This is a genomic window from Microbacterium rhizomatis (assembly GCF_008710745.1).
Lineage (GTDB): Bacteria > Actinomycetota > Actinomycetes > Actinomycetales > Microbacteriaceae > Microbacterium > Microbacterium rhizomatis.
Genome location: NZ_VYSA01000002.1, coordinates 687,937 through 744,394, shown reverse-complemented (window position 1 = coordinate 744,394; position 56,458 = coordinate 687,937). Strand labels below are relative to the sequence as shown.

Here is a 56,458-nt window from a genome sequence, read left to right as displayed (position 1 = left end):
CGGCGACCACCTACCGGACAAGCGCGACGAAGCTGGGTCCACGGCTATAATCTGCATATGAATGCGGATAATAGGATTTGCGGCCGTCACCCTCAGAGCGACTTCGTCGAGCTCTCGGTCGAGATCTTCGCGATGCTGGCGGATGCCACGCGGATTCGCATCATCCTCGCGTTGCGTGAGGCGGGCGAGCTGTCGGTGAACGATCTCGCCGAGGCGGTCGAGAAGACCCCCGCATCCGTGTCGCAGCACCTGGCGAAGCTCCGTCTCGCACGCATCGTGGCGACGCGGCAGGAGGGCACCCGCGTGTACTACCGGCTCGAGAACGAGCACGCGTCGCAGCTCATACGCGATGCGATCTTCCAGGCCGAGCACAGCCTCGGGGGTCTGCCGCGTCACCACCACGGCGACTCGGGGCCGGTCATTTCGGAGCGGCCCGGCGCGGCGCACACTGTATGAGCGTGCTGCTCGAGACCCCGCTCCGCGAGGGTGGGCGCACCCTCGCCAAGCCGCCGTCGATCTTCGTCACGGGGGCCCGGCTGCCGGAGGTGCGATGGGCGGCTCTGGCACTCGCCCTCTTCGTCGTCGCGTGGGCGCTCCAGCTGGCGGATGCCCCGGCACCCCTGTGGTGGAGCCTGTACCTGGCGTGCTACCTCGCCGGCGGGTGGGAGCCGGCGAGGGCCGGAATCTCAGCGCTGCGCGAGAGGGTGCTGGATGTCGACCTGCTCATGATCGTGGCGGCGATCGCCGCGGCATCCATCGGGCAGGTCTTCGATGGAGCGCTGCTGATCGTGATCTTCGCGACGAGTGGCGCGCTCGAGGCGCTCGTGACTCAGCGCACGGCCGACTCGGTGGGGAGTCTGCTGACCCTCGCCCCCGAACGCGCGACCCGGATGACCCGCACCGGCGACGCTGACGGCCTGCAGGTCGTGGCGACCTCCGAGCTCGTGACAGGCGACCTCATCCTGATCAGACCGGGGGAGCGCATCGGCGGCGACGGGATCGTGGTCGAAGGCGTGAGCGAGGTGGATCAGGCGGCGGTGACCGGCGAGTCGATGCCCGTGCGACGGGCGGAGGGCGAAGAGGTGCTGTCGGGCACGGTGAACGGCACCGGTTCGCTGGTCGTGCGTGTGACTCGGCCGGCGAGCGAGTCGGTGATCGCCCGCGTCGTCGCCCTGGTGGCCGAGGCGTCCGAGACCACGTCGCAGCGCCAGATGTTCATCGAGAAGGTCGAGCAGCGGTACTCGATCGGGGTCGTCGTCGCGACCCTGCTGGTGTTCGCCGTCCCCCTGGCCTTCGGCGAGGACTTCACCGCGGCCCTCTTGCGCGCGATCACCTTCATGATCGTCGCGTCGCCGTGTGCGGTCGTGCTTTCGACGATGCCGCCTCTGCTGGCGTCGATCGCGAACGCGGGTCGGCACGGCGTGCTCGTGAAGTCGGCGACGGTCATGGAGCGCCTGGGCCGCACCGACCTGGTCGCCTTCGACAAGACCGGAACCCTCACCCAGGGCGCGCCGGTCGTCCGTGATGTGACGGCCCTCGCGGGTCACACGCCCGAGACGGTGTTGGCACTCGCGGCCGCCGTCGAGCAGCACAGCGAGCACCCGGTCGGCCGGGCGATCGCGCGGGCGGCCGGCGCGGACGTCGCCGCCGCCCGGAACTTCCGTGCCCTGCCGGGCCACGGGGTGGAGGGGCGGGTGGGTGCCCGTCTCGTACGGGTGTCGCAGGCTCCGGGCGAGGCAGAGACGCTCGGCACCGTCGTCGACGTGCTCGTGGACGACGAACCCATCGGCACGCTGACCCTCGACGACGCATTGCGGGCGGATGCTGCGGCCACCGTTGCGCGAACGACGGCGATCACCGAGCATCCCGTGCACCTCCTCACGGGCGACAACGACAGGACGGCCGCCGACATCGCCGCCCGCACCGGCATCTCCGTCGTGCACGCGCGCCTGCTGCCCGCCGACAAGGCCACGGTGATCGCCGCGCTCGAAGCAGGCGGCGCCACCGTGATGATCGTCGGCGACGGCGTCAACGATGCCCCCGCGCTCGCCGCGGCGAGCACCGGGATCGCCATGGGCCGCCACGGATCCGACATCGCGCTCGAGACCGCCGATGCCGTCATCATCCGCGACGAGCTCTCGGCCGTTCCGAGTGTGATCGCGCTGTCGCGGAAGGCCCGTCGCTACGTCGTGGCGAACCTGATCGTCGCCGCCGCCTTCATCACCGTGCTGGTCGTGTGGGATCTCATCGCGACTCTGCCTCTGCCTCTCGCCGTGGCCGGGCACGAGGGATCGACCGTCATCGTCGCGCTCAACGGACTGCGCCTGCTGCGCCGGAGCGCCTGGAGCTGATCCGGACCGTCCGAACGACTCTGTCACCATCGGGCGCGGGCCGCGTGAGGTTGCGCGCGAACGCGTAGATCTGAGAATGTCGAGCGTGACGATCATGGGCTTCACCGGCCGCCGTACTGGCAGACGATGACCGATACCCCGGGCTTCGGCGCTCGCGTTCGCGAACTCAGACGGGCGGCCGACCTCACTCTGGAAGCGCTCGCCGAGCGCAGCGGGGTCAGCGAACGCACGATCAGCGACATCGAACGGGGGGTCAGCCTCGCCCCGCGACGCGCGACGGTGGACGCGCTGGCTCGGGGACTCGGGATCGATGAGGCGCAGCGTCAGACCTTCCTGCGGGCAGCCCGAGCGAGCCGGCGCGAGTCAGTCGCCGGCGCGTCGAGCGCGTCGTTCGCACCGCAGCGGGTCGGCGATTTCACGGGGAGGCAGCACGAGGTCGCGTCGGTGCTCGGGCTGCTCGACGTCGACACGGAGGATGCGGCATCCGCGCCGGCGGTCCTCATCACCGGGCCTCCGGGTTTCGGCAAGACGACGATCGCCTGGGAGGCGGTCCATCGCGCCGCCGATCGCTGGACGAGGACCCTCTTCGTCGATCTCGACGGTTTCAGCGCTCTGCCTCTGACGCCCCTCCAGGTCCTGAGCGCGTTGCTGCGGCAACTCCCGGGGAGCGAACTGAAGACCCCGACCACGGTCAGCGACGCCGTGCGGATGTGGCGGACGGCCACGGCATCGGCCCCCGTCGCCGTGCTGCTGGACAACGCCGCCAGCGAATCCCAGGTGCGCGCCGTGCTCGGGATCGGACCGCGCAGCGCGATCGTCATCACCTCGCGCCGCAGCCTCGCCGGGCTCGAAGACGTGCGCCGAATGCTGCTCGGCCCGCTCGGGCGCACCGACAGCGTCCGCCTGCTCGAGCATCTGATCCCCGACTCCCAGCGCGATCCTCGCGCGGTGGCCGGGCTCGCCGCTGTCTGCGAAGACACGCCTCTGGCGCTGCGGATCGTCGGCAACCGCATCGCCAGTCGCCCCGCGTTGCGGGCAGCCGACTTCTTGAAGCGCCTCCAGTCCGAAGAGAACCGTCTGCGTCTGCTCGTGGCCGGCGACCTCGCCGTGGAAGCGGCCATCTCGCTGTCGTACGACGACGTCGAGCCCGAGACGGCCGGGCTGTTCCGAGCCATATCGATCATCGACGGCGGCACGTTCGACGCGGGGCTCGCCGCCGCGATCGTGGGGAAGGATCGCGATGACACCGAGGCGCAGCTCGAAGACCTGACCGACCTGGGACTCCTCGAGGCACGAGGCGCCGACAGGTTCCGTCTGCACGACCTGCTCCGGCTGTTCGTCCTCGATCGGCTGCATCGTGAGCTCGGCTCGGCAGGTGTGCAGGCTCGTCGCAGTCGCCTCCGCGACTGGCTGCTCACGACGCTCGAGCGAGCCGGTGCCTGGTTCGAGCCGACGCGCGAGCCCGACCTGATCCCCGGGAAAGCGGTGTTCCACGACCGCGACGCCGCGGGGGACTGGATCCGCGGCGAGGTGGGTCACTGGTGGCCGGCGATACGGCAGGCCGCCGCTCTCGGCGATCACGCGCGCGTCGTCGACGTCGCCGACTCGCTGCACTGGTTCTCGGATGTCTGGATCCAATGGGGCGTCTGGCACGAGTTCTTCTCCCTCGCCGTCACGTCCGCGCGCGCTCTCGGCGACGGACTCATGGAGGCGACACATCTGGGATACGTGGCCTGGACCGAGATCGTCGAGGTCGGCGATTTCGACCAGGCCCTGATCACCGCCCGCGAAGCGCTCGCGGTGGCGGAGGCGATCGGCGACGACACCCAGCAGGGGTGGGCGCACTACTACGTGGCGTGGGCGCACTGGAAGATCGAGCGCTTCACCGAGGGGGCCGAGGATGCCCGGGCCTCCGTCGCGTGTTTCCGCCGAGCCCGCAACGACGGTGATCTCGCGCTCGCGATCGTCATGCTGGCGACGCTGCTGCAGGCGCAGGGCAAGCACGAGGAGGGGATCCGCGAGGTGGAGGGCGTGCTTTCCGTCCTCTCGGACGATCGGCGGCAGGGCCGCGGATTGGCGGGGCGCATCGCGGAGTACTCGACCTACATCGTGCTCGCGGATTCATATCTCGACCTGGATCGCAACGGCGATGCGGTCGACGCGGCATCCCACGCCCTGGCGATCGCCGAAGACCTCTCGGACGGCGCACGCATCGCGATGAGCCTTCGGCGTCGCATCAAGGCGCACATGCTGGCCGGCGATACCGCGCGCGCGGAGGACGACATCGACGCCGCTCTGGAGGTGCTCGGATCGAAGGAGGAGGACGCGCACGTTCTGCGGGTCATCCGCGACCGCATCGTCGCTGAGCGGCGCGCTCGAACGCAGTAGCAACGGTGTGGGCGCAGCCGACCGACATGTCGACATCTGTCGAGCGTCGACGCCGTCGTGGGCGATAGCGTCGACAGCGAGAGAGAAAGGCGGCCCGGACATGACCGACACGACGCCCGTCCGTCGCTGGAGCGCCCTCCCGCCCGTCCGTCACGGAGCGGGGTTCTGGATCGTCACCGCTGTCTTCCTGACAGTGATGGCCTACTCGACCGTGCCGACGCCGCTCTACCCGCTCTACGAGGAGCGCGACGGATTCCCGGTGTCCACGATCACGGTGATCTTCGCCGCGTACGCCGTCGGGGTGGTCATCAGCCTGTACTTCCTCGGTCACGTCAGCGACTGGCTCGGCAGAAGACGGATGCTGGTGGTCGCGGTCCTGGTGTCAGCGCTGTCCGCCGTGCTCTTCCTGCTGTGGCCTGAAGTCCCAGGCCTCATCGTCGCCCGTCTGGTCAACGGCGCCAGCATCGGCATCCTCACCGCGACGGCGACGGCGCACTTGGGTGAGCTGCGATCCGTCGCCAAGCCTGACGAGAACAGGATCATCGCCGCGTCCGTCGCCGGAGCCGCGAACCTCGGGGGGCTGGCGCTCGGTCCGCTGATCGGCGGTCTGTTCGCGGAGTTCCTGCCCGCGCCGCTCGTGCTCCCGAACGTCGTCTTCCTCGTCCTCCTCCTCGCGGCGGCCATCATCCTGATGTGCGTTCCTGAGACCGTCGATGCTCCGACCGCGCCGGTGACCTATCGGCCGCAGCGGCTCTCGGCTCCTCGGGGATCCCGATCAGCATTCGTCGCCGCGGGATTCGCGGCGTTCGCCGGCTTCGCGGTCTTCGGCCTGTTCACCTCTCTGGCGCCGACGTTCCTCTCGCTGTCATTCCACGAGAACGATCATCTGCTTGCCGGAGCGACCGCCTTCGTCGTCTTCGCCGCCGCCGCGGTCGGCCAGGTGGTCTTCGGGCCTCTCCGCGTGCGCACGCAGCTGGCGATCGCCGCGGCAGCGTGCGCGGTCGGCCTCGCCGCCGTCGCCGCGGGGGCGGTCGCGGCCGAGTTGGTCATCTTCATCGCGGGCGGTGCGATCGCGGGCCTCGGCGTCGGGGTGCTCTTCAAAGGGGCCATCGCCACCGCGGCGCGCGTTGCGGAGCCGGAGCGCAAGGGCGAAACGCTGGCCCTCATATTCCTCATCGCATACGCGGGGCTGGCCATCCCTGTTCTCGTGGTGGGTGTGTCGCTGCTGTTCGCTCCGCCCATCGCCGTGCTGCTGCCGTTCATCGCCCTCGCGGTGATCGCCACCGTGTCGGCCGCGATCGTCATGCGTCGCCAGGAGCGCTCACTCTGAGGCCGCTCGCAGCGGAGTGATGCCCTGCGTGCCCCGCGGGAATGTCGCGAGCGTGGCCTCGTCGATGTTGAGGTGTGCGGCCAGGAGGGCGGGGGGCACGTGGCTCAGCCAGTTCGCGAGCGAGATCTCTTCGTACTTGTCGGCTTTGAAGACCTCGAGGAACTGGAGCACGTCGTCGCCGGTGTTCTCGATGTAGTGACCGTAGTTCTTCTTGACCACGCCCACGTCGCCCGCCCGGAAGTCGGTGGTGTTGGCATGGGGGCCGGTGTTGAAGACGGTCATGCGCGCCGAACCGCGCAGGTAGTACTGCCATTCGTCGGCGTTCGGGTGCCAGTGGAGTTCTCGCATCGACCCGGGTTCGACGGTGACCAGCGCCGCCGCGATGGTATTCGAGAGCGGGAAGTTCGTGCTGTCGGCGATCTGTATGCTGCCGCCGCTGTTCTTGTGCAGGGGCGTCGACCGTGAAAGACGGAAGATGATCGGCTCGGCCGCGCCCCACTCGACGCCGGCTGCCTCTTGGTCGGCGGCGAGCTCGCCGGGCTCCGTCCCCGGGAAGATCCAGAGGTTGTGGAGCGGTATGCCGCTGAACACCCCCAGCGAGACGCCGAAGTTCTTGGCGAGCACCTCGGGCGGGGTGTGTGCGAACCAGTCGGTGAGAAGAAGCGTGTTGCTCTCGGACTGATCGCCGTCGTCGAAGGCGAGCACGAATTCGGCGCCGTCGGGCCCGAGACCCTGCAGAGAGTGCGGAGTGCCGGCGGGGAAGAACCACAGGTCGCCCTCTTCGACGTCTTCGACGCTCGCCCGTCCGCTCCGGCTCAGGGTGGTGACGCGGCATCTGCCCCGCGTCATCACCGCCCACTCGGCCGTCTGGTGCCAGTGCAGCTCGCGGATGCCGCCCGCCTCCAAATACATGTTCACCCCGGCGATCTCTTCCGAGATCGCGAAGTCCTGCTTCGTCAGCTCGCGAGCCCACCCACCGCGCTGCACCCGACGCGGCGAGATGTTGAACGACGACCAGAAGAACGCCTGGGTGCTGATGTCGGTGCCCGGAGCATCCATCTGATTCGGGAACTGGCTCTCGATGACCCGGTTCTGCGGCCCCGTCATGAGCGTGCTCTTCGGATCGTCGGCCGTGTTCGATTCACCCTCGGGAGGAAGATCGGGGTTTCCCAGGGTGGGGGTCTCGTGGTGCGGGACGGTCGGGTCGGTGGAATCCACGGTGTCTGCTCCTCGGCTTCTCGGCAGTGCGTTCAGCATTCCAGAATGCTCCCCGCCGCGTGGCCCGATCTCCTGCGAATGTTGAAAGTGTCTTCGGGATCTGTCGCACGCCCGTCCAGGAGAATGACAGGGTAACGGCCGTGTCGTCCCTCGTGCCCTGTGCATGTGCTTGTGCTTGTGCGCTGCGCCACGCCGAACCCTGCAGGAAAGGTGTCCCTCGATGAGCATGTCTTCTCCTTCGCGACGCGTTCCGATCGAGCCGCAGAGCGTTGACGCGCCGCTCACGGACTCTGCGGTGTTCCTCGTGCTGACCGTCGCCGACACGGCCGAGGCGTACGCCGCCGTGAAGAATGCCCTCGGCAGCGTGTCCGACGTGCAGAAGAACGTCGCGTTCCGCGATCTCGGTGCGTCGCTCTCGTGCACTGTGGCGGTCGGGAGCCGGGTATGGGATGCCGTGACCGGCCTGCCCAGACCCGCCGAGCTGCACGAGTTCCGGCCGGTTCGCGGCGCCGTCCACACGGCGGTTGCGACTCCCGGCGACATCCTCCTGCACATCCGCTCCGACCGGCGCGACCTCTGCTTCGAGCTCGAACGCCAACTGCTCGGCGCGTTCGGCGACGCGGTCGCGGTGGCCGACGAGACCGTGGGCTTCCGCTACTTCGACGTGCGGGATCTGCTCGGATTCGTGGACGGCACAGCGAATCCCGTCGGCCAGGCACTCCCCGAAGCGACGCTCGTCGGCGAGGAAGACCCGGATGCCGCGGGCGGTACGTACGTCGTGGTCCAGAAGTACGTGCACCCGCTCGCCGCCTGGAACGCGCTCACCACCGAGCAGCAGGAAGCGATCATGGGGCGCACGAAAGCCGACAACATCGAGCTCGACGACGCCGTCGACGGCCAGAAATCGCACAAGACGCTCGCGACGATCGTCGACGATGCCGGCGAACACGACATCCTCCGCGACAACATGCCCTTCGGCGCCCCCGGGTCGGGCGAGTTCGGCACATACTTCATCGGGTATGCGCGCCACCTCTGGGTGATCGAGAGGATGCTGGAGCGCATGTTCATCGGTGAGCCCCCCGGCATCCACGACCGCCTACTGGACTTTTCGACCCCCCTCACCGGCAGCGTCTTCTTCGCGCCTTCGGCGTCACTGCTGGACTCGCTCGCCGACGACTAGGTGCTTCGCACGGCTCCGATCACCCGTCGCGCGTCAGATCCGGCCGGTCGACTCCCAGAGGCGCACGAGCTTCAGAGCCAGGTGGAGAGTGCTCCTCTTCATGCCGTCCGCCATCGCGTCGCGTACGACCTCGGGCATCTTCTCCAGCCGGTAGTACAGAGTCGTCCGGTGCAGGAACAGCAGTTCGCAGGCGGCGGAGACCTGCCCGCCCACGTCGAGCAGCGTCTCGATCGTGCGGCGCTGGGTCTGATCGCCGTGCGATACGAGCGCTTCGGCGGCGGGAGAGATGACGCGCAGCCACGCGGGATCCCGCGTGACGGCGCTCAGCAGGGTCCACCCGCCGAGATCGGCGATATCGACCGAAGGCTGGAACTCCTCGAACGACGCCGAGAGCTCGGCGGCCGCAGCCGCCTGGTCGGCGGCAGCCCTCAGATCGTCGGCGGTGCGAAGCGGCGTAGCAGTGCCGATACCGAGAATGCGGATGCCCCGCCGAGCGCCTTCGTCGGCGAGGGCGCGATCGGTCGCGGCGTCGACACGGGGTCCGACGACGTACAGGACGCCGCGGAGGTCCGCGACGAGCCAGAGAGGCACAGGCCGGAGCGTCGCGAGTGCGCGGCCGAACGCGACGCGTTCGACGGCGCCTGCCGCTGTGTCGATCATCAGGGCACGCACCACGGTGCCCTCGCCGCGCTGCAGCCATCGTTTGCTCACCGCGGCCGCGTATGCCGCCCGGCGATCGCCTTCGTTCTCGCTGAGGAGTGAAGCCATCACCGTCTCGCGATCGGACGGCATCCGGGGGGACCGCTCACCGATGATCCGCGCAGCGAGGGCCACTGCGGAATCGATCGCCTCATACTGCGCGTGCGTCCACGTCACCCTGCCCGTAGATGCGATCCACAGGCGTCCGACGAGGTCCGGGCCGTGGTGGATGTCCACCGTCGTGCCGTCGGAGATGTGCGCGGCGTCGCCCGCATCGAAAGTGGGCCGGAGCTGAGCAGACCCATGATCACTCGTGACGGGGACGTCTCGATCCACCGCCGTCACGGCCACCGCACGATGGAGCACATCGGACAACTGCTCGACCACGTCCTGGAGAGTCGTGCCCGCGTGCGACAGCAGGCCTCCGTCGAGCCGATGGCACAGGGGTTCGAAGGTACTCATTCGCTGGCACTCCCTTCACGGGCCGACGTCGCACGTCCATTGCAGCGGGCCACCGCATCCCGCCGCCATGAAGAAAGCACGCAGTTTCGCACCCGATTCGCGTCCCTCCACGGCCCGCTGAGCCCGTCGTGTGGTGTCAACCGACATTCGTCGAATCATCTGCAACCTGGTGTCGTGTGGGCGGGGCGAGGCGCGCATTAGCGTGAGGGTCACCTGAACTCGCGAGGATCACCGATGACGTCACGTCCCGCCGTTGTGCTCGTCCACGGAGCGTTCACGGATGCATCGAGCTGGTGGCCGATCACTCTGCGTCTGTTGGGCTCTGGACGGACGGTGTTCGCGCCCCCCGTCGACGGACACAGTTTCGTCGACGATTGCGACCACGTCAGGCGGTTCGTCGAGCGCATCGACGGACCGGTGCTGCTGGTCGGGCACGCGTATGGGGGAGCGGTGATCACGGTGGCCGGTGCCGCGCACAACGTCGTGGGGCTGGTCTACGTCGCGGGGTATGCGCTCGACGGCGGAGAGAGCATCGGGGCGCTGCGCGATCGCTTCCCGGACTCCGATCTCGCACGCCACCTCGTCTCGGCATTCGGGCGCAGAGACGGGGATTCCGGCACCGAGATCACCGTCGAGGTGGCCGAGTTCCCGCAGCTCCTCGGCGAAGGGGCGCCCTCGGATGAGCTCGAGGTGATGGCGGTGTCCCAGCGTCCCCTGTCGGTATCGATCCTGACGGAGTCAGTGGTCGAGCCTGCGTGGCGCTCCCGGCCTTCGTGGGGCGTCGTCGCTTCGGCGGACCGCAGTCTGAGCCCCGAACTGCAGAGGTTTGCCTACCAGCGCGCCGGCGCGCGCCGAATCGTCGAGCTCGACGCTCCTCATCTGGTCATGCAGACCCACCCCATCGAGGTGGTCGCCCTCATCGACACGGCGCTCAACGAGCTGGTCGGGTGAGCGTACTCGACGCGCGGATCGCTACTTGTCGACCGCGGGAGCCGGCAGCACGTCCCACCGGCCGAGCGTCAGTGTCAGCGCGCTCGGTGCGTCGGTGTTCGGCAGGATCGAGATGCTGCCCTGGCTGTTCACGTCGTCGTACGGGAACCCGTAGGCGAGCCCATGGGCCGATAGCTCATGGATGACTTGCGAATACCGGTTCGCGACCGCGCCGGGCGGGTAGTAGTCCGCCGTGTCGAACCACGCGTCCTGCTGCAGGGCGATGCCGCGGTTGAAAGCGGCGCAGAGACGTGATCCGAGGAGGTTGCCGTTGATGTCTCCCGGTGAGAACGCCGCACCGCAGCTGAAGACCTCTGCGGCTGTGGGCTTCGGGAGCACGACGGCGCCGGTCTCGTTCGGCCCGGTCGTCTGCAGATGCAGCTTGCCGTCCTCTTCGACCCGACCCGTGAACGTATAGGGTGCCTCGGTGTAGCTGAATCCGGCGGCCCAGGCGGCCCACGCCTCGTCGACGGCGCTGTTCATCGCGGTCCCCTCGGGGCTCGCGAGAAACGTCGGCGAGTTCGCCGGATTCAGGATCCGGTTCGGCTGCACGAGATCGGCATATCCTCCGCCGAGCGCGGCGACTGCTTCCCGGACATCCGCCAGGGTTGCGGTGATCCCCCGATACTCGGAGATGCCGGTCGATTGCTGCTCGAGCTCAGCCGTCATGGGAAACCCGATGGCATCGACCATGTCGACATCGCCGCCGTAGGCGATCGATCCCGCCTCGAACGCGTACTCGTAGTAGTCCCAGACGCCGTCATGGTTCGGGTTGCTCGGGTCGGTCACGACGGGGATGGTGAATCCCGAGCTGTCGGGTGCGATGGCGATGTACATGGGGGCGCCGAGAGACACGTAGACGCGCGAGCCGCCGTCTGTGAATCCGTTCAGCACGGTGCCCCCGCCGACGGGCAGCGGGAACGACATCGCGGCGTAGTCGACATCGTCCTTCGTGAAGTGCCCGGGTGCAGCGGCATCGGCGGAATTCATGGGCAGCACCTTGCCGGCCGCATCCTGATAGGACCACTGACCGTCTTGAAGGCCGATCACCGTGAGCCAGATGTCGCTGTCGTCCCACACCCCTGTGTCGTTGACGACCTGCACGGGAAAGTGGTTCGGGCCGGTCACCGTCGGGGGCGTCGCCACGGTTCGTTCGGGCGGAGCGGCCATCGCGGACATCGGAGCCAGGATCCCCACGGATCCCAGCGCGGCGACCGCGACCAGAACGGCCCGCCGGATGCGGCGACGGGGCCCGACCACGCGGGACCGGGCATGTGGACTCAGACCGTCAGAAGAAGACACATCGACCTCACTCGCCTTGCGGCATCGGTGCATCGGACCAGCATACCGACGCACCTATATATTAGTGCATCGAAAGCGACGGAACTCACGCCCCCAGAATTCTCTGAACAAAAGTAGGAGTCCGAGCGCCTGCGCCCGGCGATATCGTGTACGCGTTCCCGCTCACCGGGAAGCAGGGGGCACTCAACCGTCGTCTCGAGCGGAGCTCGGCTCGGCATGAACTGGAGGTCGATCATGGCGTTCGTCACCACGGATGATGGCGCGGAAATCTTCTACAAGGACTGGGGCAACCGCGACGCTCAGCCCATCATGTTCCACCACGGCTGGCCGCTCTCGGCTGACGACTGGGATGCTCAGATGCTCTTCTTCCTTGCGAAGGGCTATCGGGTCATCGCCAACGACCGACGCGGGCACGGCCGGTCTTCGCAGATCGCAACCGGCCACGACATGGACCACTACGCGAGCGATGCGAATGCGGTGGTCGAGCACCTCGATCTGCGCAACGCCATCCACGTCGGGCACTCGACCGGCGGTGGCCAGGTGGCGCGATACGTGGCGCAGTACGGCGAGCCGCAGGGACGTGTCGCGAAGGCGGTGCTCGTCTCGTCGGTGCCCCCGCTGATGGTGCAGACCGAATCGAACCCCGAGGGAACTCCGATCTCGGTCTTCGACGGGTTCCGCGACGCGCTGGCCGCGAACCGGGCCGAGTTCTACCAGGCCGTGGCGGCGGGGCCGTTCTATGGGTTCAATCGGCCGGGTGCAACGGTCTCGGAGCCGGTGATCGCAAACTGGTGGCGACAGGGCATGATGGGCAGCGCGCTCGCTCACTACGAAGGCATCAAGGCGTTCTCCGAGACCGATCAGACGCACGACCTGAAGGCGATCTCGGTGCCTGTCCTCGTCACGCAGGGCGACGACGATCAGGTCGTTCCCTACAAGGATGCGTCGGTGAAGCAGGCCGAGCTGCTCAGGAACGCGACCCTGAAGATCTATGAGGGCTACCCGCACGGCATGTTGACGACGCACGCCGATGTCATCAACCCCGACCTGCTTGCCTTTATCCAGCAGTAGTACTCGAACCGCCGAACGGCGCACTCCGGGATGCCGGGGTGCGCCGTTCTTCGTGGTGAGAGGGCTCGAGGGTTTCGGTGTGCTCACGGATGTACTCAACCGCGCGCATTCACATAGTAGTATGCGTGGATATCTTAATTGAAGGGAGCATTTCGTGCCTCTTGTCGGATTCTTCGTGCTTTTGGTTGTGGGACTTCTCGCCGGCATCGCCTGGACCTGACCTCGCCAATCGGCGGTTCGCTGCGCCCCACCTCCCGTGAAATATACTGGAATGCAACATATCGTCATCAAGGGAGGTGTCACATGGTCCTTGCGCCCTTCGTCTTTCTCGCCTTCCTCATTGCATACGTCCTGGGCAGGGGCTGACCTCTGCATGCGGCTCACAGAGCGTCGGTGAGCCGCACGCAGCTGTACGCTCAGGCGCCCGCGTGCGTGTTCTCCTCGATGATCGGGTCTGAGGCGTCGGCCTTCGCCGCGTCCGGCTGCGCGCCGGGGGCGCCGAGGTCGGGGTCTTTCCGCACCAGGGCCTCGATCTGCGCACCGGTTACGGGGTCGACGCTCTTCCAGTATGCGAATGCGCGGTCGAGCACGTCGCCCTTCACCCCACCGAGGAGGTGCCCGGCGACGGTCTTGACGAACGCGGCCCGCTGCTGGTCGTTCCAGACGTCGCGCACGAGCGCGCCGGCCTGCGAGAAGTCGTCGTCGTCCGGGCGCAGCGTGTAGGCCTGGCGCACCATGGCGCCGTCGGCCTCCCATCCGGGATCGACCTCGCCGACGTTGTCGGCGTACCCGCGACCGAACGAGTTCGGGGCGTAGACCGGGTCATCGCCGCGGTGGTCGTACGCCATCGGGCCATCCTGCGTATAGGTGTTGAGCTCGACGTGCGGGCGGTTCACCGGCAGCTGCAGGTAGTTGGCCCCGATGCGATGGCGGTGGGTGTCGGCGTAGGCGAAGGCGCGGCCGAGCAGCATCTTGTCGGGCGAGAATCCGATGCCCGGCACCAGCGCGGACGGTTCGAAGGCCGCCTGCTCGATCTGGGCGAAGAAGTTCTCGGGATTGCGGTTGAGCGTCATCGTGCCGACCTTGATGAGCGGGAACTCGCGGTGCGGCCAGATCTTCGTGAGGTCGAACGGGTTGAGGTGATAGTCCCTCGCCTGCTCGTACGGCATGATCTGCATCGACAGCGTCCACGACGGGAACTCGCCCCGATCGATCGCCTCGAACAGATCGCGGCGGTGGAAATCGGCATCCTCACCCGCGATCCGGGTGGCATCAGCATCCGTCAGTCCCTCCACCCCCTGATCGCTGTGGAAGTGGTACTTCACCCAGAACTTCTCGCCGGCCTCATTGACCCACATGTACGTGTGCGAGCCGTAGCCGTTCATCTTGCGATACGACGAGGGGATGCCGCGGTCGCCCATCAGGTAAGTGACCTGGTGTGCGGACTCGGGGTTGAGGCTCCAGAAGTCCCACTGCATGTTGTTGTCGCGCAGTCCACTGCCGCCGCGACGCTTCTGCGAGCGGATGAAGTGCGGGAACTTCATCGTGTCGCGGATGAAGAACACCGGAGTGTTGTTGCCGACGAGGTCGTAGTTGCCCTCGTCCGTGTAGAACTTCAGGGCAAAGCCGCGAGGATCGCGCCACGTGTCGGGCGAGCCCTGCTCACCGGCGACGGTCGAGAAACGGGCCAGCATCTCGGTCTTCACGCCCGGCTGGAAAAGGCCGGCCTTCGTGTAGGCGGTGACGTCTTCGGTCGTCTCGAACACACCGAATGCACCAGAGCCCTTCGCGTGCACGTTGCGTTCGGGCGTGCGCTCACGGTTGAAGTGCGCCATCTGATTGAGGAAGTGCACGTCGTGCAGGACGATGGGGCCGTCTGCCCCGACGGACAGGCTGTTGCGGTCGCTGGGGGCGGGGGCGCCGGTATCTGTCGTCGAGCCCTTCTGGGCCTCGGCCGATGGGGCGGTCTTGATAGACGTGCCGTCGGTGGGTACGGGAAGCTCGGGCATGGTTCTCCTTCGCAGGCTCTGGTGCAGGTCTGTTGACCGGCCCTCGTCCACGCAAGCATCAGCCCTGAGCTCGGTCAATGGGGGCGACGCGCATACACAGGGGGTGTACAGGCTTCCCCCGCGCTGAGCTCAGCGGCGAAGTCCCGAAGATGTTACACAACGTTCATATAGAACTTGGTATGTCAATATATCGTTATCGCCATGAATCAGATGACTCGGCGTTGGTGTGTCGCTATCGTCACTGCTCTCGCGATGACGCTCGGTTTCGTGGCGCCTGCGTCGGCATCGGCGTCGGAGCTCAATTCTTCGTCTGCGGATGCGGATGCGGGAGCAGGAGAGGTATCGGTCAAGTACGCCTCCACCTTTGAGGTCGTCAACGCGACCGTCCAGACGATGATCTACCTGAAGGCGGAGCCGGTGGCTTCCTCTTGGAGCACGGGGCTCTGGTTCGATGACAACGGACCTGCGGCGATCGGGACCAGGTTCGTGCCCGCATCGAAGGAGGACTTCGCGCTCACCTGGTGGTTCGCAACGACCAATGCGGGAAATCTCTTCTACCAGTTCGGTGACGATCCGGATCACGTGGTGGTGGTGAACGCCCTCGTGAAGGACTTCGCGCAGGCGATGTCGTGTTCGAGTGTGCCGGCAGATCTGGTGTGTACCGTGCAAGGTTTGACGGCGACGATCACGACCAAAAACCCGACGAGTTACACGATCACGGGTGCCGACCGGCAACGGCAGGCGGATCTGCTCAACGCGCTGTGCAGCTCGGGCACCCCGCTGGCGACGTGCTCGTTCGCCCCGAAGGGGGAGCTGATGCGTTCGTACGGAGAGCCGCGGATGATCGGAGAGAACCGGCACTTCAACTGCAAGGCGGAGGGCATCGACACGGTGAGACTCACCTGGGGTTTCGAGGAGAGCTCCTCGAACTCCGTCGGCGGCAGTCTCACGATCGGCGGGACGCTGTTCAAGATCGTCGAAGTGGCCGTGGAACTCACGTACACCCACACCTGGTCGTGGACGAAGACGTACTCCGAAGCCCACGACATCCAGGTCTATCCGGGCAAGTGGGCGTGGATGGAGCAGTACCCCCCACGTATCGCCGTCACCGGTGACTTCACGGCCACGATCGGCAACGTCACGCTCTACATCACCGATGTCACCTTCGACGCCCCTGATGGAGACAGTCAGGGCCTGATCGTCAGCAAGTCGCGCGACCTCACGCCCGACGACTACGCCAAGTACTGCCTGTAGCCGGCACGAGTGTGCCGTTCTACCTCACGTGCACGGTGAATGGATTGACGGCGCTCCTCGCAGAGAGGGATTGGCGGCATGGCTAAGGTCTGGCGCGGCTGTTGCGGTTGGACGATATCGTCGCGGTCCGCGTGCCCTCGATCGAAGTGGCCTGCCATCACCGCGGACCGTATCGTCCGGTCGCTGTCATGTCGGCCCGCTGGGCTCGAGCCCCGGGATCGCCGTCGCGCGGGACAGGCTTCCCCCGCTCCGTGCTCAGCGGCGAGGCCGCGAAGATGTTACACAACGTTCATATAGAACTTGGTATGTCAATATATCGTTATCGCCATGAATCAGATGACTCGGCGTTGGTGTGTCGCTATCGTCACCGCTCTCGCGATGACGCTCGGTTTCGTGGCGCCCGCGTCGGCATCGGCGTCGGAGCTCAATTCTTCGTCCGCGGATGCGGGAGCAGGAGAGGTATCGGTCAAGTACGCCTCTGCTTTTGAAGTTGTGAACGCCACTGGTCAGACAATGACCTATACCGGTGCGAAAGCCGTCTCGTCGTTCGGGAACTCGGGGCTCTGGTTCGATGACAACGGCCCTGCACCGGTGGGAACCTCGTTCGGCCCGGCGTCGAAGGAAGACTTTGCGCTTACGTGGTGGTTCGGGAAGAGCAATAGCGGGGACTTCTTCTATCAGTTCGGCGACGACCCGGACCACGTGGTGGTCGTGACTGCTCTCGTGCAGGACTTCTTGCAGAAGTTGACGTGCACAAGTGTGCCTGCAGATCTGGTGTGCACGCTGCAGGGATTTACGGCGGTCATCACGACGAAGGATCCGACGACTCACACGATCACGGGTGCCGACCGGCAACGGCAGGCGGATCTGCTCAACGCCCTGTGCAGCTCGGGCACCCCGCTGGCGACCTGCTCGTTCGTCCCGAAGGGGGAGCTGGTGCGTTCGTCCGGAGAGCCGCGGATAATCGGACAGAACCAGCACTTCAACTGCAAGGCGGAGGGCATCGACACGGTGAAACTCGCCTGGGGTTTCGAGGAGAGCTCCTCGAACTCCGTCGGCGGCAGTCTCACGATCGGCGGGACGCTGTTCAAGATCGTCGAAGTGGCAGTCGAACTCACCTACAGCCACTCCTGGTCGTGGACGAAGACGTACTCCGAAGCCCACGACACCCAGATCTACCCGGGCAAGTGGGCGTGGATGGAGCAGTACCCCCCACGCATCGCCGTCACCGGCGACTTCACGGCCACGATCGGCAACGACACCTTCTACCTCACCGATGTCACCTTCGATTCCCCTGATGGAGCCAGTCAGGGCCTGATCGTCAGCAAGTCGCGCGACCTCACGCCCGACGACTACGCCAAGTTCTGCCTGTAGCCGGCTCGTATCGATGCACCGCTTCTGGATGCGCTACGCCACTGGATAGCCGATCAACCGTGAGATGACAGAGGCCGAAATCCTCTCCCCGAGTCCTCGATGACGAGGAGCCAGTTCGACGCCAACCATCACCCGCCCGCGAGAAATCGCCCACGCTGGAGTCGGGATGGCGTCGGTCGGGACGGGTCAGGCCGGCGCGAGCAACCGCGGCGCCAGCCGACCTACGCGGGCGGTGAGGTCGGCGAAGGCGGCTTCGAACGCCTCGTCGGTGGCGACAGGCACCGGATCGGGCACTGACCAGTGCGCGGAGGCGGCGGTGAACTCCTCGTGCGCCCGGTCGCAGACGGTGATCACGAAATCGGTGTCGCGCACGAGTCCCGCGATCTGCTGCGGCGTGATGCCGGTCAGGTCCAGCCCGTGCCGGGCGGCCGCCGCCAGAGCGCCCGGCGCCACGGCGGCGGCGGGATGTGTGCCGGCGCTGACCGCGGGGATTTCGCTGACGTCGTTCCACAACGCCTGCGCGAGCTGAGAGCGTGCGGAGTTGGCGGAGCAGACGAACACCACTCGTTGCGCACCGGCGCTCGCCGCGGGGTCGAGGTCGGCGAGCCCGTCCGGCAGGAGGGTGACATACGTGCGCCGGCCGTCGCCCTCGGACCGTCGGCGGCTGATCAGGCCTTCGCGCGCCAGAACCTTCAGGTGATGGGCGATCAGATTCGAGGGCAGATCGAGGTCTTCGCGCAGCTCCGTCGGTGACAGGTCTCCGAGGGTGAGGAGGTCGAGCATCCGCAGCCTCGCGGGGTCTGCCAGCGCAGCGTGCTTTCGTGCTCGCCGCTCAAGAGAAAGTCGCTCAGCGTTCATTGACTCAATCTTGACTGAGATATATTCGTCTCGTCAAGATGGGATCTCATGAACACGATCGCCGTGCTGCGCCGCGCCGGTGCCGAACTTCTCGGTACCGGGATGCTGGTGACGATCGTCGTCGGTTCGGGAATCGCCGCATCCCGGCTCTCCACCGACCCCGGGCTGCAGCTCCTCGAGAACTCGATCGCCACCGCCCTCGGCCTGGCCGTACTGATCCTGCTCCTCGGTCCGGTCTCGGGTGCGCACTTCAACCCCGTCGTCTCGCTCGCCGATGCGTTCCTCGGACGACCCCGCCAGAACCGCCCGCGCACCGGCATCCCGTTGACGCTGCTCGGGCTGTACGTGCTGGCTCAAGTGACCGGCGCGGTCGGGGGAGCGGTGCTGGCAAACGCCATGTTCGCCACGCCGACCGCGCTGTCGACGACGAACCGTGCAACCCCGGCGACGTTCCTCGCCGAGATCGTCGCGACAGCGGGGCTCGTGCTCCTGATCATCGGCCTGGCCCGTGCCCACCGCAGCACCCCTGTCATCGCCGCAGCGGTCGGCGCCTACATCGGGGCTGCGTACTGGTTCACCAGCTCCACATCCTTCGCGAACCCTGCTGTGACGATCGGGCGCATGTTCACCGACACGTTCGCCGGCATCGCGCCGACCTCCGTTCTGCCGTTCCTCGCCGCCCAGTTCGTCGGCTGCGGCATCGGGATCGCGCTCGCCGTGCTGCTGTTCCCGCACGCCGCCGCCGCGGCCGACGACCTCACCGTCTCGCACACCCTCACCGACCCCGAGAAGGACGCCTCATGACCCACCTCGTCGCCATCGGCGGCAGCGATGCCGGCATCTCCGCCGCGCTCCGCGCCCGCGAACTCGATCCCACCGTCGATGTGACCGTGGTCGTCGCCGACGCGTATCCGAACTACTCGATCTGTGGCATCCCGTACTTCTTCTCCGGCGACGTGAAGCCCTGGCAGTCGCTCGCGCACCGCACGCACGCCGACCTCGAAGCCACCGGAATGCGCCTGCGCCTCGACACCCTCGCGACGAGCATCGACGTCGGCGGGCAACGTCTGACGGTACGCGACATCAGCGGCGCGGAGTCGCAGATCAGCTATGACGAACTCGTCGTCGGCACCGGGGCCCTACCCGCGTACGCGGGCATCGCCGGACTCGAGCAGCTCACCCCCGCCGACGGGGTCCACGTCATCCACTCGATGGGAGACACCTTCGCCCTGGACGAGCACCTCACCGAGCGCGATCCGAAGACGGCGATCATCATCGGCGCCGGGTATGTCGGCCTCGAGATGGCCGAGGGGTTCACCGGGCGGGGCATCCAGGTCACGCAGCTGCAGCGCGGGCCCGAAGTGCTCTCGACCATCGATCCCGAACTGGGCGCCCTCGTCCGCGCCGAGGTCGTCCGGCACGGTGTCACCGTGCACACCGGTACCACCGTCCGCTCCGTGGAGAAGACCGCCGCGGGTCTCGCCGTGCACGCCGAACGCGACGGCCGGGCGGTCACTCACACCGCCGACCTCGTGCTGGCGGTCGTCGGCGTGCGGCCGAACACGGCCCTCCTCGAGGCGGCGGGCGCCAGGCTGGGAGCGGGCGGCGCGGTCGTGGTCGACGAGCGGATGCGCACCGGCCTCCCGCACGTGTTCGCCGCCGGCGACGGCGTCACCACTCACCACGTCCTCCTCGGCAGCACGTATCTGCCGCTCGGCACCACCGCGCACAAGCAGGGTCGCATCGCGGGCGAGAACGCCCTGGGCGGCTCCGCGCAGTTCGCCGGATCCGTCGGCACCCAGGTTGTGAAGGTGTTCGACCTCGTCGCTGCCCGCAGCGGGCTCCGCGAGCACGAGGCCCTCGCCGCGGGCTACCGGCCCGCCACCACGGAGATCATCGCCGACGATCACAAACGGTACTTCCCCGGCGCGCAGCCCCTGAGCATCCGGATCACCGGCGACACCCGGAGCAGGCTCCTCCTGGGCGCGCAGATGGTCGGCCGTCTCGGTACCGAGACCGCCAAGCGGATCGACACGTTCGCGACCGCCCTCTTCGCAGGCCTCACGGTCGAGCAGGTCTCGGATCTCGACCTCTCTTACACCCCGCCGCTCGGGTCGCCCTGGGATGCCGTCCAGGTGGCCACGCAGGCCTGGTCGCGCACACACCCGTAAGAGAGGTACTAGGAGGCCACCTCCCGCAGGTGCCGGTACTGCCCCCGGAAATAGAGCAAGGGCTCTTCTTTGTGCCACGCCGGCGGGCTCATCTCGATGACGCGCCCGATCACGATCTGATGATCGCCGGCTTCGTGCTCCGCCCAGATCTCGCAGTCCAGCCACATGAGCGTGTCGAGGATCACCGGGTCGCCGGAACGCGCCGGCCGCCAGTCGATACCCGCCCACTTGTCGGTCCCCTTGCGGGCGAACTGATTCGACACCGCGTGCTGGTCGTGCGCGAGCACGTTGACGGCGAAGCGACCCGTCTCGCGCACGCGCGGGTAGGTCGTAGAGGTCGTCATGACGCTGAACGACACCAGAGGGGGGTCCACCGAGACCGAGTAGAAGGACTGGCAGGTGAAGCCGATCGGCCCGTCGTCGTCGATACCGCTGATGATCGTGATGCCCGACGCGTAGTGCCCGAGCGTGTCGCGGAAGATCCGCGGATCGACCTCGGGCGACGGGAGGGCGGGCTCTTCCGGGGCGATGGTCATGCGCGTGTTCTCGCTTCTCATGGTCACGCTATTCGTCACGCGAGGGGCGAGAGGGAAGGGGCCACGGCTGCCGCGCGGGTGTGCGCGGCCACCCCGGCGAGGCGCGCGAGGTTGCTCGCGTACTCGGCGGCGGCCTGCCCGGCGATCTGATCGAGGTGGTCCATCTGCCCGGCGACGAAGTAGAAGCCGCGGCCGGGCACGATCGCTCCCAGCTCGACCAGCAGCGGCGCGAGGTTGACGGTCGGCCCCATCGCGTGCGTGAGGTCGCCACCGGTGTGCACCGGGATCGCCGTGACCCCGGCGAGTCCGTTCGCCGGATACCGGTCGAGGAAGGCCTTCAGAAGGCCGGTGTAGCTGGCCTTGTAGGTGGGCGAGGCGAACACCGCCAGATCGCTCTCCGCGACGCGGGCGTTCAGGGCGGCCATCCGTTCCGACGGCCACGCGAAGATCTCGGAGGTGTGATCGGCCAGATCGATGATCTCGAGATCGTACGAGCCATGGGTCAAGAGCTTCTCGACCAGGGTCTCGGCCACCTTGAGGGTCCGGGACTTCGGCTTGGGATTGCCGACCACGATCGTTGCTGTCAGTGCCATCTGCTTCTCATTTCGTACCGATTGACAGGAAATGAGGATGAAGAAGCCGCCGCGGGGTCACGCCCACGATCCAGAACCGCGGGCTGCACGGGGAGACTCCGACATCTCTCACACTCCACCGAGATCTTGTGGCCCGGTGGGCCCGCAACGGCTTACGTTGCGCTCCGATTATCACGCAACTTCGTTTCCGGCGCATGACGTCTCCTCGGCCTGAATCAAGGTTGGATCCACATATGCTACTTTTGGATCCTCGGAAAGGGCGTGAAAGAGATGAGTTCGGTCGACGCGACGGATGCCGCGCCAGGCATGGCGGAACCCACGGACGCCACCCGGCCGCGCCTCGATCTCGAGCGCGAACGCCTCCTCACGCGGGGGGCGACGCTCTCGCGTCATTTCAACGCTGCCGGCTCCGCGTTACCCTCGGTCGGCGTGCTTGCGACGGTGGTCGACCACCTCCGACTCGAGGAGGCACGCGGCGGTTACGAAGCGGCGGCGCAAGCCCGCGACCGCGTCGATGACGTCTACGCCGCAGCAGCCGAACTCGTCGGTGCGACAGCATCCGAGATCGCCCTCTTCGACAGCGCATCGACGGGGCTCCGCGTCATGCTCGACTCCCTGCGACTCTCGCGGGGCGACCGCATCGTGGCCTCGACCACGACGTACGTGAGCCACGCCCTGCACCTCATGACGCTGGCGCGCGAGCTCGACATCGAGCTGGTCATCGCTCCTGTCGATGGGGCGCGGCGAGTGGACGTCGAGGCGCTGGACGCCCTGCTCTCCGACGGCCGGCCGACCCTTCTGAGCGTGGCGCACATCCCCACCTCTTCGGGCCTGGTCGAACCGGTTGCGCAGATCGGCGCGGTGGCTCGCACGCACGGGGCGACCTACATCCTCGACGCGACGCAGTCGACCGGCCACCTCCGCACCGACGTCGTCGAGGCGGGCTGCGACATCCTCGTCACGACCGGCCGCAAATTCTTGCGCAGTCCGCGCGGCACCGCGTTCGCGTACGTCCGCGCCGAGCTGCTCGAGCGTCTGCTGCCCCTGTCGCCCGATGTCCGCGGAGCGCAGTGGACGGAAGCGGCGAAGTGGGAACTGACCCCTTCGGCGCGACGCTTCGAGAGCTGGGAGTCGTCGGTGGCCAATCGCCTCGGGCTCGGAACGGCCATCCGCGAAGCGCTGGACCGCGGCGTCACCGAGACGCAGGAGTGGCTGTGCCGCACCGGAGATGACCTGCGCTCGGCTCTGGCGGGGATCGACGGCGTCACGCTCGCCGATCCCGCGGAGGTTTCGTCGGCCATCGTCACATTCACCGTCGAGGGCGTCGAAGCCAGCGCGGTGGCGCTGGCGCTGGCGGACCGCAACGTGCGCGTCGTCTCGGTGCCGGCGACCCACGGCCAATGGGATCTCGGCGCGCGGGGGATACCCTCGGTGGTGCGTGCGTCACCGCACGTCTACAACGACGCGGCCGACTTCGCCGCCCTTCTCGAAGGCGTGGAGGCGATCGCGTCCGGGAACGGGACGCGCTGAGATGGCTGGGAGATCCTCGGACGCGGATGTCATCGTCATCGGCGCCGGCATCCACGGCAGCGCGACCGCCGCGAGCCTCGCTCGTCGCGGGAGGCGCGTGATCGCGATCGACCGTTTCGCCGTCGACCACGTGCGCGGATCGTCGCACGGTCGTACGCGGATGATCCGGCGGGCCTACCCCAATCCCGTGTGGAACGATCTCGTGGATCGTGCCTTCCGCGGCTGGGAGAGCCTCGAGCGCGAGACGGGCCAGACGCTGCTGCACATCACGGGCGGGCTCTACGCGCACGCCGGCGAATCGCAGCTGCAGGGCCCGGACTGCGTGCTCGTCGAGGATCGCGCAGAGCTCGAGCGGCTCATGCCCGACTTCCGTGTTCCCGACGGGTATCGCGCGGTCTACGACCCGCACGCCGGTGTCGTCGAGGCCTCTCGGGGGCTCGCCGCGTTGCGCGCGGTCGCCGAAGGCCACGGCGCCGACCTGCGCTTCGACGAACGGCTGCTCGGGTGGGACGCCATCGGCGACGGCGTGGAGGTGCGGACGGATGCCGGAACCCTGCGCGCGGATCGGCTGGTCATCGCCGCCGGGGCCTTCGCCGCCTCGATCGTGCCGCAGCTCGCTCCGCTCCTCGAGGTGTGGCGGATCCTCACCGTCACGGTCGCCCCGGGCCAGAAGCGAGGACGGCCGCCGGGGCTCGGGGCGTTCTCGGTGGATCGCGAGGGCGGCCTGGTCTTCGGCATCCCCGACGCCGACGGCAACGGCGTCAAGCTCGGCGTCGATGCCCGAAGAGTGTGGGATCCGGAGGTCGCCGTCGCCGCCCCCACCGATGCGGAGGTCGCCGAGATGCTGGCGCTCTTGTCGGAGTACGTTCCCGGCCTCGATCACCGCGACCTCGAGGCGACCGCTTGCCTGTACACGATGACCGAAGACAAGCGCTTCATCATCGGGCCGCTCGCCGAGACCCCCCAGGTCGTGGTCGTCTCCGCGTGCTCGGGGCACGGCTTCAAGTTCGCACCCGCGATCGGCGACGCTGCCGCCGACCTCGCCGACGGGATTGCTCGCGACGATCTCGCGTTCGTCTCGACCGCACGCCGGGGGATCTGACATGCGATCCGATCTCTCCGCACGCGTCGCTGCCCCCGTCGCGATCGCCGCTCCGCACACCGCGGCCGTCGCCGCGGCCGAGCGCGCGATCGCGGCGGGAGGAAACGCCCTGGATGCCGCGCTCGCGGCCGCCGCGATGCTGAGCGTCGTCTATCCGCACCAGTGTTCGCTGGGCGGCGATCTGATCGCCCTGGTCCGCACCCCCGCGGGCGAGACGCTGTCGATCGTCTCTGCGGGCGCGGCGCCCGCCGATATCCTCTCGATCGCCCGCAACTGGACGACGATGCCCCGACAGGGCGCGCACACCGTCACCGTTCCAGGGATCGTCGCAGGCTGGACGGCGATCGCCGAGCTCGGCGCGCGGCTTCCGCTGCGCGCGGCCTTGCTCGATGCCGCTGAGACCGCCGATCGCGGCACGCCCGTGAGCGCGGGTCTGGAGCGCGCGATCGATTCGCGCGTCGAGCAGATCCGCGCCGATGCCGGACTGGCCGAGGTCTTCGCGCCGGGCGGGTCGATGCTCCGCGAGGGCGACAGCCTCCGCCAGCCGGCGCTGGCCGCGACGCTCCGCCGCCTCGCCGACGATCCGCGTGACATCTACGACGGGGTCACCGCGGAGCTGCTCGTCGAGGCGCTGACGCGTGCCGGAGGAACCCACCGCATCGACGACTTCCGCGCGCATGCCGCCGAGGTCGGGTCGCCCGTCGAGGCGACGATCGCCGGAGCGCGATGGTTCGCGGCCCCGCCGCCTTCGGTAGGAGCGCTCCTGCTCGGAGTCGCCGCCGCCGCCGAAGACGCGTCCGAGAACGACCCCGCTCGCGATCCCGGAAACCTGCTGCTGGATGCCTCGCTCCTCGGAGTGCGGTCACGTGCCGCGCACCTCGGCGATCCGCGCACCGGCCCCGCGTCTGCCGCCGCGCTGCTCGCCCTCGCCGGCGCAGAGTCGGCGATGGCCGGTGAATCGCCCGCTCACGGCGATACGGTCGCGATCACGGCCGCCGATGCCGAGGGCTGGGGCGTCACGATCGTGCAGAGCGTGTACATGACCTTCGGCGCCGGGATGCTCGACCCCGCGACCGGCATTGTGCTCCACAATCGCGGCGCCGCGTTCTCGCTCGACCTCGCGTCGCCCGCGCGGCTGCTGCCCGGCGCGCGGCCGCCGCACACGCTGTGCCCCGTCATCATCGAGGACGACGACGTGCTCGTGGTCGCCGGCTGCCAGGGCGGGCGTGCTCAGCCGTGGATCCTGGCCCAGCTGATCCCGCAGCTGCGTGACCCCGCCGTCGCGCTCGGCGACACGCTCGCTCGCCCCCGCTGGGTGATCGGCGACGTCGACCTCGGCCATGCGGAGCTCACGTTCGTCGCCGAGCCCGGCGCCGACGACGAGCTCGTCGCGTATGCCGAGAGCATCCCCCTCCCCGTCGCCCGCTTCGCCGGACCCGACGATTCGGCCGGGCACGTCCAGGTCGTCCGCCGTACCTCTCACGACGGCTTCACCACGCTCGACGCAGCGAGCGACCCCCGTGCCGACGGCGCGGCCGTCGTCGTTCCGAACTGACCACGCATCACCGAGGAGAACCACCATGACCGCCGACCGCCGCTGGAGCGACCCGCTGACCCCCGACGAGATCGCCGAGGTCGTGGCACTCGTGAGAGCGGATGTGCGGATCGGAGCGAACCCCCGCTTCTGGGGTATCGCCGTCGAGGAGCACCTCGCCCGGAGCCTTGCCGACGGCCAGGGGCGGCCCGTCCGGCTGGTTGTGATGAACCCCGACGCGCACGCAGCGTGGGAGGTCACGGCCTGGACGTCAGGTATCGACCGGTCCGCCTCGCTCGGCGGCTGGAGCGCTGTCGACGCGAAACGGCCCGGAGTCTCGTCCGAAGAGGCGCGCATGATCGCGCAGGCGGCGCGCAACAGCCCCCTCCTGATCGACGCGCTCGCCAAGCGCGGCATCACCGACATGTCGCTCGTCTCGATCGACCCCGAGTCGATCACCGGCTTCGAGCCGGAAGACCTCATCGATCGTCGACTGTCGTGGGGCACCGTCTGGTACCGCGAGACGCCGGACGACAACGGCTATGCCCGCCCGGTGGCGGGACTCGTGCCCATCCTCGATCTGGAGACGCTCGAAGTCATCCGGATCGAGGACCACGGCGTGATCCCGATGGCGTCCGAGGGCGGCAACTTCCGCAGCGGCACCTGGGGCGAGGACCGCGCGGTCGCGCCGCTGGAGATCACCCAGCCCGACGGCCCCGGCTTCGCCGTCGACGGCCACACGGTGACCTGGCAGAACTGGTCGTTCCGCATCGGGTTCACCCACCGCGAGGGCCTGGTCCTGCACGATGTGACATACGACGACGCGGGCACCGAGCGACCGGTCCTTCGTCGCGCGAGCGTGAACGAGATGTACGTGCCGTACCTCGACGCCGACCCGACCGCCTATCGCAAGAACTTCTTCGATTGGGGCGAGTACGGCGCGGGACCGCTGACCTCGTCGCTGGAACTCGGATGCGATTGCCTCGGCGAGATCCGGTACTTCGACGCGTATGCCCTGGACGGCATGGGCGAGGTGAAGACCATCGTCAACGGCATCTGCCTGCACGAGGAAGACCACTCGATCCTGTGGAAGCACGTGAACACGCGTACGGGGGAGGCGGATGTCCGCCGCTCGCGGCGCCTGGTCATCTCGTTCTTCGCGACGGTCGCCAACTACGACTACGGCTTCTACTGGTCGCTCTATCAGGACGGCGCGATCGAGCTCGAGGTCAAGCTGACCGGCATCCTGTCGGTATCAGGCATCGACGACGGCCAGAAGCCGCTCTCCGGACGCATGGTGAGCCCGAACGTGCAGGCCCCGATCCATCAGCACTACTTCGCGATTCGCCTCGACCCGGCTGTCGACGGACCGCTCAACCGGCTCGTGGAGGTCCACGCAGAGGTCGTCGAGGACGAAGAGCTGAACCCCTACGGCAACGCGGTGACGATGGTGCCGACGGTGATCGCCTCGGAGGCGCAGGCGGGCCGCCTCGCCGATCCGACGCGCGCGCTGCACTGGCGCATCGAGAGCGCCGACCGCACGAACCGTTTCCACGAGCCGACCGCCTACCGGCTGTCGCTGCCGAACACGACAAGGCTCTTCGCCAAGCCCGGGAGCACCGTCGAACGCAAGGCGCCGTTCGTCGGCAAGCATCTGTGGGCAACGGCCTACGATCCGCAAGAGCGGTTCATCGCCGGCGAGTACCCGAACCAGGCACCGGTGAGCGCCGAGGGCATCACGGCCTGGCAGGAGGCGGATCGTGCACTCGACGGAGCCGAGCTGGTGCTCTGGCCGATCCTCGGCACGCACCACTCCCCGCGCCCCGAGGAGTGGCCCATCATGCCCGTCGCGCACATCGGGCTGCGGCTCGAGCCGGACGGATTCTTCACGCGGAACCCCTCCCTCGACGTGCCGCCGTCGACATCTGCGCACTGCGCCCCCGGGATGGATCACGGGTCGCACGGTCACGGGTCGCACGACCACGGGTCGCACGATCACGGGTCGCACGATCACGGCGCCCATGACGATGGAGCCCACGGCCACGGGTCGCATTGACGATGACCGAGGTGCTGCACGTCGGCGCACTCGGGGCATCCGTCCTGGGCGCATGCTGCGTCGCACTCGACCGCAACCGGCCCCGGGTGCGTGAAGCGCTGCTGAGCGTCGTGATGCTCGCCGCGATGATCGACGTCGCGGGCGGACTCGGGTTCGTGCCGGTCGTGTGGTGGAGCACCGCGACGCTCGTGTTCGCTCTCGCCCTGGCGTTCCGGCGCCGCCGGGGGAGTGAGTCGCGGGAGCAGGTGAAGGCGCGCGTGCACGCGGCGCTCGGCGGAGTGCTCATGGCGGTGCTCATGCTCGCGATGGGCGGCATCCACCCGCAGTCCGGGCACCACGCCGGTTCACCGGTCGTGTTCGCAGCCACGCTGGTCGTCGCAGCGGTCGGCTACGCGATCGCATCCGTGCCCTGGCATGGCCGCGTGACACCCCTCTCCCGGATCCAGTTCGCGAGCATGGGGGCATCCGTTCTGCTTCTCGGGGTCGCTGTCGTCGGATGAATTGACCATCGGGTGACGTGACCCTCGGGTGACTCGACCATCCCAAGAACTTGACATAGCCGAAAAGCTAAGTACATTAGCCGTATGGCTTCCATTGTTTCCACCCAGTACCTCGCTCGCCCGCACGGGCGCATCGGCTTCGACGTTCAGGGGTCGGGCCCGCTCATCGTGCTCGTCCCCGGGATGGGCGAGCTCCGGTCCACCTATCGCTTCCTCGCGCCGGCACTCGTCGAAGCCGGCTACACGGTCGCCACGACCGACCTCCGCGGCCACGGCGACAGCGATGCGACCTTCGCGAGCTACGGCGACCGCGACACCGCCGACGATGTCGCCGCCCTCATCCGCCTGCTCGGCGGACCCGCGGTCATCGTCGGCAACTCGATGGGCGCCGGAGCGGCCGTCATCGTCGCGGCGCAGCATCCCGAGCTCGTCTCCGGTCTCGTTCTCATCGGGCCGTTCGTACGCAACCCTCCGACGAGCGCCTTCGCTGCGGCCATGTTCCGCGTGCTGATGGCGCGGCCGTGGGCCGCCGCGGCGTGGAAGGCCTACCTGCCGACGCTCTACGCGGGTGCGAAACCCGCCGACTTCGCCGCCTATCGCGATCGCGTTGCTGCAGCTCTCCGGCGCCCGGGGTACGCGCGGGCGTTCAGCCTGACGACGCGCACGGATCACGCACCGGCCGAGGCCAGCCTCGGAGGGGTCAAGGCTCCCGTGCTCGTCGTGATGGGTGAGAAGGACCCCGACTTCACGAGTCCGCGCGCCGAAGCGGAGTGGATCGCCGATGCCGTCGGCGGTGAGGTCGTGATCGTGGCGGATGCCGGCCACTACCCGCAGGCGCAGCAGCCCGAGCAGACCGCAACGGCGGTCATCGCGTTCCTCGAGCGCGGCGAGCACCGTGCCTAGGGCGGGCCTCGACACGACGGTCGTCATCGAGCGCGCCGCCGAGATGCTCGACGATCCGCGCGGTGAAGGGCTGAGCCTGGCGGCGCTCGCCACCAGCCTCGGGGTGAAGACCCCGTCGCTCTACAAGCACGTCGACGGGATGCCGGGGCTCCAGCGCGGCATGATGCTGCGGGCGAAAGCCACGTTCGGCGCCGCGATCGGAGGGGCGGCGATCGGTCGCTCGCGCGAGGACGCGATCGTCGCGATGTCGTTCGCGTACCGGGCATGGGCACTCGCGCACCCCGGCCAGTACGCGCTCACGGTGCGCGCCCCCGTCGAGGGCGATGCGGAAGACGAGGCCGCATCGACGGCGATCGTCGATGTCATCTTCGCGGTGCTCGCCGGCTACGGGTTGCGGGGGAGCGATGCGGTGGATGCGACCCGCTTCCTCCGCTCGGCGATCCACGGGTTCGTTGCTCTCGAGACGAGCGGCGGGTTCGGGCTTCCCGTCGACCTCGAGCGCAGCTTCGAGCGGCTCGTCGGAAGCGTCGTGACGGCGCTCTCGAACTGGACGGGTGCGGAGGCCGGCGGATGAGCGGCTCGCACGCGCACCGTGCGCCGATCCCGTTCGCTCCCGTCAGCATCCTGACCCGGCTCGAAGGCGCGGCGGTCGCCGTGGCTGCCGTCGTCGTCTTCGTGCTCGCGGGCTTCGCGTGGTGGTGGATGCCGGCGCTGTTCCTGCTCTTCGACCTGAGCTTCGCGGGCTACGCCGTGTCGAACCGGGTCGGCGCCTTCACCTACAACCTCGTGCACAACTACGTCGTGCCCGTCGCCATGATCACTGCGTGGGGTGTCGCGTTGTCCGCGGGTCAGGAATGGGGCGTGCTCGTCTTCGTCGGGGCGTGCTGGCTCTTCCACGTCGGCGTCGATCGGGCGCTGGGCTTCGGGCCCCGCCCGTCCGAGTGAGGCAGTTTCATCGATCTCGTCGATTAGTGGGTGTGCGGGGCAACCGGCTTCCGTCGACTACTGATGCGTGGTGTGGCAACGACAGCGTCCCGGTCGCGACATCGCTCCGCGGAATGACCCGCGACGCCACGCGTCGACGGTGTCAAGTGCACCAAAGGACGCAACCGCGATGTTGGAGGGCTCGCATGAGGATCGATCTGCGGGCACCAGATTGGGACGGCTCCACAAGCGGAGGATCAGGTCTTCAGGCCACCTGGAGACGCTGGTCGCCCGAGACGTACTCGACGACGAGTTCACCGCCGACGGCCTCGAGGTACTTGCGGATCGTCCCAACCTTCGCGCTGTCGAGGTCACCGCGTTCGATCTTCGACACCTGGCGTTGGCCAACGCCGATGCGCTCAGCGAGCTCTTCCTGTGTCAGGCCGATCGCCTCACGCAGCTCGCGCAGCCGATATGCCCGAATCTCGCCAAGCATCCGCTCCTTGTGAGCGTCGACGCGTTCACGGTTGACAGGACGCTTCGCCTGAATCTGCTCCCGTGTCCTAGCCATTGCGATCACTCTCCCTTGGTCTTCTTCAATTGGCGAATGTGGGCATCGAACAGGTCGTCGGCGACGCGGATGTTCGTCTTGTACCAGCTCTTCCAGTTGCCTGCCTTGTCTCCTGCCACAAGCAGGATTGCCTGCCGATTGGGATCGAAGCCAAACAGCACTCTCAACTCGGATCTCCCCGACGAGCCTGGCCGTAGCTCTTTCATGTTCTTGTGCCTGGAGGCCTTCACGGTGTTCACGATCGGACGTCCCAGCTGGGGACCGCGCTCCTCCAGCAGCTCGATGGCGGCCATTACCTGCTCGTACGAGTCATCATCGAGAGACGTCAGCCACGCTTCGATTGGCTCGACGTCGACGCTCCACACGTTGTAATCGTAGACCTTGTAAGGTCTGCATGCAATCGGCGGCGAGGATGGGGAAACGGCTTCGCGCGCCGCCTTGGCCTGCCAAGCGGGCTAGCAAATGCCCCAGCAACTCGGCCTCCGATCGTCGATCGGCATGCGGGCACGGACGGGCGGGCGTAGGGTTCGCGTGTGCCTGGACGCCCGCTTCGCTCGGTCAGCGCAAAGCCGCTGACTCATTTCGGCGACCCTGGGCGTGCGCACGTCCGTCGCCGGACACGCGGTCGCCGTCCGCTTCGACGTTCACGCCGAATCGTCCACGAGCGCCCGGGTGGAGGCTGCCGGCCACACCCCCGCGTCCTTGTCGGGGTCGACTCGGATCGCGCTCGAGTCGCGGTGATTCGCAGCCGGCGCTGCTGTCGCATCAGAACTCTTCGTTGAGGACCTCGTCTGAGGCCTTCACTGCGTACGCGTCGAGGTTCGGATCCGCGAGGATTCTCTGCGCTGTACTCTCGGAGCAGCCGACGAAGAGGCTTCGCGCGTAGATGTCGTGTCCGACGAGCCAGCGAAGATCCGACGGCCACCAGTACATAGGTACGCGGCCAGCCGCGGTGGTCGGTAGGAGCGGAGCGTTGTCCTCATCGACCAGGTTGCCTGTGTAGAGCACCATTTCACGGTAATACGGGGAGAACTGGACGGTTGGTTCTCGAATCTCCGTGGCGTACCCGGCCCATGAGGCGAAGTAGTGCGTCCTCCGATCCGGTTGCAGGGCTTCGATGAGGTGCTGAACGAGACTGACTGGCGGGTTTCCCATTTCGGGTTCCTTCCAGAACTCAACTCGGTTGCTGGCTTCGAATTCGGGCCACTGCATCCAGGCGTGAGGCTTGAACCCGTTTCTGCTCACGGCTTCGGTCCAGGAAATGATGGACCCGTCTCTGAGTTCAATCGGGTTGAGAACGCGGACATACGATTCGTAGCCGGGCGGAATCACCGATGTGACCCTGTCTCCCCGTGGGTCGAGCAAGTTGGCGACGGCCTCAGCAGGACGCATGTCGACTTCGTGACGCAATGGGGGCATGTAGGGAGACTACGCAGGCGGGTGCGTCCGAAGGACGGGCTCACGTCAACGACGACGAGGACCCCGCAGGAAGTGACACCACGCTATGGGACTCACCCTCAGGGGAACCATGGGGACGCCTCGACCGAGATGTTGGAGGTTTCACATGAGGATCGTCGGGGTCAACACATCGACCAAGCATCGAGTGCGCGGTGCTAGTTGATGATCTCGGCGTCGCTCTCACGCAGCGCAGCCAGTCGAACGCGCCATGACTCGAGGGCCTCGGGTGTAAGCCGGGTCCATTCCGTGATCTCCTCTACGACGATCATGGGTGCGCTTGTCCGGTAGGAACGCGTGGGGTTGCCGGGGAACTTCTTGTCCGTGACGTTCGGGTCGTTCTCGAAATCTCCGGTCGGCTCGACGAGGTAGACATGCGGCTCCGCTTCGCCAGGTCCCAGCATCGCGGCGATCTCGGCGGCCAGGCCCGCACCGTCTCGGAGGGCGGTGAAGTACACGTGGTTCATGATGACCTCGGGCCTGTAGTTCGACCGATGCCCGGCGAAGAGCCGATCTCCGGCGGCGAGGTTCGCACGCGTTCCGTGAAAGAACGGGCCGTCGTCGAGTGAAGCATTGCCGCTCATCGCGCTATTGTCGCATCCACCCCAAGCAGGCTTGAGGATCGCGGCCGCACGGGACCGTCCCCTCAGCGAGCCTTGCCCGTTCGGGGATCCCTATCCGGGCGCTGACCGGAACCGGAACGGCCTCGTGCGAGATCTTCATGCCGATCAGGTGCCGACCGGCGTCCTCCGACTCCGGACGGTGCCGAGTCACGGGCCGTTACGGGCGTCTTCGGTGGTGACGTCGCGTCGGGGTGCGGGTGGTTCTGCGGTGGCGGCCCAGCTGGCGAGCATCTTCAGGGCGTCTTCGGAGGGTGACCCGGGTTCGGCGGTGAAGGTGGACAGTTGCAGTCCCGGGTCTGCGGGAAGTTCGAAGGCTTCGTAGGTGAGGTCGAGGTCGCCGACGATGGGGTGGTGGATGCGCTTTACGCCGGTGCGGTGATAGCGGACGTCGTGCGCAGCCCAGAGCGTGCGGAAGGTCTGGGAGCGGGTGGAGAGTTCGCCGACGAGGTCGGTGAGGCGCTTGTCGTACGGGTTTCGTCCGGCGTCGCCCCGCATGGCCGCGACGAACTCTTGAGTGACCTTGTCCCAATCGGGGTAGAAGTCTTGCGCGGCGGGGTTGAAGAACGCGAAGCGGGCGCTGTTGGGGACAGCCTCGGCGAACACGGGGGCGTAGAGCGCCCGGCCGAGGCGGTTGGCGGCGACGTAGTCGTAGTACTGGTTGCGGATGATCGCGGGCGCTTCGGTGATCGCGTCGAGGAGTCGTTGGATGCTGGGCCGAAGCGTGTCGCCGCCGGTGCGGTTGCGGGGCTTCCGTGCTACCGGCGACGTGTTCGCCGCGCGGGCGAGATCGTGCAGGTGCGCGGTCTCGGCGTCGTCGAGTTGAAGCGCGCGGGCGAGGGAGTCGAGGACGGTGTCGGAGACGCCCGACAGGTCGCCGCGTTCGAGGCGGGTGTAGTAGTCGACACTCATCCCCGACAGGAGGGAGACCTCTTCTCGGCGCAGTCCCGGGACACGACGGTTGCCCCCGAAGGCGGGGAGCCCTGCCTTGTCGGGCGTGATGCGCGCGCGGCGGCTGGTGAGGAACGCGCGCACATCGCTCCGGTTGTCCATGCTGTCGACCGTACGCCGGTCCCGGGGTGGGAGGGAGGTACTGGCGGTACCGGGTGCATCGCTCACTGCCACTTCCGCAGCGATTGGCGTTCGCTGGGGATCACCGACAAGGAAGGCAGGTGCCACGATGCACGCGAGGACTCTGGGCCAGGGACTGCAGGTTTCGGCGATCGGGCTGGGGGCGATGGGCATGTCGATGTCGTACGGCCCGAACCCAGGCGACCGGGACGACATGATCGGGGTGCTGCGGTACGCGGTCGAGCAGGGCGTGACCTTCATCGACACCGCCGAGGTGTACGGCCCGTACGTCAACGAAGAGCTCCTGGGCGCGGCGATCGCACCCATCCGCGATCAGGTCGTGGTCGCGACGAAGTTCGGGTGGGACATCGTCGACGGGAAGATGGTCGGTACGGACTCGCGCCCCGAGCAGATCCGGCGAGTTGCCGACGCCTCACTGCAGCGGCTCGGCGTGGAGGCGATCGATCTGTTCTACCAGCACCGGGTGGACCCCGCTGTCCCGATCGAGGACGTGGCCGGCGCGGTCGGAGAGCTGGTCGCGGCGGGCAAGGTGAAGCATTTCGGCCTGTCCGAGGCCGGCGCCGACACGATTCGTCGCGCACACGCGGTGTTCCCGGTGACGGCGGTGCAGAGCGAGTACTCACTGTGGACCCGCGACCCCGAGAACGGAGTCCTGCAGGCTTGCGACGAGCTGGGAGTCGGCTTCGTGCCGTTCAGCCCGCTCGGCAAGGGCTTCTTCACCGGCACCGTCACCCCGAACGCCACCTTCGCACCCGGCGAGATCCGCGCGCGGGTGCCCCGGTTCGAGGCGGAGAACCTCGCGGCGAACCAGTCGCTCATCGACCACGTGACCGCGCTCGCCACCACCCGTGGTGCGACGCCGGGTCAGGTCGCACTCGCGTGGCTGCTCGCGCAGCGCCCCTACATCGTCCCGATCCCCGGCACCCGCCGGCGCGAGCGCATCGACGAGAACGCCGCCGCGACCACGATCGGCCTCACCGCGGATGACCTCGCCGACCTGAACACCCTGATCGACCGCATCGGCGTCGCCGGCAACCGGTACGACGAGACGGGCATGCGCATGGTCGGCAGGTAGATCAGAACAGGTGCGACGCGAGCGCAGCCAGATGCGCTCCATTCGGATCCTCGACCGGGCAATGCGCGAATCGGGTCCCATCTGCGGGCGACGAGCAGCAATCCACTCCAGCGCCAGGCGGTGTTGCCAGTAGGGTCACCATTCGTGAGCAACGATCAGGATGAGCTCGTGTACGACACCGATGAATGCCTCGCGCAACGTGAGGGCTGGAGAGCGCGCGCGCGGGCCGTGTTCTTCGCGTCATCGGATGCGCGACAAGTGTTCGACTTGGTCCGTCACTCGGTCACCGACTGCGTCTACGGATTGAGTGGGCGATCGTGGAAAGGTGTCCCGCACGCGTCTTACTACGTTGGCTTGTTCGCGGCCTACGTGCGCACGCAAGGCATAGTCCTAGATCTCGCACGCGATAGCGAAGTCCTCGACGGAACCACACTCTTGCGCCGTCAGCTCGAACTCGTCGCCCGACTGCGCGAGCTCGATGCAACGGATGATGCCAGCTCGCTACGAGGCCGCACTCCTAATATCGGCGTCCTCAAGAGCAAGATTCGCGGGCTGTATGGGGGGTACTCGGAGGTAGCTCACTCGAGCGTAGAGCGCGTCTTCGATCTGCTTGGCTCGGGAGAACCGGGCGCGGAGCAATGGGTTTCGATGCATCCGAAGTTCTCTGTCAACTCACACGTGTTGCTACACAACGCCGCGATGGTGCATCTCGACTTCCTACTCTGGATGAGAGAGTTCGGCGAGCGATTTGGTATCTCGATCGATCGTCGAAGTATCGACGGACCCATCAGCGAACTGGTTCCCGCGCTTAATCGCTGGGATCCACTCGCGGCGACCGCGGATTAGAGCCGAGGCTTGGGGATCGCGCGTCTACCGGGCGCTACGCAGGATCTCGCTCAACGCTGCTACGGGGACAGCAGTCGACCGTATGAGGATCGGCCTACGGTGACGAGCGCAGTCGTCGGCTGGGCAGACCGCGGCCCCTATTGGGTGCTGTCGAGGATGAGTCGCGTTGCTTCCTGAGGGGCGTCCCATTGCGGAAAGTGGCCGCAGCGCTCGAACCAATGCAGGACGGCGTCGGGAAACAGTTCTGTGGCGCGAGAGGCCTGCCGGGGCACCGTCACCAGATCGCGCCGCCCCCATCCGATCGTCACCCGGCCGGGCACCGTCCCGGCCGGTGCTCCCTGTTGCTTGGGTCCTTTGGTAAGGGCGTTCATGGCGGCACCGGTCGCCGGCGAATCGGCCAGACCACGCACGTCCGGCAGCACTGTCTCGGGCGAGAGTGTCCAGGGCCGCGCCGACAACTGCGCCAGCAGCAGAGCCCTGCCGACAGGGTTGCCCAGCAGGGCTGGTAGCACGCCTCGGAGCGCTCGGACCAGAGCGATCGAGGGCCGCAGCGTGGCTCCGAAGACGACGAGCTCGCGGTGGCTCCAAAAGCCGCCCGGGTCCAACGCCACAGTGTCGCCGCCGACCCCCCGCCGCGCGAGATCGAGCACAATTCGGCCGCCCATCGACTGGCCGGCGGTCGAGACCCCGTCCAGCCCCTGCTCGCGGATGAAGTCCGCAACAGAGTCGGTCAGCGTGGCGATCGAGACCTCACCGGTCAAAGGCGGTGTCTCACCGAACCCCGGTAGGTCGACAGCGATGATCTCACGGTGCTCGGCCAGCTGGTCGAGGATCGGGGCCCAAGATCGCCACCCCGCGCCCAGACCGTGTACGAGCAGCAAGGGGCTGCCGTTCCCGCGTCGGATGTGGTTCAGCGTCATTCACTCAACGCTATCCCGCGCGGATAGAGGCAGGGCCGGATCACCAAAAGCGGAACGACTAGCGCAGTTCTCACGTGATAGTCAGAGCGCGCGGGCGTCGCCGGCCTGTCAAGCGTTGTGGCCGCATCTTCCGCTGTCGCGTCCTCTCGACGATCCCCGACCGGACGGTGACAGAAGTTGGTCTCCGCAATTTCTCGGGACTGAAGCAGGACTTTGGACCGACCGAGAAGCTGGAATTGACTACTGTTGGCGGGTGTCACAGAGTGAGCAGTCGACCACGCCGGTGCCCGCAGCTCTATCTGCGGGCGTCCCGCGGTCCTCTGGTGATCCATTTCGTACCTTGGGGATCATCGGCTTTGTGCTGTCGTTCTTCGCATTCGTGAACGTCGTCGCACTGATCATCAGCATCATCGCCTTTGTCCGCTCGAGGAGGGCAGGATTCAGTAACCGGTTCGCGTTGGCGGGCACTGTCATCTCGTCGATCGGGGTGCTCGTTACTGTTCTCGTGGCGAGCTTCGGCATTTCAACGCTCGTGGGCGCCGCACAGACCTGTGGGCGTCTGGGTGAAGGGATTCATAGGGTCGGTTCATCGACGTACACCTGTACTCGGACCTCGTTCTTCGTCTCCTGGGGGTCGGAGGAACCCGTGCCGTCAGCGGGTGACCAGCAGTGGTCTGCGGCTAGTTCGCTGTACGCCGAAGCTGTTTGCCCGACGAACGCGGCTCGCGAGGAGGTATACGAGGCGATCGAAACGAATGACATTGCTCAGATCGCTCCCCTGGCGGCATCAGCTTCGGCCGCGTTCGCAGATGCCGCTGACATCTTCCTCGACAACTCGTGGCCGCCGGAGATCGGAGAGGACATCCGGCTCCTCGGGGAAACGTCGAGAGAACTGGCGGGCAGCTGGGAAGCGGTCTCTGCTTCGTCCGACATGAATGCAGCGAACGCCGTGGCCTTTCCGGACGCGCAGACTTCTTTCGAGGCGTCTCAACGCGTCAGGGCAACTCTTTCGCAGAACGGTCAAGAACCGCCTGACTGTTGAGATAGCCACGGACGGGTCAGGAGCGATTGGTTACGGACTGTTTAGTAATTGCGATTCTCGAACCAACTCCTGTACGAGGCTACTGTCCAACACCGACGTGGCCGGAGACGCCACGCCTGCGAGGCGGTGGTGACAGTTGCGACTAATCCGGTCGCTTTTCTCCTGATGTGCCGACCATCTTGATCGGCCGCGCCGCCTCAGACCGTCTGTCAGACGGAGTATGCCGAGCCATCAAACTCGTCACAGAGTCGCTCATAAACACGCTCGCGCCCGATTCCGACTCCACCAGCCGGCGTCGCCTGAGCGCTCTTGGAACTTGCCCGACGGACACCAAGGCGCATTGACGCAGGCAGTTGAAGCTGATGCTTCAACTGCCGATAGGCCCGCGCACCCAACCCTCGGGGAGTGATCATAGCCGGACCGGACTGAAGTTGGCGCGAGCACGCAGCGAGCCGCCCGCCACTAGTCGGTGCCCGGGCGCAACACTTCGTCGCTCAATACCAACACGGCTACCGAGTGCACGCCCGGGGCCGACTGGCGGGGCCGCGATTCATGCTCGACTCGGCTGTCAAGATCGATCGACGGCGCGCTACTAGAAGTCCATGTTGGCTGCCTGGTCCACCTCATACATGCCGTAGTCGATGTAGCGCCGGAACTTCTCAGGGTCGCCAGCGAGCGAATCGACGAGATTGCGGAAATCAGTGTCGAACCGGACATCTAGCCCTGACTCGATCCAAGCGCTCGCCTCCGTCGCGGCAGTCGCAAACCACTCGTCGAACTCGTCGAAAAGCGAGAACACGTCCCGGATGGTCACATCGCTAGCATTCGGTAGCGACAGAAAGGATCGCCCGCGCATCGAACTTAATCCGATGGGCAATGCGCCAACATCCGGCACGTGTGCGTACACGGTCGTCTCGTTCCCCTTCTCGAATCCGCCGTGGGTATAGGTATTGCGCCAGCGTTCGATGACGTCGATCAGCTTCTCGAGGTAATGCTTCGAGCGCCCAGTCTTTCCGAGGACACGTTCGTACTTGAGCCCCCACCGCTGACCGATGAAGTCGATGAGGTGATCGCTAACGGGGTCGAACCTCGCAAAGGGCAACGCGAGCACAAGATCGTGCTCGAGCCGACTAAGGAAAGCAGTGATTGCCGCCACGACGTCGTGCGTCGAGTTGACCTGCATCACGGCGGCGCCGCTCTTAAAGCTCCACCCGGAGATTCCGAGGTCACCTCCTGGCTCAAATGATCTGTGCTCGTCTTCTACCACCGTCGGGTTCAGCGCGCGCTCGCGAAAGTAGTCGTAGGCGCGCTGCAGCCGGCTGTGCTGGTTGACGACGGTTGCGTCCCCAGAATCCACCAACTTGTCAGTGAACTTGTTGATGCCCTTCTCCACGACCTTGGTCGCGGAGATCAGCTTCTTCTTTGTGAGCATGAGGCGTGAGTCGATCTCGGGTTCGCTAAGCCCATCGCCTGCGATGCGCAACCGCAGGCCGAACTTCTGGTGCGCCACCTCGTATCGCACTCCCTCCCGCACGAAGGGGACCCACCAGGCGACCTTCTCTTCGGGGCCGAAACAATCCAGGCCCGCGAGCCTAAGAGCGAACCCCATGACTGCAGGGATCGGGCACTCGTCGCGACCGATATCAATCCTGCTGACTGAGCCCCAGGACATGTCGAAGTCTGACCGAACGAGTCGCCCGAAGTCTCGGAGCATCGTGGCGCGAAGTCGATGGCCTAGGTCCGAGGCGTTCGGCAGTTCGTCCATGCCCAAATCCTGTCAGCGATCCATTGCGCATTGCCTCCAGCTGACCGGCTCAGGTCGCGCCGAAACACGAGGGCTGAACCGGTCCACCGCACACCGATCGCTTAAAGAGCGTTGGTTCCGGTACCAACGGTGTATTCGCTTGCCGGTCGCGTATCGCGCGTACGTGGTGGGCACGCCATCAGACGTCTTGGCCGCGGACCGTCAGCAAAGGGTCGGGTAAATACAGCGTCTGACAGAGTTGCGACGTGGAGATATTCGGATTCGTGGCAAACCTGATTACCGTGATCGCCGGTGCTCTCGCGATCGCTGGTGTCATATGGGCCTACCTGGGGCGCGCCAAACTAGGGGTGACTTCGCACGTCGGACCGGGACCGATGCCCACGATGACGTTGACCCTGACGTCCGTCGGAGCGAATCCGGTGCGTAGCCTTCAACTGTCTGCGGGCACGCTGGACGAAAATGGCTTCTCAATGCGGGGCGACGGCGCTGGGAACCGGCCGAGCCTTGAACGTGGACAAGTGATGAGCGTGATCGGGTACGAGCCGGCAGTGACCAGGTTCGGGTCGCCAGAACGGGAGGACGAACGTCGACTCCCACTCGAGCATGGCAACGGCTTCTACGTAACAGTGCAGTGGCAGTCACCGCTGTTCCCCTGGCGCAGAGCCTCACGGACGTACTCGTGGCCGCCTCAACGACGCGTTGCAAGTGAGGGGGCTCTGAGGCTTACGGGGCGGAAGGAGATCGCCTTCCTCGAGCGCGCTCGGGATCAGTCGCTCAATCCGCATAGTCCGTCGTTCGAGCCGCCCCAGGCAGTCGCCGCCCGCGCGATTTCTGCTACCGATGACACTTTTGATGGTTTGCTGACCGGACACCGCGGCCCTGTTCTAGTTGGGTTCGGTCCGACCTGGCAAGGTCAGTGGTGGGAGGACGTGAAGCGCATGCTCGATGCATTTGCTGCGAAGCACATGCCAAAGGTGCGGGTCCTGGTCGTCGACGTCGATCGTTGTCCGAAACTTGCGGATCGGTTCGACACCAAGCTCCTGCCAAACTTCAAGGTCTTCTCAAAGAGTGAGATCGTTGCATCACACGACGGTGACCTCACACTGCCGGCTCTGGAAGACGCATTCAAAGCCGTGCTCTGACGCGAACGCAAACCGCGCTGTGCTCATAAGTCGGTCCCTCTGCGAGCCGACGGTCGCTGGAGCTGCCGAGATGCCGAGATGTCTGCAAGCCCACCCGCTCAGGGTGCGTTCAAGGCCCTAGCAGGTGGAATGATGCTGGGTTTTGTCGCGCGGATCCACGCCAGCGATTAGTTGGGCTCATGGGATTGCTTCCTGAATCCGAGACTCGCGACGCGTGAACCCGATGCCAGGGCTCGGTCGCGCCACGTAGTCCGATCCTCGCCACGGGGTGGAGCTACAGGACGGTGCTCGGTGCCACACCAAGTGTCACCCGTGGGTGCAAAACTCTCCCCGTGACCGAACAATCCCTTACTGAGGCCGAGGCAGAGCGGCTAAGTCTCATTCGCTATCAACTGCTTTCAGCACAGGAGGCGCTTTCCGCCCCGCCGCCCATCAGTAGCCTCTCCATCAACGTTATGCAGGACGTCGTCGAGTCGACCCTCTCCGCAGCCGGAGACCATATTCGGGCAGAGGTCAGGAATCGTGACTTCGACAAGCTTTTCGATGCTGTTGTCAGCAAGCTCGGAAACCCCGCAGAGCTCGTGGGGCTTCGAGCGCCCGCCATCGCGCTGAATAACGCACGGGTGGGCTTCAAACATCACGGCAACCATGTGAGGGATGAGACTCTTCGTCGCCACATGGACGTATCTGTGACACTCGTCAGTGAGCTCGTCCAGGCCGCGTTCGACGTGGACCTCAACGAGGTGTCCATGCTTCTGTTCGTCCGGGACGATCAGGTGCGCCTCCTCGTTCAGAGCGCAGACGAGGTAGGCAAGTCGGGCAACCTGATCGACGGATTGTTTCGACTACGTCTTGCGTTCGACCTGGCCGTGCAGGAGTACGAGTTGCGCAAGACCTACGACGGTTGGCATTCGGTCTTCGATACGAAGCCTGCGTTCTACCCCTCTGTGTTCGATCTTGAGAGGTTCGCAGGACGGGAAGGAGGTAGACACCTTGAGCGCATGACGGATTGGATTGATGCGCTCGCTACGACTGTCAAGCTCGGCGCCATTGGCGTCGACCTGCAGCGATACGCCTACTTCGACAGCGTCGCGCCGAGCGCGATCTACATGGGCTCTGATCACCCGACGCACTCGCGAGTCCGCTTCGAGAATCCGACGCAGCAGCACTTCGACGATGCCTACCGGTTCGTGGTCGATACCGTCATCTACCTCGCGGCGAACGACTACACGCTGACGCCGAATAGGCATCGCCAGATCTACCGGGATCGCCACTTCGATCCTGAGTACGAAGGAACCCCGATGTGGATTCATCCCTCACTGCGCGGCGAGGTAGCTGGAGACGTCGCCGATGAAACCGAGGAAAACCCTGCCTGAAACGATCCGCTCAGTGTTCATCCAGGACAACAGCCGCAGTTGCTTCGATCGATCACTCCGGCACGAATCGCGATCAGAATCACGCTGTCGATTCGACCCGGACGCCACCCGACTATTGGCCGACGTCGCGCCGCAAGCCGGTCTCGAGTGATCACTCGACAGAACGCAGCGGCCGCAAGCTCTACGGGAATGGTGATGGCGGCGGTCGGCCGCGGCATTTCATGGGGTTGTGGACGCGACGCCGTTGGTCGCGCTACAGGGTGCCGCGCGGGCAATTTGCCCGATTGCGGCTGACCGGGGCGATAACATCCCCGCATGCTGAGTTGCCCCTGGAGCACTGCAGAGCTTCGGCGGCTTAGTCGACATCTGCGCGACGAGACTCCTCCGACGCAGAATCACCCGACGTACGGCGAGGTCGTGACTTTCTACAACGACCTCGCGGCAGCGGTGCAGCGCAAGATCGCGGACCTCAATTGGCCCCCGTTGCTGCTGGAGCGCCCGTTCGAGGTCACCTCACGCGCGAAGACGCTCGACACACTCAGACAGAAGCTTCAACGCGACCGAAGCACACCCCTTCAGAACGTCCAAGATATTGCGGGCGTGAGGTTCGAGGCAGAGATGTCGCTCGACGAACAGGACGCTGTGGTGAATGCCATCTGCGGTACCTTCGGCCACGACATGGCCGAGAGCGTCCGGGACATGCGCACCGATCCTCACAGCGGTTACCGCGCTGTCCACATCTGGCTGCGGTTCCCATCGCGGGTCGAGGTTCAGGTTCGCACGCATCTTCAAGGCCAGTGGGCGAACGTCTATGAGTCGGCGGCGGATGTGCTCGGACGAGGCATTCGATACGACGAAATGCCCGAGGGCGAGCTCGAGCAAAAGCTGGTGAGAGGGTTGCGGGAGATGTCTACGATCCGAATCGCACGGATGGAGAAGGACAGGAATGAGATCGCGAAGCTTGACCTGCTAGTTGGAGATCTGGAACGCAAAGGAATCACCGATCTCCCGGAGGAGCTACGCCTTAGACTTGACCGACTCAAGACTCGCGGCAAGAGTAACGAGGACAAGCTGAAAACGACGCTCGCAAAGTTGCGGACGTTCTTCGAGCAGGAGCGCGAGAGAAGGGCTTGATGATGCCAGGATTCGTCATCGAATATCACCGGCCCAGTGGCGACCGACGCGTGCACGCGTTCCCAGGCGAAAGCGGTCACCGCGACGCGTTGAAGTATCGACTTGCCCTGGAAGACCGGCGAGTGGACGAAGACTGGGAAATCGCGTCGCTCAACAGTGACTCGCTTGAGACTCTTCAGAAGACCCACGCCCGCTACTTCACCGGACGGGAGCTGCAGACCGCGTAGCCCGTCGGGACAATCTGCCGTCCCCACGTGCCGTTCACCCTCGGCACATGTAACGACGGCTGTAGTGGCCTCTTTGCTGGTGGGAAGTCTGCATGACCGCGGGAGGGCATCCCGGGTACCTCGCGGGACGGCACCCACTCACGAAGCTTCCGACTACTGACTGTTTAGGTTGGCCCGCAAGGGTCGGTCAAGGGGCCTTCCCTCCGAGACCAAGATGACTCGACGTCGCAGCACTCGTGGACTGCTCAGATTCGCGTATGACCCGCCCGGTTTGGATTCGCAGTTCGGTGCGTCAAACGGACACGGAATGCCTCGAATGGGACTTCACAGCGGCTGAGCGGCGGCCACCACGATGTCCTTTGGATCGGCGCCGTGTTTGAGCGCGGTGTCGCGAACCTTCACACAGCGTACGCGGCGATGGCTTCACGGATCAGCTCGGACCGTGACTTGTGCTCCCGTGCGGCGCGCGCATCTAGAGCGGCAAGCTCGTCGGCTGTAAGGCGGAGGGCGACCACCTGGGCTGGCTTCACTCCGCGGCCGGGCCGCCCACGTCCTCGCCGCTTGAGGGCGTCGCTGTCATACCCGGCTTGGACCTCCGGAGCCCACGCCGAGATCTGCTCTTCGGTGACAGGTACGCCGTTGATCGTCTCTTCGCCACCCCCGCAGGGCCCCTACCCGGACACGTCCTTTCACTCATTGACGCGCATTGCCGATGACGGGACGGAACTCGAACTCATCTGCGGGGTAATCCGTCAACCCCCTGCGAAGCGGACTTGCGAGTAACCGGCGGACTCACCGAACCCTGACACGCCGGACTCACGAGAGCTTCGCTATCGCGGGCGCGCCAGATTGACGGCGTTGATGAGGTGAGACCCCCGGAGAGCGAGGATGTATTTGGTCTCGCTCGGGAGCGATCCGGGGTCGGTGAGGGCCATTCCGAGGTCTTCGATGTCCAGTCCCGTCAGGCGGGCGATGTTGCGAAGGGTGAGTCCACACTCGGCGGTCAGAGACTCCACTATCCCGCGAAGACGTTCGTCGTCGTCGATGTCCATACCGTAAGCCAGCTGCGCGGTGAGAACCGATATGCGGGCGCTCTCCTCCGGCAAAAGGGCGTGTTCGCCTCGCTTCGACTGCGCTGCGAGTGACGAAGTGTCGGTGAGAAGACCGTCCAGTTTGCCGGCATCGATCTGGGTCATGGCCTGAAGGGCATGCGCGGAGAGCCGATCCTCTGCGATCAGTCTTCTCAGATCAGCGGTCACACTCGTCCCCTGCGTCATCATCACCCCATTCTCTCCACCTCATCGGTGGGACGAGGGAGGTCGGGGTCGTCCGGGCCTGTGAAAGCGCAGAGGTGAAGCCGTGGGCTGCGAGCGTCAGCCGCGGAAGACGGTGGACGAGCGCTGCTCGTACCAGCGTGCGAGGTGCTCGCCGGCCTTGATCACGTGCTCGCGCATCTCGCGGCCGGCAAGTTCGGCGTCGCCAGCGGCGATCGCCTCGATGATGCGCAGGTGCTCGCGGTAGTTCTCCTCGCGGTGACGCGGGTCGCCCACGAGCAGCTGCGCCGACACGTTGCGAGGGAACGTCTCGTTGATCTCATCGATCGATCGCGCGAGTCGCTGGTTGGCCGAGACTGTCGTGATCGTGTTGTGGAACACGTCGTTCTCGCGGCGGCTCTCCGCTCCCGAGACGTCGTCCGGTGAGGTGAGGGGGTGGTCGAACATCTCCTGGTTCGCGACGCGGAGTCGTTCCAGGTCGTCGGCGGAGATGCGGTCGACCGCGCGCGCGGCAGCGAGGGCTTCGAGCTCGGCTCGCACCTCGTAGGCCTCGCGCACCTCCCACGGGGCGGGCACGCGCACGACGGCACCGCGATTGGGGACGACGTCGATCAGGCCGCCCGTCTGCAGCTGCCGGAGCGCCTCGCGCACCGGGGTGCGGCTGACGCCGAAGTCGCTCGCGAGCTCGGCCTGGCGCAGCTGCGCACCGATCGGGATGTCGCCCGACATGATCCTCGCCCGGATCTTCGCCGCGATCTCGTCGACGAGCGCATGCCCCGTCGCCTCGGTCGTGATCGTGTCATCCGTGGTGGGCATATGCCTGGGTCTCCGCATCCTGCGCACAGTGTGCCGCGCGTTTGGAACGGTACCAGACGGGTGCCGATGTCATACAGAATGACGCGGTCTGGCCACACAACCTGCAATATTGGATCCAGAAAGGTGATGATAGGATCCATTCATGACGTCGCACGAGGAATCACCGGACGTGCCCGCACGCGTCCGGAGCATGACCGTCGCTGCCACCGGTGTGCTCAGCGTCGAGCTGGTCCCGGTCGAGGGCGCCCTCCCGACGTGGGAGCCCGGTGCCCACATCGACCTCGTGATCCCCGGGGTGCCCGTGCGCCAGTACTCGCTGTGGGGTGCACCGGAGGATGGGGCGCTCCGCATCGCGGTCCTGGAAGAGCACGAGAGTCGAGGCGGCTCGTCGTACGTGCATCGGACGCTCCGGCCGGGCGACACCGTCGAAGTGCGCGGGCCGCGCAACCACTTCGTGCTCGAGGGCGCCTCCGAATACCTCTTCATCGCCGGGGGCATCGGCATCACCCCGCTCTTGCCGATGGTCCGCCGGGCGCGCGAGAGCGGCGCGACGTGGACCCTGGTCTACCTCGGAGCGACCGCTGAGCGGATGCCGTTCCTCGACGAGCTGCGCGGGTACGGCGAGAACGTCGTCGTGATGCCGCGTGATGCAGGCGATCGGGCGGATCTGCCCGCCCTCCTCGCCGCCCATCCCGCGGGCCTGGTCTATGCGTGCGGACCGGAGCGGATGCTGGGCGAGCTGCGCGAACTGCTGCCCGACGGCGACCGGCTGCGCTTCGAGTACTTCGCGGCGCCCGAGGTCGAGGCATCCGATCAGACGGGTTCGTTCGTCGTGCGGCTCGAGCGCACAGGCGTCGACGTCGAGGTGGTCGAGGGCGTGAGCGTGCTCGAAGCGATGCGCTCGGTCGGCGTGGACGTGCTCTCGGACTGCGAAGAGGGGATCTGTGGAAGCTGCGAGACCGGCGTGCTCTCGGGCGAGGTCGACCACCGGGATCTCGTGCTCACCAAGCAGGAGCGCGCCGCCAACGACTGCATGATGGTCTGCGTTTCGCGCGCGGCCTGCCCGCTTCTCGTCCTGGACGCCTGATGCGGGCCATCACAATGCGGACCATCACCACGTGGATACACGCAATGTGGATACAATCAGATAGAAATCGGATACCAACGGGAGTCGCGCCATGCTGAAGCAGGAAGACAACGAGAAGATCACCCGCTCGGGCCCGGGTACCCCGCTGGGCGTGCTGCTGCGCTCGTACTGGCAGCCCGTGGGGCTCGTCTCCGAGATGCCGGGGGAGCGGCCGGTCAAGGCCATCCGGATCATGAGCGAAGACCTCGTGCTCTTCAAGAAGTCGAAGGGCTGGGGTCTCATCAGCCGCTTCTGCGCGCATCGCGGTGTCGACCTGTCGTATGGCCGGCTCGAGGAGGACGGCCTCCGGTGCCTCTATCACGGCTGGCTCTACGACGCCGAGGGGCGCTGCATCGACCAGCCCGCCGAGCCCGAGCACAGCCAGTTCCTCGGCAAGATCCGCATCGCGAACTACCCGTGCATCGAGAAGAACGGCCTGATCTTCGCCTACATGGGTGCGGGCGACCCGCCGCCGTTCCCCGCGTACGACTGCTTCATCGCCCCCGACGAGTACACGTTCGCGTTCAAGGGTCTGTGGGAGTGCAACTACCTGCAGGGGCTCGAGGGCGGCATCGATCCGAGTCACGTGTCGTTCCTGCACCGCTTCATCCAGGAAGACCCGCGCGAGGTGTACGGCCAGCAGTTCAGTGAAGAGGTCGAGGGCACCGGCAAGAAGCTGTCGATGCTGGTCGGCGAGAGCTTCCGCCCCGACATCGAGGTCGAGAGCGCCGACCACGGCCTCCGCGTGTTCGCGATCCGCCAGCTGACCGAAGACATCAAGCACGTCCGCGTCACGAACCTCATGTTCCCGAACGCCTTCGTCGTGCCGTTCGGCAACTCGAAGGTCTTCACGCAGTGGCACGTGCCGATCGACGACGAGAACCACTACTGGTTCATGATCTTCTACGACTTCGCCGAGCCGACCGACAAAGAGACCCTTCTGCAGCAGCGTCTCGAAGGCGTGAGCCTGCCCGACTACCGCCCGCTGCGCAACCGCAGCAACAACTGGGGCTTCGATCCTCGTGAGCAGCAAGAGCTGACCTACACCGGCATGGGCCTGGACATCAACGTCCACGATCAGTGGGCGGTCGAGAGCATGGGCCCGATACAGGACCGCACGGTCGAGCGACTCGGGGTGTCAGACCGAGCGGTCACCGCCAATCGGCGCATGCTGCTGCGCGCCATCGACGCCTTCGCGGCCGGCGGGCAGGTGCCCTCGCACCCCGTCAGCGACGACGAGGCGGCGGCACTCACCGGTCCGCTCGCGATGGACACCATCGCCGCCAACGACGCGTGGCAGACGCGCTGGATCGAGCGGGAGCACGAGCGTCGCCAGGCATCCCCGTGGGCCGCGCAGCCGAGCGTCGAGGTGTCGATCGATGCATGAGCGCAACGTCGACGAGCGACCCGTGGCCGAGGGCGGCGGGGGCGTCTCCGCACGCCCGATGCTGCCGAAGGACCGGGGCGGATTCATCGAGAAGCACGATCTGTGGGATGAGGCGCAGTACGCCGCCGCGGGTCAGATGCGCCGAGTCATGGACGAGCTCGGAATCGAGATGGTGCGGTTCTCGTTCGTCGATCAGCACGGCATCCTTCGCGGCAAGACCCTCACCAGGGCCGCCGTGCCGACCGCCCTGCGCTCCGGCGTCACGGCGCCCAGCTCTCTGCTGCTGAAGGACACGTCAGGCCAGTCGGTCTACTCGGTGTTCGCCGCCGAGACCGGCGTCGGAGTGAGCGGCTTCAGCGGAGCCGGAGACGTCGTGCTCGTCCCCGACCCGACGACCTTCCGGGTCCTGCCGTGGACCGAGCACACCGCGATGGTGCTCTGCGACGTACGGTTCCCCGATGGAGGCATCGTGCCGTTCTGCACGCGCACGCTCCTGCGCACGCAGCTCGACGCCCTGAGCGCGCGGGGACTCGGCATGCGCGTCGGCGCGGAGCTCGAGTTCCACGTCTACCGGACCGATGGGCAGGAGCTCGACGTCGAGCACGTCGGCGCGCCCGGTCGCCCCGGAGCGCCGAGCCGCACGCATCCCACCACCCGCGGAGCGCAGCTCCTGCACGAGGAGGGGCTCGATGCGATGCAGCCCCTCGTCGACGCGCTCTACCACGGGCTCACGCGCCTCGATCTGCCGTTGCGGTCGATCGAGCTCGAGTTCGGTCCGAGCCAGTTCGAACTGACGATGGAGGCGGGGGATGCCGCCGAGATCGCCGACGCGGTCGTGATGTGCCGCGCTGCCGTGCGGAGCATCTGCGCGCGACTCGGTTATCACGCGACGTTCATGTCGCGCCCCCAGGGCGCCGACGGCGCGTCGACCGGATGGCACCTGCACCAGTCGCTCTACGAGCTCGAATCGGGATCGGGCGCCTTCGTGCCCGATGCCCCGGGCACCGTGCTCTCGCTGCTCGGTTCAAGCTACCTCGCGGGCCTCCTGGCGCATGCCGCGGCATCCTCCGCCTTCGCGACACCGACGGTCAACGGCTACAAGCGCTACCAGCCCTTCTCGCTCGCGCCCGACCGGATCGCGTGGGGGATCGACAACAAGGGCGCCATGATCCGTGCCGTGGGGTCGACCGGCGACCCGGCCACCAGGCTCGAGAACCGCTCGGGCGAGCCGGCGGCCAACCCCTACCTCTATATCGCCTCGCAACTGGTCAGCGGCATGGACGGGGTCGATCGCGGACTGATCCCGCCCGCCCCGACGACCGAGCCGTATGCCGCCGCGGCTGAGCCGCTGCCGACGAATCTCGGCGCCGCGATCGATGCGCTCGTGGCCGACGAGGCCTTCCGTACCGCCTTCGGCGACGCCGTGGTGGACTGGTACGCGACGATCAAGCGCGCCGAGTTCGCCCGATATCTCCGCCACGTCTCCGACTGGGAGCAGCGCGAGTACTTCGGCATCGTCTGACCCGAATCGGCACCCGTCGAGGCTCTGCCTCGCCGAGAAGGAGAAACACATGAGCATCAGGAGCACGCTTCCCGCGCTGTCGGCCTACGAGCCGTTCCTCAGGGGAGCGGAGTGGGTGGCGCTCGATGAGCGCGAGACCCTCGACATCATCGATCCCGCCACCGAAGAGGTGCTGACGACGGTCGCCCAGGCGACAGCGGCGGATGTCGATGCCGCCGTCGCCGCCGCGGTCGCCGCCCACGAGGATCGGCGCTGGCGCGGCATGGTGCCCCTCGAGCGGACCCGGATCCTCAACCGGATCGCCGACCTCATCGAGGAGAACCTCGAAGAGCTGGCGATCCTCGAGACGCGAGACAACGGCAAGCCGATCGAGCGGTCGCGCGCCGACACGGCCACCGCGGCGCGGACGTTCCGTCACTTCGCGGGCGCGCCGTCGCGGCTCACCGGGACCGTCATCCCGATCGACGGTGGTGGGCACCACGTCTACACGGTGCTCGAGCCGGTCGGGCCTGTCGCCGTCATCCTGCCCTGGAACTTCCCGATCATGACGGCCTCGTTCAAGCTCGCGCCTGCCCTCGCCGCCGGGTGCACGATCGTCGCCAAGCCCGCGGAAGACACACCGCTCACGCTGCTGCGCCTGGCGCGGCTCATTCATGAGGCGGGTGTGCCCGAAGGCGTCCTCAGCGTGCTGACCGGCGACGGCCGTGTGGGCGCGGCGCTCACCGCGCACCCGGGCATCGCGAAGGTGTCGTTCACCGGGTCGACCGAGGTCGGCCGCAGCGTCATGCTGGCCGCCGCGGGCGACTTCAAGCGGCTCACGCTCGAACTCGGTGGGAAGAGCCCGAACATCGTCTTCGCGGACGCCGACCTCGACGCCGCGGTGCTGACCGCGATGCGCGCCTCGTTCGGGCACTCGGGTCAGATGTGCACCGCGGGCAGCCGGCTGCTCGTGCAGCGATCGATCCTCGGCGAGATGACCGAGCGACTGACCCGTGCCGTACAGGCCGTGCCGGTCGGCGACGGGCTCGCCGGAGGCATCACGGTCGGCCCGCTCGTCTCGGAGGAGCAGCGCGAGCGCGTGCTCGGCTACATCGCCGACGGAGTGGCCGAAGGCGCGACTCTCGTGACGGGCGGTGGCACGCGCGGCCCGGGCTATTACGTCGAGCCGACGCTCTTCACCGGAGTGACGAACGACATGAAGATCGCCCGGGAAGAGATCTTCGGCCCCGTCGTCGGGGTGATCCCGTTCGACGACGAGGCGGACGCCGTCCGCATCGCCAACGACACCGCTTACGGCCTGGCGGCCGGCGTCTGGACGAAGGACCTCTCGCGCGCCCACCGCATGGCCGACGCGATCCACGCCGGGACGGTGTGGATCAACACCTACAACGTCTTCGACCCCGCACTCTCGTTCGGCGGCGTCGGAGAATCGGGGCTCGGCCGCGACCTGGGCGAAGAGGGCCTGCGCGGATTCCTCGAGTCCAAGAGCGTGGTCGTGGCGCTGTGAGTGGGAGAGCACTGTGATGGATGCCGTCCAGAGCGTCACCGGTCCGCTCGCTCCCGACGAGCTGGGCGTCACGCTCCCGCACGAGCACGTCTTCATCAACATGACCAGGACGACGCCGCAGGACGGCTACCTGAACGTGTGGTCCGAGATGGAGGACGAGCTGCGGGTCTTCAGCGCGGCCGGAGGCTCGACGCTGATCGACATGACCAACGGCGAGCTCAGCGACTACGCGGCGCCGATCGGGTGGAGCGACGATCTTCGCGTCATGCAGCAGAACCCCGACACCGGGTCGCGATCGGTCGCCAACGTCCTGGCGACGAAGGCCATGGCCGAGGCGACGGGCGTACAGGTCATCCTCGGCACGGGGCACTACTACGAGACCTACCTCGACACGCGCTGGTTCGATCGCAACTCGACGAACAAGATCGCCGACTACCTGATCGCCGATCTGCTCGACGAGATCCCGGGGACGGGGGTGCGCGCCGGGATCATCGGCGAGATCGCGTCTGACCTCTCGCACATCACCGCGGTCGAGGAGCGCTCGTTCCGGGCCGCGGCGCGGGCGAGCCGCGAGACCGGGATCATGGTCTCGACCCACGCGGCATCCTTTCCCACCGGCATCGCGCAGCTCGAGATCATGGTGGAGGAGGGGGTCGACCCGTCGCGGGTCGTGATCGGCCATGCCGACACGGTCAAGAGCACCGACTATTCGCTCGAGCTGCTGCGGAAGGGCGCGTTCGTCGAGTTCGACTGCCTCATGACGTGCCGCGTCGGCGGGGCCCTCGTGATGCCGCAGATCGAACGGCGCATCGCCTACCTCCAGACGCTGATCGCGGCGGGGTATCAGCACCGCATCCTCCTCTCGCAGGACGTGTGCCAGCGGTCGCACCTGCGCGCGCTCGGCGGACCGGGCTACACCTTCCTCTTCGAGGAGTTCGCGGCGATCGCCCTCGAGCGCGGCATAGACCCCGATGTCCTCCGTGAGATCCACACCGACAATCCGCGTCGCGCGATCTTCGGCGAGTAGTTCCAGAAGGGAATCCGGATGCCCATCCACACCGTCCTCGGCCCGATCGAGGCCGACGAGCTCGGTCCGACGTCGATGCACGAGCATCTGCTGAGCGATCTGCGCATCTGGGCCAAGCCGCCGAGCGAGCTTCCGCCGGCGGGTGTGGAGATGGGGCCGGAGCTCATGGCCTATCTCCGGTGGAACTTCCTCTCCGTACCCGAGAACATCGTCCTCCACGACCCCGACGTCGCCGCGCGGGAGCTGGCGTTCGTGAAGTCGGCGGGAGGATCGGGCGTGCTCGAGCTGACGCTCGACGGCATGGGCAGACGCCTGGAGGAACTGCCGGAGATCTCTCGCAGATCGGGCGTGCACGTCATGGTCGGGGCGGGGTTCTACGTCGAGGACACGATGGCCGACGACGTGAAATCCGCGTCCGTGGACGAGCTCACCGCGACTCTCGTCTCGCAGCTCGTCGACGGTATCGGCCACACCGGCATCCGGCCGGCCCTCCTGGGCGAGATCGGCACGAGCTGGCCCATCACCGACGCCGAATGGCGTGTCGTGCGGGCGGCAGCGCGGGCGGGCGTCGAGACCGGGGCGGCTGTCTACACGCACCAGTCGTTCCGCGGGAAGGGCGGCGTCGCCGTCCTCGAGGCGATCCTCGACGAGGGGATGAGCGCCGATCGGGTGATCATCGGCCACCTCGACGAGTTCTGGGACAAGTCGTATCACCGCGACATCGCGCAGGCCGGGGCGATGCTCGCCTACGACACGTTCGGCTCGGACTTCTCCTACGGCAGCCCGGCGATGCGCAATCCCACCGATGGTGAACGCCTGGAGATGGTCGAGTGGCTCCTGTCGGAGGGCTTCGGCGGCCAGCTCGTCATCGCGCAGGACGTGTGGGCGCAGGCGAACCTCCGTCGCAACGGCGGGAACGGGTACGACCACCTCTTCGCACGGATCGGGCCGGCGATCACCGACATCGCGGGGGGCGACGAATCCGTCATCCGCACCATTCTCATCGACAACCCCCGAAGACTCCTGGAGCGCCCATGACCGCCACACCCCCCGCCGCCCCCACCGCCTCGGCATCGGATGCCGTGCAGATCGTCGGGCAGCCCGTGCTCATCGTCGTGGACATCCAGGGCGGGACCGGCCAGAGCGCCCCGGGCGAGGGCGGCATCCCGATCATGGGGGGCCGCGCCGAGCGCGCGCCCCGGCAGCTCGCCCTGGTGACCGCGGCGCGCGAAGCGGGAGTCCCCGTCGTGTTCATCCAGGAGGTGCACAAGCCCTCGCTCATCGACATCGGCCGCGAGCTGGACGGCGCCGAGGGTCCGCACTGCATCGAGGGCGACGACGGCACCGACCTCGCGGCGTGGCTGCTGCCGCTCCCGCAGGAGTTCCTGATCCGCAAGCGCCGGTACTCGGCGTTCTTCGGCACCGAGCTCGAGATCGTGCTGAAGGCGTACAAGGCGGAGACCGTCATCCTCATCGGCGGTCTTACGGATGTGTGCATCCACTACACCGCCGTAGACGCACACCAGCACGACTACCGCGTTCGCGTCGTGCAGGACGCGGTGGGCGGCTCGAGCGAACGAGCGCACACCGCCTCGCTCGAGGCCATCGCCTACCTGCAGCGCGACGCGCTCGTCAACGCCGAGGACGTCGTGGCCCACTTCCGGTCCCTCTCGGCGGCCTCGCACTCATGAACGGGGACCTCCCCGCGGAGGTGGAGTACGTCGTGATCGGCGGCGGCACCGCGGGGAACGTGGTGGCGTCGCGCCTCGCGGAGGCGGGGCGCGATGTGCTCGTCCTGGAGGCCGGCCCCGACTTCGGACCGGAGGGCGACCCCGCGTGGCCCGCCGACATCGTGGATGCCACGCGCCTCGGCCGCTCGCACGACTGGGGCTACGACTCCGGCGACAGCTACCCGTTCACGCTCGGATTCGAGCGCGCGCGGGCGATCGGCGGAAGCTCGGACTTCAACGGCTGCACGCAGACGTGGGGACACCGGCGCGATTACGACGCCTGGGCCGAGTCGGGCCTCACCGGCTGGTCGACCGACGACCTGCTGCCCCTGTTCCGCGAGGGCACCCGGCGCATGCGCGTGACCACCTATCGCCCTGAGGAGCTCACTCCGTGGCAGGGCGCGTGGTACGACGCGGCACCCGCCGTCGGGATGCCGCGGCTGACGACGCTGAACGATGTCGACGAAGCCGCAGGCTTCGCCCCCGAGGACGTGAACATCGAACGCGGCGTCCGGGTCAATACCGCTTTCGCGTACCTCGACCCCGCACGAGCCCTGCCGAACCTGCGCGTCGTGGGCGACGCGCTCGTGGACCGCATCGTCGTGGAGGCCGGGCGCGCTACGGGTGTCGTGGTGCATCACGGCGGTGAGATCTCCCGGGTCCGCGCCGGCACGGTCGTCCTCGCGGGAGGTGCGTACAACTCGCCGACCGTGCTGCTGCGCTCGGGCATCGGACCTTCCGCACAGCTCGGCGCCCTCGGCATCCCCGTGGTCGCCCACCTGCCGGGCGTCGGCGAGAACCTCCACGACCAGCCCTTCCTCCTGATGAGCTGGGAGGGGTCGGACGAGATGACGGCAGCGATGGAGCACGCCCGTGCCGCCGGGTGGGCACCCGACGAGCAGGCCATGGGGAAGGCCGCGTCGAGCCACGAGAGCGAGGCGTTCGACCTGCACTTCCTGCCCTACAGCCCCACCCACCGCGGCGATCGCAAACGCTGGAGCATCGGCACCTCGGCGCTCCTCCCGCGCTCGCGGGGATTCGTGCGGATTCGCAGTACGGATCCCGAAGCGAAGCCGGTGATCGACCACCGGTTCCTGAGCGATCCGGAGGGGATCGACGCGGCGATGCTCGCCGAGGGCGCGGGGATCCTGCGCGAGCTGGCGGCGAGCCCCGCGCTGGCTCGCGTGGTCGGACGCGAGATTCACCCCAGGCCCGACACCTTCTCGCGCGAGGCGTTGATCGCTCACATCTACGCCCACCCCGACAACTACTGGCACCCCGTCGGAACATGCCGGATGGGCACGGCCGACGACATCATGAGCGTGGTTGACGAGCGGGCGCAGGTGCACGGCATCGAGGGTCTGCACATCGCCGACACCTCGATCATGCCCCGCATCCCGCGTGCGACGACCGCTATGCCGGCCGTCGTGATGGGAGAGAAGGTCGCCCGGATCCTGCTCGCGGCCGCCGCCGCAGCATCCCCGAACCCGAACCCGAACCCGAACCCGACATCGAAGGGCTCCGCCGCATGACCGACGACCTCACCACCCTCAGCGCGCAGGCGCTCGCCGAAGCCATCCGCACTCGCGTGGTGAGCTCGGAAGAGGTCGTCACCGCGCACCTCGCGCGCATCGACGCGATCAATCCGGCCGTGAACGCGATCGTGTCGTACCGCCCGGAAGAGGCACTCGCCGAGGCGCGGGAGAGCGATGCGCTGACCGCCCGCGGAGTGTCGCGCGGACCGCTGCACGGTCTTCCGATCGCGGTGAAGGACCTCATGGACGTCGCCGGGGTGCGCACGACCCACGGATCGCGCATCTATAAAGACCACATCGCCGAGAACGACAGCGTGATCGTGTCGCGCATGCGCGAGGCGGGCGCGATCGTCGTCGGAAAGACGAACGTGCCCGAGTTCGGCGTCGGATCGCACACGTTCAACGAGGTCTTCGGGATCACCCGCAACCCGTACGACCTCTCCCGTTCCGCCGGCGGCAGCAGCGGTGGCGCCGCGGCGGCCGTGACGAGCGGGATGCTGCCGCTCGCCGACGGCTCGGACCTGGGGGGGAGCGTCCGGAATCCGGCCTCGTTCGGAAACCTGGTCGGCCTCCGCCCCACCGCGGGGCGCGTCGCCTCCGCCCGCCCGGGCAACGCCTACGACCCCGGGTCCGTGCTCGGTCCGCTCGCCCGTGACGTCACGGATGCTGCGCTGCTCATGTCGGTCATCTCCGGCCCCGAACGCCGCGCCCCGCTCTCGATCGACGAGGACGGCGCGGTGTTCCGTGGCCTGCGGCCCCGCGCGTTCGCCGGCGCGCGGATCGCCTACTCCGCCGATCTCGGCGGCCTGCCCCTGGATCCCGAGGTGCGGGCGGCGACGGAGGCCGCGGCGCGCCTTGCCGCCGATCTCGGCGCCGAGATCGTCCCGATCGACCTCGATCTGTCCGAGGCCGACCTCGTGTTCGAGACCTTCCG

General features: G+C 67.1%; 52 protein-coding genes (1 of these 52 cut by a window edge). 35 read left to right on the top strand and 17 right to left on the bottom strand.

What is annotated here, in order from left to right:
• Window positions 1-57: 57 nt before the first annotated feature.
• The 4 genes from F6B43_RS11775 (at window position 58) to F6B43_RS11760 (ending at window position 6,069) form a co-directional block, all read left to right on the top strand.
• The gene (locus F6B43_RS11775; RefSeq protein ID WP_150449115.1) at window positions 58-456 is read left to right on the top strand and encodes an ArsR/SmtB family transcription factor; all 399 of its coding nucleotides are present in this window, start codon (window positions 58-60) and stop codon (window positions 454-456) included.
• The gene (locus F6B43_RS11770) at window positions 453-2,351 is read left to right on the top strand and encodes a heavy metal translocating P-type ATPase (RefSeq protein WP_150449114.1); all 1,899 of its coding nucleotides are present in this window, start codon (window positions 453-455) and stop codon (window positions 2,349-2,351) included. The genes F6B43_RS11775 and F6B43_RS11770 overlap by 4 nt, the downstream gene beginning before the upstream one ends.
• Window positions 2,352-2,477: 126 nt before the next feature.
• On the top strand, window positions 2,478-4,739 hold the full coding sequence (locus F6B43_RS11765; protein WP_150449113.1) for a helix-turn-helix domain-containing protein: 2,262 nt from the start codon (window positions 2,478-2,480) through the stop codon (window positions 4,737-4,739).
• A 100-nt stretch (window positions 4,740-4,839) separates the two neighbouring features.
• Entirely contained in the window at window positions 4,840-6,069 is a 1,230-nt protein-coding gene (locus F6B43_RS11760; protein WP_150449112.1) for an MFS transporter, read from the top strand.
• Here the strand turns inward: F6B43_RS11760 and F6B43_RS11755 are convergent.
• The gene (locus F6B43_RS11755; RefSeq protein WP_246159919.1) at window positions 6,061-7,287 is read right to left on the bottom strand and encodes a cupin domain-containing protein; all 1,227 of its coding nucleotides are present in this window, start codon (window positions 7,285-7,287) and stop codon (window positions 6,061-6,063) included. The two genes, F6B43_RS11760 and F6B43_RS11755, sit on opposite strands and share 9 nt — an antisense overlap.
• A gap of 220 nt (window positions 7,288-7,507) precedes the next feature.
• Here F6B43_RS11755 and F6B43_RS11750 point away from each other — a divergent pair, with 220 nt between their 5' ends.
• A complete protein-coding gene (locus F6B43_RS11750) occupies window positions 7,508-8,467 on the top strand; it encodes a Dyp-type peroxidase (protein ID WP_246159918.1) in 960 nt (319 codons plus the stop codon).
• A 33-nt stretch (window positions 8,468-8,500) separates the two neighbouring features.
• Here the strand turns inward: F6B43_RS11750 and F6B43_RS11745 are convergent, their stop codons facing one another.
• The gene (locus F6B43_RS11745) at window positions 8,501-9,628 is read right to left on the bottom strand and encodes a helix-turn-helix domain-containing protein (RefSeq protein WP_150449110.1); all 1,128 of its coding nucleotides are present in this window, start codon (window positions 9,626-9,628) and stop codon (window positions 8,501-8,503) included.
• Between the two features lie 234 nt (window positions 9,629-9,862).
• Between F6B43_RS11745 and F6B43_RS11740 the strand changes: the two genes are divergently transcribed.
• Entirely contained in the window at window positions 9,863-10,579 is a 717-nt protein-coding gene (locus tag F6B43_RS11740; protein WP_150449109.1) for an alpha/beta fold hydrolase, read from the top strand.
• A 21-nt stretch (window positions 10,580-10,600) separates the two neighbouring features.
• Here F6B43_RS11740 and F6B43_RS11735 read toward each other — a convergent pair whose 3' ends face one another.
• Window positions 10,601-11,788, bottom strand: a complete 1,188-nt coding sequence (locus F6B43_RS11735; RefSeq protein ID WP_211368121.1) for a beta-1,3-glucanase family protein — start codon at window positions 11,786-11,788, stop codon at window positions 10,601-10,603.
• A 366-nt stretch (window positions 11,789-12,154) separates the two neighbouring features.
• Between F6B43_RS11735 and F6B43_RS11730 the strand changes: the two genes are divergently transcribed.
• On the top strand, window positions 12,155-12,991 hold the full coding sequence (locus F6B43_RS11730) for an alpha/beta fold hydrolase (RefSeq protein ID WP_150449107.1): 837 nt from the start codon (window positions 12,155-12,157) through the stop codon (window positions 12,989-12,991).
• A 416-nt stretch (window positions 12,992-13,407) separates the two neighbouring features.
• Here the strand turns inward: F6B43_RS11730 and F6B43_RS11725 are convergent, their stop codons facing one another.
• Entirely contained in the window at window positions 13,408-15,000 is a 1,593-nt protein-coding gene (locus F6B43_RS11725) for a catalase (RefSeq protein ID WP_150449106.1), read from the bottom strand.
• Window positions 15,001-15,201: 201 nt separating this feature from the next.
• On the opposite strand from F6B43_RS11725, the gene F6B43_RS11720 reads away from it, so the two are divergent.
• A complete protein-coding gene (locus tag F6B43_RS11720; RefSeq protein WP_150449105.1) occupies window positions 15,202-16,254 on the top strand; it encodes a hypothetical protein in 1,053 nt (350 codons plus the stop codon).
• Between the two features lie 327 nt (window positions 16,255-16,581).
• Window positions 16,582-17,628, top strand: coding sequence for a hypothetical protein (locus F6B43_RS11715; protein ID WP_150449104.1), 1,047 nt, complete (start codon window positions 16,582-16,584; stop codon window positions 17,626-17,628).
• Window positions 17,629-17,814: 186 nt separating this feature from the next.
• On the opposite strand, the gene F6B43_RS11710 is transcribed toward F6B43_RS11715, so the two are convergent.
• Entirely contained in the window at window positions 17,815-18,486 is a 672-nt protein-coding gene (locus F6B43_RS11710) for an arsenate reductase/protein-tyrosine-phosphatase family protein (protein ID WP_150449103.1), read from the bottom strand.
• Between the two features lie 48 nt (window positions 18,487-18,534).
• Here F6B43_RS11710 and F6B43_RS11705 point away from each other — a divergent pair, with 48 nt between their 5' ends.
• Together F6B43_RS11705 and F6B43_RS11700 are read left to right on the top strand one after the other, a co-directional pair.
• Window positions 18,535-19,290, top strand: a complete 756-nt coding sequence (locus F6B43_RS11705) for an aquaporin (RefSeq protein ID WP_150449102.1) — start codon at window positions 18,535-18,537, stop codon at window positions 19,288-19,290.
• A complete protein-coding gene (locus F6B43_RS11700; RefSeq protein WP_150449101.1) occupies window positions 19,287-20,657 on the top strand; it encodes an FAD-dependent oxidoreductase in 1,371 nt (456 codons plus the stop codon). Before F6B43_RS11705 ends, F6B43_RS11700 begins: the two co-directional genes overlap by 4 nt.
• A gap of 8 nt (window positions 20,658-20,665) precedes the next feature.
• Here the strand turns inward: F6B43_RS11700 and F6B43_RS11695 are convergent, their stop codons facing one another.
• Window positions 20,666-21,193, bottom strand: a complete 528-nt coding sequence (locus F6B43_RS11695; protein ID WP_150449100.1) for a flavin reductase family protein — start codon at window positions 21,191-21,193, stop codon at window positions 20,666-20,668.
• A 35-nt stretch (window positions 21,194-21,228) separates the two neighbouring features.
• The gene (locus F6B43_RS11690) at window positions 21,229-21,786 is read right to left on the bottom strand and encodes an NADPH-dependent FMN reductase (protein WP_211368120.1); all 558 of its coding nucleotides are present in this window, start codon (window positions 21,784-21,786) and stop codon (window positions 21,229-21,231) included.
• Between the two features lie 270 nt (window positions 21,787-22,056).
• On the opposite strand from F6B43_RS11690, the gene F6B43_RS11685 reads away from it, so the two are divergent.
• From F6B43_RS11685 to F6B43_RS11650, 8 genes are all read left to right on the top strand, one after another.
• Complete coding sequence (locus F6B43_RS11685; protein ID WP_150449099.1) at window positions 22,057-23,316, top strand: aminotransferase class V-fold PLP-dependent enzyme; 1,260 nt, start codon at window positions 22,057-22,059, stop codon at window positions 23,314-23,316.
• A gap of 1 nt (window position 23,317) precedes the next feature.
• Complete coding sequence (solA, locus tag F6B43_RS11680) at window positions 23,318-24,418, top strand: N-methyl-L-tryptophan oxidase (RefSeq protein WP_150449098.1); 1,101 nt, start codon at window positions 23,318-23,320, stop codon at window positions 24,416-24,418.
• Between the two features lies 1 nt (window position 24,419).
• Window positions 24,420-25,973, top strand: coding sequence for a gamma-glutamyltransferase (locus tag F6B43_RS11675; RefSeq protein WP_150449097.1), 1,554 nt, complete (start codon window positions 24,420-24,422; stop codon window positions 25,971-25,973).
• A 25-nt stretch (window positions 25,974-25,998) separates the two neighbouring features.
• Window positions 25,999-28,008 (top strand): primary-amine oxidase, encoded by a 2,010-nt coding sequence (locus F6B43_RS11670; protein ID WP_150449563.1) that lies wholly within the window; start codon window positions 25,999-26,001, stop codon window positions 28,006-28,008.
• Between the two features lie 2 nt (window positions 28,009-28,010).
• A complete protein-coding gene (locus F6B43_RS11665; RefSeq protein ID WP_150449096.1) occupies window positions 28,011-28,508 on the top strand; it encodes a hypothetical protein in 498 nt (165 codons plus the stop codon).
• A gap of 84 nt (window positions 28,509-28,592) precedes the next feature.
• A complete protein-coding gene (locus F6B43_RS11660) occupies window positions 28,593-29,411 on the top strand; it encodes an alpha/beta fold hydrolase (protein ID WP_150449095.1) in 819 nt (272 codons plus the stop codon).
• Window positions 29,404-29,985, top strand: a complete 582-nt coding sequence (locus tag F6B43_RS11655; protein WP_211368119.1) for a TetR/AcrR family transcriptional regulator — start codon at window positions 29,404-29,406, stop codon at window positions 29,983-29,985. The genes F6B43_RS11660 and F6B43_RS11655 overlap by 8 nt, the downstream gene beginning before the upstream one ends.
• Window positions 29,982-30,356 (top strand): DUF4260 family protein, encoded by a 375-nt coding sequence (locus F6B43_RS11650; RefSeq protein ID WP_150449093.1) that lies wholly within the window; start codon window positions 29,982-29,984, stop codon window positions 30,354-30,356. The genes F6B43_RS11655 and F6B43_RS11650 overlap by 4 nt, the downstream gene beginning before the upstream one ends.
• A gap of 244 nt (window positions 30,357-30,600) precedes the next feature.
• Here the strand turns inward: F6B43_RS11650 and F6B43_RS11645 are convergent, their stop codons facing one another.
• The 5 genes from F6B43_RS11645 to F6B43_RS11625 all read right to left on the bottom strand — a co-directional run bounded on the left by F6B43_RS11645 (window position 30,601) and on the right by F6B43_RS11625 (window position 34,034).
• Entirely contained in the window at window positions 30,601-30,906 is a 306-nt protein-coding gene (locus F6B43_RS11645) for a helix-turn-helix domain-containing protein (RefSeq protein WP_150449092.1), read from the bottom strand.
• Between the two features lie 5 nt (window positions 30,907-30,911).
• Window positions 30,912-31,271 carry a type II toxin-antitoxin system RelE/ParE family toxin gene (locus tag F6B43_RS11640; RefSeq protein ID WP_150449091.1) on the bottom strand — a complete coding sequence of 120 codons (360 nt, stop codon included), beginning with the start codon at window positions 31,269-31,271 and terminating at the stop codon, window positions 30,912-30,914.
• Between the two features lie 400 nt (window positions 31,272-31,671).
• Complete coding sequence (locus tag F6B43_RS11635) at window positions 31,672-32,298, bottom strand: hypothetical protein (RefSeq protein ID WP_150449090.1); 627 nt, start codon at window positions 32,296-32,298, stop codon at window positions 31,672-31,674.
• A 221-nt stretch (window positions 32,299-32,519) separates the two neighbouring features.
• Window positions 32,520-32,945 (bottom strand): NAD(+)--rifampin ADP-ribosyltransferase, encoded by a 426-nt coding sequence (arr, locus tag F6B43_RS11630; RefSeq protein ID WP_150449089.1) that lies wholly within the window; start codon window positions 32,943-32,945, stop codon window positions 32,520-32,522.
• Window positions 32,946-33,131: 186 nt separating this feature from the next.
• A complete protein-coding gene (locus F6B43_RS11625) occupies window positions 33,132-34,034 on the bottom strand; it encodes a helix-turn-helix transcriptional regulator (RefSeq protein ID WP_150449088.1) in 903 nt (300 codons plus the stop codon).
• A gap of 127 nt (window positions 34,035-34,161) precedes the next feature.
• Between F6B43_RS11625 and F6B43_RS11620 the strand changes: the two genes are divergently transcribed.
• Together F6B43_RS11620 and F6B43_RS11615 are read left to right on the top strand one after the other, a co-directional pair.
• Window positions 34,162-35,148, top strand: a complete 987-nt coding sequence (locus F6B43_RS11620) for an aldo/keto reductase (protein WP_150449087.1) — start codon at window positions 34,162-34,164, stop codon at window positions 35,146-35,148.
• Window positions 35,149-35,292: 144 nt separating this feature from the next.
• Window positions 35,293-35,994: a hypothetical protein gene (locus F6B43_RS11615; protein ID WP_150449086.1), complete on the top strand. Its 702-nt coding sequence runs from the start codon at window positions 35,293-35,295 to the stop codon at window positions 35,992-35,994.
• A gap of 137 nt (window positions 35,995-36,131) precedes the next feature.
• Here the strand turns inward: F6B43_RS11615 and F6B43_RS11610 are convergent, their stop codons facing one another.
• On the bottom strand, window positions 36,132-36,914 hold the full coding sequence (locus tag F6B43_RS11610; RefSeq protein WP_150449085.1) for an alpha/beta fold hydrolase: 783 nt from the start codon (window positions 36,912-36,914) through the stop codon (window positions 36,132-36,134).
• Between the two features lie 253 nt (window positions 36,915-37,167).
• Here F6B43_RS11610 and F6B43_RS11605 point away from each other — a divergent pair, with 253 nt between their 5' ends.
• Complete coding sequence (locus F6B43_RS11605) at window positions 37,168-37,956, top strand: DUF4190 domain-containing protein (protein WP_150449084.1); 789 nt, start codon at window positions 37,168-37,170, stop codon at window positions 37,954-37,956.
• A 592-nt stretch (window positions 37,957-38,548) separates the two neighbouring features.
• Here F6B43_RS11605 and F6B43_RS11600 read toward each other — a convergent pair.
• Window positions 38,549-39,721 carry a hypothetical protein gene (locus F6B43_RS11600; protein ID WP_150449083.1) on the bottom strand — a complete coding sequence of 391 codons (1,173 nt, stop codon included), beginning with the start codon at window positions 39,719-39,721 and terminating at the stop codon, window positions 38,549-38,551.
• Window positions 39,722-39,966: 245 nt separating this feature from the next.
• Here F6B43_RS11600 and F6B43_RS11595 point away from each other — a divergent pair, with 245 nt between their 5' ends.
• From F6B43_RS11595 to F6B43_RS11580, 4 genes are all read left to right on the top strand, one after another.
• The gene (locus tag F6B43_RS11595) at window positions 39,967-40,863 is read left to right on the top strand and encodes a thioredoxin domain-containing protein (RefSeq protein ID WP_150449082.1); all 897 of its coding nucleotides are present in this window, start codon (window positions 39,967-39,969) and stop codon (window positions 40,861-40,863) included.
• A gap of 332 nt (window positions 40,864-41,195) precedes the next feature.
• On the top strand, window positions 41,196-42,239 hold the full coding sequence (locus F6B43_RS11590) for a hypothetical protein (protein WP_150449081.1): 1,044 nt from the start codon (window positions 41,196-41,198) through the stop codon (window positions 42,237-42,239).
• A 417-nt stretch (window positions 42,240-42,656) separates the two neighbouring features.
• Window positions 42,657-43,373: a nucleotidyltransferase family protein gene (locus tag F6B43_RS11585; protein WP_170285638.1), complete on the top strand. Its 717-nt coding sequence runs from the start codon at window positions 42,657-42,659 to the stop codon at window positions 43,371-43,373.
• Window positions 43,373-43,600, top strand: a complete 228-nt coding sequence (locus tag F6B43_RS11580) for a hypothetical protein (protein ID WP_246159917.1) — start codon at window positions 43,373-43,375, stop codon at window positions 43,598-43,600. Before F6B43_RS11585 ends, F6B43_RS11580 begins: the two co-directional genes overlap by 1 nt.
• A gap of 398 nt (window positions 43,601-43,998) precedes the next feature.
• On the opposite strand, the gene F6B43_RS20065 is transcribed toward F6B43_RS11580, so the two are convergent.
• From F6B43_RS20065 to F6B43_RS11565, 3 genes are all read right to left on the bottom strand, one after another.
• Window positions 43,999-44,115: a ribbon-helix-helix protein, CopG family gene (locus F6B43_RS20065; RefSeq protein ID WP_343030096.1), complete on the bottom strand. Its 117-nt coding sequence runs from the start codon at window positions 44,113-44,115 to the stop codon at window positions 43,999-44,001.
• Between the two features lie 315 nt (window positions 44,116-44,430).
• Window positions 44,431-44,880 carry an HTH domain-containing protein gene (locus F6B43_RS11570; protein WP_150449079.1) on the bottom strand — a complete coding sequence of 150 codons (450 nt, stop codon included), beginning with the start codon at window positions 44,878-44,880 and terminating at the stop codon, window positions 44,431-44,433.
• A gap of 93 nt (window positions 44,881-44,973) precedes the next feature.
• Window positions 44,974-45,690 (bottom strand): GntR family transcriptional regulator, encoded by a 717-nt coding sequence (locus tag F6B43_RS11565; protein ID WP_150449078.1) that lies wholly within the window; start codon window positions 45,688-45,690, stop codon window positions 44,974-44,976.
• A gap of 142 nt (window positions 45,691-45,832) precedes the next feature.
• Between F6B43_RS11565 and F6B43_RS11560 the strand changes: the two genes are divergently transcribed.
• The 9 genes from F6B43_RS11560 to F6B43_RS11520 all read left to right on the top strand — a co-directional run.
• The gene (locus F6B43_RS11560; RefSeq protein WP_150449077.1) at window positions 45,833-46,777 is read left to right on the top strand and encodes a PDR/VanB family oxidoreductase; all 945 of its coding nucleotides are present in this window, start codon (window positions 45,833-45,835) and stop codon (window positions 46,775-46,777) included.
• A gap of 91 nt (window positions 46,778-46,868) precedes the next feature.
• Window positions 46,869-48,203 (top strand): aromatic ring-hydroxylating oxygenase subunit alpha, encoded by a 1,335-nt coding sequence (locus tag F6B43_RS11555; protein ID WP_150449076.1) that lies wholly within the window; start codon window positions 46,869-46,871, stop codon window positions 48,201-48,203.
• Window positions 48,196-49,725, top strand: coding sequence for a glutamine synthetase family protein (locus F6B43_RS11550; protein WP_150449075.1), 1,530 nt, complete (start codon window positions 48,196-48,198; stop codon window positions 49,723-49,725). Before F6B43_RS11555 ends, F6B43_RS11550 begins: the two co-directional genes overlap by 8 nt.
• A 49-nt stretch (window positions 49,726-49,774) precedes the next feature.
• Window positions 49,775-51,232 (top strand): aldehyde dehydrogenase family protein, encoded by a 1,458-nt coding sequence (locus F6B43_RS11545; protein ID WP_150449074.1) that lies wholly within the window; start codon window positions 49,775-49,777, stop codon window positions 51,230-51,232.
• A 16-nt stretch (window positions 51,233-51,248) separates the two neighbouring features.
• Window positions 51,249-52,259: a phosphotriesterase family protein gene (locus F6B43_RS11540; RefSeq protein WP_150449073.1), complete on the top strand. Its 1,011-nt coding sequence runs from the start codon at window positions 51,249-51,251 to the stop codon at window positions 52,257-52,259.
• An 18-nt stretch (window positions 52,260-52,277) separates the two neighbouring features.
• Window positions 52,278-53,297 (top strand): phosphotriesterase family protein, encoded by a 1,020-nt coding sequence (locus tag F6B43_RS11535; protein WP_150449072.1) that lies wholly within the window; start codon window positions 52,278-52,280, stop codon window positions 53,295-53,297.
• Window positions 53,294-53,950 (top strand): cysteine hydrolase family protein, encoded by a 657-nt coding sequence (locus F6B43_RS11530; RefSeq protein ID WP_150449071.1) that lies wholly within the window; start codon window positions 53,294-53,296, stop codon window positions 53,948-53,950. The genes F6B43_RS11535 and F6B43_RS11530 overlap by 4 nt, the downstream gene beginning before the upstream one ends.
• Window positions 53,947-55,521, top strand: coding sequence for a GMC family oxidoreductase (locus F6B43_RS11525; RefSeq protein WP_150449070.1), 1,575 nt, complete (start codon window positions 53,947-53,949; stop codon window positions 55,519-55,521). Before F6B43_RS11530 ends, F6B43_RS11525 begins: the two co-directional genes overlap by 4 nt.
• A protein-coding gene (locus F6B43_RS11520) for an amidase family protein (RefSeq protein ID WP_150449069.1) crosses the window boundary here: on the top strand, window positions 55,518-56,458 show its 5' portion. The gene runs 478 nt beyond the window's last position; the window shows 941 of its 1,419 coding nt (coding positions 1-941); the start codon lies at window positions 55,518-55,520; its stop codon lies beyond the right edge, outside the window. Before F6B43_RS11525 ends, F6B43_RS11520 begins: the two co-directional genes overlap by 4 nt.

What these genes read in the sequence shown, in the direction of transcription:
- F6B43_RS11775 (WP_150449115.1), top strand. Translation starts at nt 58, where the DNA reads ATGAATGCGGATAATAGGATTTGCGGCCGTCACCCTCAGAGCGACTTC.
- F6B43_RS11770 (WP_150449114.1), top strand. Translation starts at nt 453, where the DNA reads ATGAGCGTGCTGCTCGAGACCCCGCTCCGCGAGGGTGGGCGCACCCTC.
- F6B43_RS11765 (WP_150449113.1), top strand. Translation starts at nt 2,478, where the DNA reads ATGACCGATACCCCGGGCTTCGGCGCTCGCGTTCGCGAACTCAGACGG.
- F6B43_RS11760 (WP_150449112.1), top strand. Translation starts at nt 4,840, where the DNA reads ATGACCGACACGACGCCCGTCCGTCGCTGGAGCGCCCTCCCGCCCGTC.
- F6B43_RS11750 (WP_246159918.1), top strand. Translation starts at nt 7,508, where the DNA reads ATGAGCATGTCTTCTCCTTCGCGACGCGTTCCGATCGAGCCGCAGAGC.
- F6B43_RS11745 (WP_150449110.1), bottom strand. Translation starts at nt 9,628, where the DNA reads ATGAGTACCTTCGAACCCCTGTGCCATCGGCTCGACGGAGGCCTGCTG.
- F6B43_RS11740 (WP_150449109.1), top strand. Translation starts at nt 9,863, where the DNA reads ATGACGTCACGTCCCGCCGTTGTGCTCGTCCACGGAGCGTTCACGGAT.
- F6B43_RS11735 (WP_211368121.1), bottom strand. Translation starts at nt 11,788, where the DNA reads ATGGCCGCTCCGCCCGAACGAACCGTGGCGACGCCCCCGACGGTGACC.
- F6B43_RS11730 (WP_150449107.1), top strand. Translation starts at nt 12,155, where the DNA reads ATGGCGTTCGTCACCACGGATGATGGCGCGGAAATCTTCTACAAGGAC.
- F6B43_RS11725 (WP_150449106.1), bottom strand. Translation starts at nt 15,000, where the DNA reads ATGCCCGAGCTTCCCGTACCCACCGACGGCACGTCTATCAAGACCGCC.
- F6B43_RS11720 (WP_150449105.1), top strand. Translation starts at nt 15,202, where the DNA reads ATGAATCAGATGACTCGGCGTTGGTGTGTCGCTATCGTCACTGCTCTC.
- F6B43_RS11715 (WP_150449104.1), top strand. Translation starts at nt 16,582, where the DNA reads ATGAATCAGATGACTCGGCGTTGGTGTGTCGCTATCGTCACCGCTCTC.
- F6B43_RS11710 (WP_150449103.1), bottom strand. Translation starts at nt 18,486, where the DNA reads ATGAACGCTGAGCGACTTTCTCTTGAGCGGCGAGCACGAAAGCACGCT.
- F6B43_RS11705 (WP_150449102.1), top strand. Translation starts at nt 18,535, where the DNA reads ATGAACACGATCGCCGTGCTGCGCCGCGCCGGTGCCGAACTTCTCGGT.
- F6B43_RS11700 (WP_150449101.1), top strand. Translation starts at nt 19,287, where the DNA reads ATGACCCACCTCGTCGCCATCGGCGGCAGCGATGCCGGCATCTCCGCC.
- F6B43_RS11695 (WP_150449100.1), bottom strand. Translation starts at nt 21,193, where the DNA reads ATGACCATCGCCCCGGAAGAGCCCGCCCTCCCGTCGCCCGAGGTCGAT.
- F6B43_RS11690 (WP_211368120.1), bottom strand. Translation starts at nt 21,786, where the DNA reads ATGGCACTGACAGCAACGATCGTGGTCGGCAATCCCAAGCCGAAGTCC.
- F6B43_RS11685 (WP_150449099.1), top strand. Translation starts at nt 22,057, where the DNA reads ATGAGTTCGGTCGACGCGACGGATGCCGCGCCAGGCATGGCGGAACCC.
- solA (WP_150449098.1), top strand. Translation starts at nt 23,318, where the DNA reads ATGGCTGGGAGATCCTCGGACGCGGATGTCATCGTCATCGGCGCCGGC.
- F6B43_RS11675 (WP_150449097.1), top strand. Translation starts at nt 24,420, where the DNA reads ATGCGATCCGATCTCTCCGCACGCGTCGCTGCCCCCGTCGCGATCGCC.
- F6B43_RS11670 (WP_150449563.1), top strand. Translation starts at nt 25,999, where the DNA reads ATGACCGCCGACCGCCGCTGGAGCGACCCGCTGACCCCCGACGAGATC.
- F6B43_RS11665 (WP_150449096.1), top strand. Translation starts at nt 28,011, where the DNA reads ATGACCGAGGTGCTGCACGTCGGCGCACTCGGGGCATCCGTCCTGGGC.
- F6B43_RS11660 (WP_150449095.1), top strand. Translation starts at nt 28,593, where the DNA reads ATGGCTTCCATTGTTTCCACCCAGTACCTCGCTCGCCCGCACGGGCGC.
- F6B43_RS11650 (WP_150449093.1), top strand. Translation starts at nt 29,982, where the DNA reads ATGAGCGGCTCGCACGCGCACCGTGCGCCGATCCCGTTCGCTCCCGTC.
- F6B43_RS11645 (WP_150449092.1), bottom strand. Translation starts at nt 30,906, where the DNA reads ATGGCTAGGACACGGGAGCAGATTCAGGCGAAGCGTCCTGTCAACCGT.
- F6B43_RS11635 (WP_150449090.1), bottom strand. Translation starts at nt 32,298, where the DNA reads ATGCGTCCTGCTGAGGCCGTCGCCAACTTGCTCGACCCACGGGGAGAC.
- arr (WP_150449089.1), bottom strand. Translation starts at nt 32,945, where the DNA reads ATGAGCGGCAATGCTTCACTCGACGACGGCCCGTTCTTTCACGGAACG.
- F6B43_RS11625 (WP_150449088.1), bottom strand. Translation starts at nt 34,034, where the DNA reads ATGGACAACCGGAGCGATGTGCGCGCGTTCCTCACCAGCCGCCGCGCG.
- F6B43_RS11620 (WP_150449087.1), top strand. Translation starts at nt 34,162, where the DNA reads ATGCACGCGAGGACTCTGGGCCAGGGACTGCAGGTTTCGGCGATCGGG.
- F6B43_RS11610 (WP_150449085.1), bottom strand. Translation starts at nt 36,914, where the DNA reads ATGACGCTGAACCACATCCGACGCGGGAACGGCAGCCCCTTGCTGCTC.
- F6B43_RS11600 (WP_150449083.1), bottom strand. Translation starts at nt 39,721, where the DNA reads ATGGACGAACTGCCGAACGCCTCGGACCTAGGCCATCGACTTCGCGCC.
- F6B43_RS11580 (WP_246159917.1), top strand. Translation starts at nt 43,373, where the DNA reads ATGATGCCAGGATTCGTCATCGAATATCACCGGCCCAGTGGCGACCGA.
- F6B43_RS11570 (WP_150449079.1), bottom strand. Translation starts at nt 44,880, where the DNA reads ATGATGACGCAGGGGACGAGTGTGACCGCTGATCTGAGAAGACTGATC.
- F6B43_RS11565 (WP_150449078.1), bottom strand. Translation starts at nt 45,690, where the DNA reads ATGCCCACCACGGATGACACGATCACGACCGAGGCGACGGGGCATGCG.
- F6B43_RS11560 (WP_150449077.1), top strand. Translation starts at nt 45,833, where the DNA reads ATGACGTCGCACGAGGAATCACCGGACGTGCCCGCACGCGTCCGGAGC.
- F6B43_RS11555 (WP_150449076.1), top strand. Translation starts at nt 46,869, where the DNA reads ATGCTGAAGCAGGAAGACAACGAGAAGATCACCCGCTCGGGCCCGGGT.
- F6B43_RS11550 (WP_150449075.1), top strand. Translation starts at nt 48,196, where the DNA reads ATGCATGAGCGCAACGTCGACGAGCGACCCGTGGCCGAGGGCGGCGGG.
- F6B43_RS11545 (WP_150449074.1), top strand. Translation starts at nt 49,775, where the DNA reads ATGAGCATCAGGAGCACGCTTCCCGCGCTGTCGGCCTACGAGCCGTTC.
- F6B43_RS11540 (WP_150449073.1), top strand. Translation starts at nt 51,249, where the DNA reads ATGGATGCCGTCCAGAGCGTCACCGGTCCGCTCGCTCCCGACGAGCTG.
- F6B43_RS11535 (WP_150449072.1), top strand. Translation starts at nt 52,278, where the DNA reads ATGCCCATCCACACCGTCCTCGGCCCGATCGAGGCCGACGAGCTCGGT.
- F6B43_RS11530 (WP_150449071.1), top strand. Translation starts at nt 53,294, where the DNA reads ATGACCGCCACACCCCCCGCCGCCCCCACCGCCTCGGCATCGGATGCC.
- F6B43_RS11525 (WP_150449070.1), top strand. Translation starts at nt 53,947, where the DNA reads ATGAACGGGGACCTCCCCGCGGAGGTGGAGTACGTCGTGATCGGCGGC.